Below are 56929 nucleotides of genomic sequence, written 5' to 3' on the forward strand. Positions count from 1 at the left end.
TCGTTGCTTAGGTAGGTGAACTTCCAGGCTTTTATGTTCGCCTGGTTGTAGGTTGTCGATAGACCAGGGGCCAATTGCTGCGCGAATCAGGCGGAGTGTTGGGAAGCCGACTTCAGCAGTCATTCGTCGCACTTGGCGGTTTTTTCCTTCGGTGATCGTTAATGCCAGCCAGGATGTTGGAGCATTTGCGCGCTGCCTTATTGGTGGGGTTCTCGGCCACAAGCAGGGCTCTTTAATTCGTTCGGCAATAGCTGGACGTGTTAGCCCATCTTTAAGTGTTACCCCATTACGCAATTTGTTAAGGGCTTCATCGCTAATCTCCCCTTCTACCTGTGCCCAATAGGTCTTGGGGAACTTGTGTTTCGGGTCGGCAATTCGAGCTTGCATTTGCCCATCGCCAGTTAAGATCAATAGTCCTTCTGAGTCGTAGTCCAGTCTGCCGGCGGGGTATATTTTGGGGGTTTTAATAAAGTTTGAAAGCGTTGAGCGGCCCTCATTATCAGTAAACTGAGATAGTGTGTGATAAGGCTTGTTGAATAGGAAAATAGTAGGCATGGCCACATAATACGCGGACAGGAAAAAGTCTGCCATATAAATGGCAAGTGATTTACCCGGTTTTGTATAAAATCGGGTTAAGAGTAAATGGCTAAAGGCCTGCTATCTCTAGAGGAAGGGCAGGCTCTCAGTTTCAAGCTGAAACTGCTTTGGCTTCTTGCTCTGTTGATGTTTTTGTTTCCGTGTTCAATGGTGCTTGATGGCTAGGCTGAAACTCAGAACCATTTGCTTCTTCAACAGAAATAAACTCGTCATGGTCTACGTCATGTGCAGCGGAGCTTGGTTGAACCGTTTCAACTGCCGTAATATTTACAGCGTGAAAACCTTTGTCGCCTGGCTGCTTTTCAAAGTTGACCGGCTGCCCTGCTTTAAGGGTTTTATAGCCTTCCATTTGAATTGAAGAAAAATGAGCAAAAAGATCTTCATTATCACCGTCTTCGATGATGAACCCATAGCCTTTTGCATTATTGAACCACTTTACTGTACCTTGAGGCATTATCGACTCCCGTGTCTCCTGCGTTCGAACTATGTGTCTTGGCAATCCTGAATAAAGAATTCAAGGATGTCAGACTGCCTTTTTGGGTTCTTGGGCATGTAAAAGTTCAAACACCTGAAGTTTTATTTTTATTTGTATTCCGATGCAAAGCGCATCAAGTCGCTACTGTCAAATATTTTCTTAATGCTGTCAAGCGATTTGGGCGAAAGATATGATGCCTGGCCGTAATTCTTTCGATAGTTTTGCTCATGTTTTTCTTTATGCGATTTCTTTATAAGCTCAGTTGTTGCAAAATACGTATCTACCCCCAAATAAAGAGAAATGTAAAAATTCGTATCAAACTATGAGTAAAACTAAAGATTCTCTACTAGTATTAGCTCAAGGAACGCAAAATGATCCAGGTCATGAAGATGATCTGCTTGTCGCTCCTGCTAAGCCAGCGTTTAAACAGCCTTCGATGTATCAGGTTGTCATGTTAAATGATGACTACACGCCGATGGACTTTGTTGTTGAGGTGCTATTAAAGTTTTTTTCTATGAATGAAGAAAAGGCGACCCAGGTAATGTTAGCTGTTCACACTCAAGGTTATGCCGTGTGTGGCGTGTTCAGTCGGGACATTGCAGAAACAAAGGTGGCGCTGGTGAATCAATATTCGGCTGATTGTGATCACCCATTATTGTGTGAAATCAAAGCAGTCTAGAGCTTTATAGATATAGTTCTGCGTTTTACATGGGTAATCACATTGAGCGAATTAATAATAATTTCTGGGGTGAAAGATGTTAAGTAAGGACCTCGAACTGACCTTGAACGAAGCGTTTCGAAGCGCCCGTGAGAAGCGTCACGAATTTATGACTGTTGAGCACTTGCTATTGGCTTTGCTCGACAATGATGCCGCACTACAAGTGCTGGGTGCGTGTGGTACCGAATTGTCGGAGCTTCGAGAGGAGTTAACCGAGTTTGTAGACTCGACTACACCACTTATTCCAGCGAGTGATGAAGAGCGAGAAACTCAGCCTACTCTGGGCTTTCAGCGAGTTTTGCAGCGTGCAGTATTTCATGTTCAGTCTTCTGGTAAGAAAGAAGTTACTGGCGCGAATGTTTTGGTAGCTATATTCAGTGAACAAGAAAGTCAGGCTGTTTATGTGCTTAAGAAACAAAATATCGCGCGTATTGATGTAGTAAATTATATCTCGCATGGTATTTCCAAAATTTCCGATGACTCCGAGCCAGAGCAAGAGGGTGAGGCGTCTTCTGAAGAAGGTATGGAAGAGTCAGGCCAGAGTAATCCGCTCGAGAGCTATGCATCAAACTTGAATGAACAGGCAAGCTTAGGTCGCATTGACCCACTGATTGGTCGCGAGAAAGAGGTTGATAGAGTTGTACAGATACTGTCGCGTCGCCGTAAAAATAACCCCTTGTTAGTAGGGGAGGCGGGTGTTGGTAAAACGGCGATAGCTGAAGGTTTAGCTAAGCAGATTGTTGATGGAAATGTTCCAGCAATTATATCTGATGCTGAGGTTTATTCTTTAGATCTTGGTGCTTTATTAGCAGGAACCAAATACCGTGGTGATTTTGAAAAACGTTTTAAGGCTCTGCTAGCTGAGCTGAAGAAGCGAGATCATGCTATTTTATTTATTGATGAAATTCATACGATCATTGGTGCGGGTTCTGCTTCAGGTGGCGTTATGGATGCATCTAATTTGCTGAAGCCACTACTTAGTTCTGGTGAGATTCGTTGTATTGGTTCGACTACGTTCACTGAGTTCCGAGGCATCTTCGAAAAAGATAGCGCATTGGCGCGTCGATTCCAGAAGATAGATGTAAATGAGCCGGATGTTGAGGATACGATAAAAATTCTGCGAGGTCTGAAACCTCAGTTTGAAGCACATCATGAACTCAAGTATACGGATGAAGCATTGCGCTCCGCAGCAGAGCTGGCTGAACGTTATATTACTGATCGTCATATGCCTGATAAGGCCATCGATGTGATAGACGAGGCGGGTGCTAGTCAGCGTTTGAAAGAAGCTGATCAGCGCTGTGACTTGATTGATGTCGAGGATATTGAAGATGTGGTGGCTAAAATAGCGCGAATTCCTCCTCGTAGCGTGACAAGTTCTGATAAAGATATGCTTAAGAATATTGAGCGCGATCTTAAAATGCTAGTGTTTGGTCAAGATAAGGCAATCGAGTCTTTATCAACGGCAATCAAGCTTTCTCGCGCCGGTTTGAAGTCGCCTGAGAAGCCTGATGGTGCATTCTTGTTCTCTGGTCCTACCGGTGTTGGTAAGACTGAAGTAACTAAGCAGTTAGCAACTGTATTAGGTATTGAGTTGGTTCGCTTTGATATGTCGGAGTATATGGAGCGACATACCGTCAGTCGTTTGATTGGTGCGCCTCCTGGGTACGTTGGCTATGATCAGGGTGGCTTATTGACCGAAGCGGTCAATAAGAATCCTCACTGCGTTTTATTGCTTGATGAGATTGAAAAGGCGCACCCAGAAGTCTTTAACTTGTTGTTGCAGGTTATGGATCACGGCACCTTAACCGATAACAATGGCCGCAAAGCTGACTTTAGGCATGTCGTGTTGGTGATGACAACCAATGCTGGTGCGGAAGTAATTAGTAGACGCTCAATTGGTTTTAATGAGCAAGACCATTCTTCAGATGGTATGGAAGCTTTGAATAAGGTATTTACGCCAGAGTTTAGAAATCGCTTGGATGGCATTATTCCGTTTGCTTCATTATCGAGAGAAACAGTTTGCTATGTTGTCGACAAGTTCCTTATGGAATTACAAGTACAGCTGGATGCGAAGAACGTTGTGCTGCATGTTGATGATGAAGTGAAGCTCTATCTTGCAGAGAAGGGGTATGATGAAACTATGGGTGCTAGACCAATGGCTCGTCTGATTCAGGAAGACCTCAAGAAACCGTTAGCAGAAGAAATTCTCTTTGGTAGTTTGGCTGAAGGTGGCGATGTCCATATTAATCTTCGAGATAATGAGATTGTCTTTGATTATGAGCAAGAGCCAGCCTAAGGGTTGTTATTGACGAAAAAAAGGGTAAGAACATGGTTCTTACCCTTTTTTTATGACTATAAAGTCTCGCTTAAGCGAATGAGCGCGAGCCCCCAGACGAAATAATTTAGCGAGCTCTGTAGGTGATACGGCCTTTAGTTAGGTCGTAAGGCGTCATTTCAACTTTAACCTTGTCACCAGTCAGTATACGAATATAGTTCTTACGCATCTTGCCAGAAATATGAGCCGTTACAATATGGCCATTTTCTAGTTCAACACGGAACATGGTGTTTGGAAGGGTGTCTATAATCGTCCCTTCCATTTCAATGACATCTTCTTTCGCCATTAAAGCGTAACCTCATAAATAATTGAGCGTTTAGTTACAACAAGCCTGAACTTTAAGAGGCTAATTATCACCTCGAATCAAAGCTCGTTATTAGAAAAGTGCGACATTCTGCCTGAATCCGAAGGATTACGCAAAATGTTTGTTTATTGATCAGTAAAATAATTGCACTTATGGCGGGTTTGAGGGGCTAAAAAGAAGTTGCTGGAGGATTATTCGCTAGAACTCAGTAGCTGGTCTCTGATGTTTATCAGCTGTTCTTCTGTATACCACTGATCACCAATTCTGGCCTCAAAAGGTGAAAACTTTGTTTTGTACGCCATTTTCTTACATTCCTTAATAAAATAGCCTAAATACAGGTAACTTAGCTCTCGATTTTTGGCTTCCTCCACTTGCCAGAGAATGGCGTAGGTTCCTAGGCTTTTAGCCGAAAGCTCAGGGTCAAAGAACGTGTAAATGGCCGAAAGGCCGTCATTAAGTTGGTCGCAAACGGCAATGCCAAGTAAATGGTCGCCTTCAGAGAATTCTATGAACTGTGTTGTGCTGTGACCATTTACCAGGAACGATCTATATTGGTCGCGGCTCGGCGGGTACATATCTCCATCCGCGTGACGGCTGTGGATATATTTCTCATATAGTAAGTAGTGGTCTTCATGGAAATCAGCTGGAAGAATTTTACCTTTCACTTGGCTGTTTTTATTCCACACCCTTTTCTGACTTTTGCTTCTTTGAAAGTTTGGTGCAGACACGCGTATTGGTGTGCAAGCTTGGCAGCTAGTGCAGTGAGGGCGGTAATAATGTTGTCCGCTACGACGGAAACCCTGTGCTGAAAGTTCGCTATAGGTATCCGTGTCGATGATAACTTTTGGGTCGGCAAAGACAGTGCTTGCTTGCATGCCCGGTAGGTAGCTGCAATCGTGCTCCGGGGTCGCGTAAAGTGCCAGCTCTTGTTGTTGTGTCATAGCTTTGGGCTTTATCCGTTGCCTTGATTGGCGAATGCCCACTCGGAATGTAAGGGGCTTCGTTTAATATTTTTATTAAGTATAGATAAAAAATCTGACCTATCGATGCATTTTGCGCCGAGTGTTAGTAAATGGGGGTTTTCAACTTGGCAGTCAATAATAGCGTAGCCCCACTTATGCAGCTGTTGGCTTAGACATGCGAAGGCAACTTTCGATGCATTGGGCTTTAATGAAAACATTGATTCACCGAAAAAACAGCAGCCAATGGCTAGGCCATAGAGCCCACCAACAAGTTCTTCGTTTTCCCATACTTCAACCGAGTGAGCAACGCCTAGTTCATGCAGAGCGTAATATGCCTCTTCCATTTCTTCGGTAATCCAGGTGCCTTCCTCGGAATCGAGTCGAGCGCAATATCTGATGACTTCTGGGAAAGCTTGGTCGAAGCTGAGCCTGGGCTGTTTCTGTCGAATGTGTTTCTTCAGGCTTTTGGAGATATGTACTTCATCAGGAATTACAACGCAGCGAGGGTCGGGGCTCCACCAAAGAATAGGCTGATCATCTGAGAACCAAGGGAATATGCCGCGGGAATAGGCGTGAATGAGTCGTTCAGGGCTAAGGTCACCTCCGGCAGCGAGTAAGCCGTCTGGGTCGCGCAAAGCCTGTTCAATGGGAGGGAAGTCGTCGTTCGCATCCAGCCAGGGGAAGTTGGCCATTTAATATCCTTTGAGGCGAGCAGGGCGGTTAAGCGTCAAGCTTACCCGCCCGGGGGTTATACTTATAATGCGTCGATGTACTTTTCTGCATCCAGTGCAGCCATACAACCAAAGCCAGCTGAAGTAATTGCTTGACGGTATACCTGGTCAGTTACATCACCGGCGGCGAATACGCCAGGGATGCTAGTGCCTGTTACGCCTCCTTCGAGGCCAGACTTTATGGTCAGATAGCCATTATTCATTTCTAGTTGGCCATCAAATAGCTCGGTGTTGGGCTTATGGCCGATAGCAATAAAGACACCCATTGTTGGTATTTCTTTTTCTTCACCTGATTCGGTTGACTTGACGCGCACGCCAGTTACGCCTGCATCGTCACCCAGCACTTCTTCTAGAGTATGGTTCCACTCGATGCGAATATTACCGTTTTCAGCTTTTTCCAAAAGCTTGTCTTGAAGAATTTTTTCCGAGCGAAGTGTGTCTCGACGGTGAATCAATATAACTTCTTTAGCGATATTGGATAGATACAACGCTTCTTCAACGGCAGTGTTTCCGCCGCCAACTACACAAACAGTCTGGTTGCGGTAGAAGAATCCGTCACAAGTTGCACAGGCGCTGACCCCTTTGCCGGCAAACGTTTCTTCGGACTCTAGGCCCAAATACATCGCTGAAGCACCGGTGGCGATAATGAGTGCGTCACAAGTATATTCACCAGAATCGCCCGTTAAGCGAAAAGGTTTTTGGCTTAGTTCTGCTTTATTGATGTGATCATAAATAACCTCTGTTTCGAAGCGCTCGGCATGCTGCTGCATTCTTTGCATTAATTCAGGACCTTGAACGCCCTCAGCATCTCCAGGCCAGTTATCGACGTCGGTTGTTTGCGTCAATTGTCCGCCTGCCTGCATTCCTGTAATCACAACTGGGTTCAGGTTGGCGCGTGCTGCATAGACTGCAGCTGTATAGCCTGCAGGGCCTGAGCCAAGAATAATGACTTTGGAGTGTTTTGCTTCGCTCATGAGAAATGTCCTTCAACGATAAGTGTTTAAACTGGTACTAAATAATGTTGTGCAAAAATGCTGCTCAGCAAGCTCTATAGGTCGTGGCTACAGATATAGGGGCTCGCAGAATAATAAACTGTTAATGGGGATAGTTTAAAAAATATCAACAGATTTTAAAATGTTTTGGCTCAAAGGGTTGCTTTGCTTTGCTTGTCCGTTAGACAGGCGGTGTTCTGCGACGCTTGGAAAGACTGCCTGAATATCATCAGGTAAAACATGGTCCCTGCCTTCAATAAGTGCCCAGGCTTTAGCCGCTTGAATCAGAGATATATTTGCGCGAGGCGATAAACCGTGTGTTTCATTGCTTTTTAAACGACTCAATGTTGCCAGCCGGTAGACGTAGTTGACGATACTGTCTGAGCACTGAACTTTGGATACTAGAGCTTGAATTTTGCTGAGAGTATTCTCGTTCAACACTGCTTGTAATTGATTTGCCAGCGCGCGTCGATCAATACCTTTGAGTAGTTGTTTTTCAGCGTCTTCACTTGGGTAACCTAGTGATATGCGCATCATAAATCGGTCTAATTGTGACTCTGGCAGCGCGTGAGTACCTGACTGGTCGCTAGGGTTCTGAGTGGCGATGACGAAAAAGGGCTCAGGGAGTGCGCGGGTTTCACCTTCTTGTGTGACCTGGCGCTCTTCCATTGCTTCGAGCAGAGCACTTTGGGTTTTAGGGCTGGCACGATTGATCTCGTCAGCGAGTACAAGGTTGGAAAATATCGGGCCGGGGTGAAAATGGAACTTACCGTCTTCTCGGTTAAAAATATTCAGGCCCAGTAAGTCACCAGGTAGTAGGTCGCTGGTAAATTGGATGCGTTGATAGCTTAAGCCCAAAGTTCCTGCTAAAGCGTGTGCTAATGTTGTCTTCCCCATGCCAGGCAAGTCTTCGATGAGCAGGTGGCCTTTAGCAAGCAAGCAGGTCAGGGCTAGCTTAATTTCATTCTCTTTGCCTAGAATAACTTTGTTGAGTTGGCTAAGGCCAAGTTGAATCGCTTTGATATTGCTCATAGTAGAATCTATAGACTTATGAAGTGGGGGTGGATGCTCTGTTTTGGGTTTGGACTCGCATAATATGGCGTGCAATCAACTGCTGGTGAGCTTCCGATATATCGGTAAAAGCAATATGCACCTCATAAGGTGATTGCGATCCTCGACATGAAAGTACATCGCCTTCAAGTATTAAGCCGCTATAGCTGGGTAGTAAAATAAGCTTGATTGCGACGCTTTGCCCTTTGGTATATTCCGACTCACTCTTAAGTGCCAAGCCTCCTTCACTCAAGTTAACAGTTTGAATGTTGTCATTTGAGTTTTGCTGGTTGTTCATTGCCAGCACTCTCGATAAGGCGTCGAGTTTCTTGTTCATTACTTTTAAAAACTGCCCCAGGTTTTTATCTTTATCTGTCAGCGTTCGGAGTAGATGCTTTGATTCAACATCCAATAGCTGAAACTCAGAGATCAGACCAAACTCGGGGCTTAGTTCAAAACATTCCGCTGCAGTTTGATTGTCAGCTCTGGGAGCAATGTCAACGGACGCTTTATTTTCAACGCGAAAATATTGTCGTCGATTGGCGAGTTCGGTAATGGTTTCAATATCGTCATTCATAAGTCGGGACAGCTTGCTTCAACAAATAGAGGTTTAAAAAGATATATAGCTTTAATTAAAGCAAAGAAATGCTCGCTTCGCTGAATTGATTTGCGGCTTTTGTGAATGCCGCGCAAAGGAACTGACAAACAAGGTGTTGTTTGCTTAGGGGGGCTGTGGTTTAATCGCGCCATGTTTAAATTCTATCCTGTCTTAATTGGCCTTCGTTATACATCGGCGAAGCGCAAAAACCACTTCATTTCATTTATCTCGCTAACGTCGATGGTGGGCTTGATAATTGGTGTGGCTCTACTTATTACTGTGCTCTCTGTTATGAACGGTTTTGATCGTGAATTACAGCAAAGAATCTTGGGTATGGTGCCGCATGCAGTGATTAAACCTTATAGTGATATGCGAGACTGGCAAACACTTCAGGATTCTGTACTTGAAAATGAGAAAGTGCTTGCTGCCGCGCCGTTTATAAATGCTCAAGGAATGGTGACGCGTAACGGTGCAGTTCACGGTGTTCAGCTGAATGGCGTTTTACCTGAAGAAGAAACATCGGTCTCGATTATCAGTGAGCATATGATTCGAGGTTCTCTTGAGGATTTGAAATCAGGTGAGTTCGGCATGATTATCGGTGAAATACTATCCCGGCAATTGCGCGTTGATGTCGGGGATAAAGTCACTGTCGTTTTACCCGAAGCTTCCTTAACGCCTGCAGGTGTGTTTCCAAGGTTAAAGCGTTTTGTTGTAAAAGGTATTTTCAGTGTAGGAGCCGACCTGGATGCTTCGCTGACCATGATTCATATGGATGACGCGGCAAAAATGTTACGTATCAAAGGTTCAGTGCACGGCTTGCGCTTAAAAATGCATGACCTGTTTGATGCACCCTATATTGCTCGCCAGATAGCGATGAACCTGGATGAAGGTTTTTATAGCGTAGACTGGACCAGAACCCACGGAAACCTGTTTCAGGCAATTCGCATGGAAAAGACTATGATTGGCCTATTGTTGATGGTTATTGTTGCGGTTGCCGCCTTTAATATTATCTCTACTTTAGTGATGGTTGTGACGGATAAGAAAGCTGACATAGCGATCCTCCGCACCATGGGGGCGAGCCCCAAGGCGATTATGGGGATATTTGTTGTGCAAGGTGCTTATATCGGGATCGTAGGAACCCTGGTCGGCACCGTATTAGGCGTGCTACTCGCTTTGAATGTCAGCGATATTATTCAGGGAATAGAGAGTCTTCTGAAGATGCAGTTTCTCAACCCGGATGTCTATTTTATTAGTGACTTACCTTCTCAACTTTTACTTGATGATGTGCTGGTTATTTCCGGGACAGCATTGATTATGAGTTTGTTAGCAACACTTTACCCGGCTTGGCGGGCTTCCAAAGTTCAACCCGCGGAGGCTTTGCGTTATGAATGATGGCGTAATTATTGAGGCGAAAGGCATCTCAAAAAACTATGATGATGCTGTTGCGCCAATTTCGATTTTTCAGAATTTAGACTTCACCCTTAGCAAGGGGGAGTCGGTCAGCGTATTGGGCGCTTCCGGCTCTGGTAAAACGACTTTGTTGAATATATTGGGTGGTTTGGATAAAGCGAGCGAAGGTCTTGTAAGGCTTTGTGGTAGCGACTTGAGTCAGTGCTCAGAGGCGCGCCTAACAGAGTTGAGAAATCAGAATCTGGGCTTTGTTTATCAGTTTCATCACTTGTTAGCGGAGTTTACGGCGGTAGAGAATATTGCTATGCCTTTATTCATTGCTGGCCAGAAACGGCGTTTGGCAGAAGCGCGAGCGCTTGAATTGCTTGACTTAGTGGGCTTGTCAGCACGCGCTAAACATAAGCCTTCTGAGTTGTCGGGAGGAGAGCGTCAGCGAGTTGCCATTGCTCGTGCGCTGGTCAATCAGCCAAAGTGCGTATTGATGGATGAGCCGACGGGAAATTTGGATGAAACCACAGCACGAAAGATCCAAGATGTGATGCTGACCTTGCAGCGTGAGCTGGATACAGGCTTCGTTGTCGTAACGCATGATACGCAATTAGCGCACAAGATGGACAGAGTATTAATCATGGAAGAAGGTGTGTTGAAGCCCTGGAGTGCTGCAGAGCAGGCTTCAGTTTAAACGGACTTGTTATCTTTTCTCGCTTTTCTGGCAGCGACTCGGTGGTGCCACTTTCTAAGGGTTGCGCGTTTCCAAATGGCGTCTATGCCGAAATAACCTGTGACGCCAAGTACGCAGCCGGCTACGAGAGAGCCAAAATACATAGGAATACCGACTTCATATAGTTTGTCTTTTAACCACTCGAATGAAAGCTCATACTCGAAAGGTGAAGCGGGAATATCAAGAATCCAGGCGCCTAATAAGTATTCTGCATAGAAAATAGGTGGCATAGTAAGTGGGTTGCTAATCCACACTAAGGCCAGGGAAACCGGTAGGTTTGCGTTGAAACGCAACGCACACAGTGCCGCAGCAACCATTTGAAAGGGCATAGGGATACATGCCCAAAATAAGCCAATGGCAAAAGCCTTAGTGACTGAATGGCGGTTTAAATGCCATAAGTTAGGCTGGTGAACTAGAGGTCCCAAGAACTTAAGGGATTTGTTTTCACGAATTGCGTCGGGATCTGGAAGATATTTTTTTATCAGATCTTTTGGCATAAAAAGTTCACTTCGTAGTCAGGCTCAAGGATGAGTTTATGTTCTATTTGATGGCCGCATTTTGTGTGGGCCCTATCATACTCTATTGTTATGGGGAATTGTTACCCGCCTTTATTTATATTTTGTTTTCAATTTGTTGCTTGGGCTTGGTTAAGACACGTCTATTTTTGCCGCTCTTAAGCTGCTTGCTTGGTCTTCTGTTTACTCACATTCTGATTGCTGAATACTTGGAAGCGCGTCTTGATAGATCTCTCGATAGTGGGAGTCAAACTATTGAGGCTTATGTTTGTTCTGTGCCGGTGGATTATCACTTGTATTCAAAGGCTGATTTTTGTGTGCTTGAAGCATCAGACAATAATGGAAAAATATTGGGTAAAAAAGTAAGGCTCTCATTTTCTCATACCCTTAATCTCGATTTAAAGAAGCGCTACTACAAGTTGAGTGTTGTTTTGAAGCCTCCGCGAGCAAGCTTGAATTTTGTCGGCAGCTCTTTCGAACAGTACCTGTTTTATAAAAAAATTTCGGCAATTGGACGAATTGTGGAGGTGCTCGAAAGTGCTGAAGATGAGGCTGGGTTCACATTGGCGGACCGAGTTCGTTCTAGCCTGAATTCATACCGTATGAGTTTAGGTGACTATCTCAATAACTTACTCCTAGATAAAGAACATAAAGGTCTACTTAGGGCCCTGATCCTGGGAGATCGGGGGCAAATTAGTCCTGGAGACTCACGAGTTCTGCAGTACACAGGAACACAGCATTTGCTTGCTATCTCGGGCCTGCATGTGGGGCTGGTGATGTTTTTTCTCTATAAGCTCTTGGTCTGGTCTGCTTTTCGAGTGCCAGTCGTTGCTTTTTTCGGCCTTGCTTACGTCATTATGGTTGGCGGGAGTGAATCTGCCATCAGGGCTTGGGTAATGTCTGTGTTGGCTCTGGTGCTTTTATCAGGGCGGTGGCGCAGAGACTATTTGGCGATTTATTGTGCCGCAATGTTTATGGTACTTTTATTCGACCCCCTATCGCCCATGAATATTGGCTTTTGGTATTCATTTATTTGTGTGGCTTTGCTTATATTGTTGTCACGGTTTGCACTAAATATGGATGCAAGCTGGCGTTCACTGTTGTTGCTGCAGTTGGTTTTGATTGTCGGCCTCGCTCCTATTAATGCCCTGATCGGCAATGTTCAGGGGCTGGCGAGCTTATTAGGAAATATGTTTGCCGTTCCTTGGGTTTCGTTGTTTGTTTTGCCTGTATCTTTAGTTGCTTTAGGTATCTCGTTTTTGAGTCGGCCAGTTGGTGAGATCTTGATGAGCTGTTCTGATGCTGGTTTAGAGTTACTGGTTCAGTATTTGTCAACTTTAATTGGTCTTTTAGCTGAGTTTTCTTTTGGGGCAAGCAATGTCTTATTAATTGCTTATGCGGTTTTATTCTTGAGCTTTGTTTTCTTTATTCGCAATTATCTGCTTCGGGCAGTGTTTCTGGCGGTATTGTTATTGGTGCTCTACACGCCTTCAGTGCTAAAGGAGCCGAAGTCCGAGGTCTTGGTTTTCGATGCGGGGCAGGGTTTGGCTATCGCATTGATCTGGGGCGGTCAGTACTGGCTCTATGATACCGGGTTAGCCTTGGGAAGCTATTCTCTGGTTGAAAGTGCAGTTTTCCCCTATTTCCGTGAACAAGAGTTGTTGCTGAATATTAGTGGGTTGATAGTGAGTCATGGTGACGCGGATCATGCGGGCGGAGCTGCGCGCGTTGAGGAATATTTGCAGCCTACGCACTTGTGGTCTGGCGAGCCGGGTCGTGTATCGGGCTTAATGAACGAAAAACCTTGCGCCGCTGGAATGTCTTGGGAGTATACGGGGGGGCGCCTGGAGGTTCTTTACCCTTTTGCGGCTGGGGCAGAATTTGGGGCGTCTTCAAATAATCGCTCTTGCGTGCTTCGTTTTACCTATCGGGGTCAGAGTTTTCTGCTCATGGGGGACTTGGAAGGAGAGGCTGAAATGCACTTAGTAGAGCGCTATCGAGATTCATTGAAGGCTGACGTTCTCATCGCAGGTCACCATGGTTCTGCAAATGCGACATCCATTGCCTTGTTAAAAAATGTTCAGCCTAAGATTCTGGTAATTTCGGCCGCTTATATGAATCGATTTGGTCATCCCCATGCAGATGTATTGGAAAGATCCAGGTTGATGGGAGTGGAAGTATTATCGACTGCTTCGCATGGCGCTCTAAGGTTTTTGTTAGGTGGAGAGGCTATAAATGTAGCGGTGGCACGCATCGAGCGAGAGACTTTTTGGTCAGTACATGAAGATAGTGTAAATAAAAACTAACGGGCTTTTCTAAATCTCTAAGTATGCTAAAGTATCGGCACTAAAATAAGCGATGATAGAAGCTGCTGTTCGTCAGTATTAGGCTTGGTATTTAGTCGGGTACCTTTGCTGGTCACAGCGGTTCGAAAATTACTTGGGGAGACTTCTGCGTGTTAGATTTATTGAAGCCGGGCGGCATAATCATGTTTCCTTTGCTGCTTTGTTCGGTATTGGCGCTGGCAATCATTATTGAGCGTTTCTGGACTTTGCGGGTCAGCCGATTGGCACCAAAGGTTTTGGTTCAGGACTTGTGGGCTGCTATCAAAAAGAAAGAACTTAACTCGCGTAAGTTGAAAGAGTTAAAAGAAGCTGCACCGCTAGGTCGAGTTCTTGCAGCTGGTTTGGCAAATGCTCGTCATGGTCGAGAGATCATGAAAGAGAGCATTCAGGAAGAAGCCAGTCATGTGGTGCATGAAATGGAACGCTTTTTAACGGCACTTGGAACGATTGCTGTGATTACGCCTTTGTTGGGCTTGTTGGGTACCGTTATTGGTATGATTAAAGTCTTTGCTCAGTTGCAGCTAGAAGGTGCCGGTAATGCCGCTGCTCTAGCGGGTGGTATTTCTGAAGCATTGATAACGACTGCCGCGGGTATGACAGTTGCTATTCCTGCTCTAATTTTCCACCGTTATTTCTTACGCCGTGTAGATGAGATTGTCGTAGATATGGAGCAAGAGTCTTTACGCTTGGTCGAAGTTATCCATGGTGACCGTGAACCTTCACGTGATGGAGAACAGAGCTCTTGAATTTTAAACGTCAGTCCGGTGAAGAGGTATCAGTAGACTTAACGCCACTGATTGATGTGGTGTTCTTGTTATTGATTTTCTTCATGGTGTCTACCACCTTCACCAAAGAGAGTCATTTGGAAATTGATTTACCGCAGTCCAGTGCAGAGCCGGCGAAGCCAGCTGTAAAAGAGATTGAGGTGATTATCAATGCCAAAGGTGAGTATGCGGTAAATGATCGCAGCTTGGTTAATAACTCTGAAGACACGCTTAAAAAAGCCGTTCAGAAACTGTCTGAAGGTAACACTAAAATTCCGTTTATTATTACGGCTGATGCAAAAACTTCTCACGAATATGTAGTTAGAGTGATGGATGTTGCTGGGCAGTTGGGTTTTGTGCAGTTGAGTATCACAACGCAGCGGAATAAATCAAAATAGGCTGCTGTCTGGCAGCCTTTGTTTGTTGGTAGTCTATGAGTAAAGATTCGGAAGCCCTTCCTGAATTAAATGAATCAAATTGGGCGCTCTATCAGCGTCTGCTGGTTTATATAAAGCCACTAAAATTCTTTTTCATTCTTAGTATTATTGGTAACGCTATCTATGCGGGTGCGAGTGCGTTAATGGCTCAAGCTCTGGATACGGTCATTACCACCGTTGAAAATCCCACTGAAGAAAATCGCTTGATGCTGCCTTTGCTGATTTTTTCCTTGTTTGCAATGCGCGGGATAGGGGGGTTCTTGGGTGGATACTACATAGCTTATGTGGGGCAGAATATCGTTCACCGGTTACGCACCCAAGTGTTTGACCGGTATTTGAAACTGCCCAGTTACTACTTTGACTCAAACGCATCGGGACATTTGATTTCTCGAATTACCTTCAACGTTCAACAAGTCTCTTCAGCTGCAACTGATGCAATAACGGTGATTGTACGGGAGGGCTTGACTGTGATCGGCCTTTTTATTGTGATGATCAATGCTAACTGGAAATTGACCTTAATCTTTTTGGCAATTGGTCCAATGATTGGTGCCTTAGTAAGTTATGTGAGTAAGCGCTTTCGTAAGTTAAGTAAACGTATTATGGCATCAGTGGGTGATGTCACGCATGTAACCTCGGAGGTCGTATCGGGATACCGAGTGGTGCGCATATTTGGTGGGGAGAACTATGAGTCAAACCGCTTTAATCAGGCTAGTGAATATAACTTAAAGCAAGCTTTGAAGCTTGAAATGACTAAAGCTATCAGTACACCGGTTATTCAGTCTCTAGTCGCATTAGCGATCGCGGTTTTGGTTTGGTTAGCGCTCGCTCCAGATGTCCGTGGCGATATGACTGCCGGGAGCTTCGTGGTGATCATTGCCGCGGCAGCGACCATGGCAAAACCTATTCGTCAGTTAACTCAGGTAAATGAAAAGATTCAGCGAGGCTTGGCTGCCGCTAAGGACTTGTTTGCAGTGATTGATGCCGAACCTGAGAAAGATCAAGGAAGCTTCGAAAGTGCCAGAGTACAAGGTGCGATTGAGATTAGTGATCTTAACTTCGCTTACGAAGGAAGTAATAAAGCGATCCTGAAGAATATTGATTTATCGATCAAGCCTGGTGAAACCGTTGCTTTGGTCGGCCGCTCCGGTAGTGGTAAGTCGACACTGGCGAACCTGATTCCACGCTTTTACGAAGCCCAATCTGGCAGCATTACCTTAGACGGTGTGCCAGTCGAAGACTATACCTTGCGTTCTCTTAGAGATCAGATTTCATTGGTTACTCAGCAGGTGACCTTGTTCAACGATACCTTTACCAAGAATATTGCCTATGGAGGCTTGGAAGGTGCTTCGATCGAGGATGTACAAGAGGCTGCGAGAAAGTCTAATGCATTAGCGTTTATTGAGGATAAAGACCTGGGCTTTGATACAGAGCTTGGCGATAACGGTGTCTCGTTGTCCGGTGGGCAGCGTCAACGTATCGCTATTGCACGAGCCTTGCTGAAAGATGCGCCAGTGTTGATTCTCGATGAGGCGACCTCAGCCCTGGATACAGAGTCAGAAAAAGCTATTCAAGGTGAGTTGGAGGTATTGATGGAGGGACGTACAACAATTGTGATCGCGCATCGCCTATCGACTGTAGAAAATGCAGATAAAATTGTAGTGATGGACCAAGGTCGTGTAATCGAGCAGGGAACACATCAATCACTTCTGGCTGCAAATGGTGAGTACGCCAAACTTTACAATATGAACCTGGCGGACGATGCCTAGTCAGGATCAGCAACGTGCTGCTTCAACGAGCATAACCGATGCTTGGTACCAAGGTGCTGCTTGGCTATACCTGCTGGCACCACTGTCACTTATCTATATGCTTATTTTGGTCATACGGGCATGGCTATACCGCTTAGGTTTTAAGACCTCATATCGTTCCAGTTTACCCATTATAGTGGTTGGCAATATTACGCTCGGCGGGACTGGAAAGTCACCATTGGTTGCATACTTGGTGCAAGCGCTTCAGGAAAGAGGCTATCAGCCTGGTATCGTCAGCAGAGGGTACGGTGCATCAATTCCATCTACAGAGTGTCGAGAAGTGTTAGCCGATAGCTTGCCTGAAGAGGTGGGTGATGAGCCACTCATGCTAAAGCAAGCGCTTGATTGTCCGGTATTTGTTAGTCCTAATAGAAAGCTCTCAGTTCAGGCACTGGAAGCTCAAGGTTGTAATGTTGTTATAAGTGATGATGGCTTGCAACACAATGCGCTACAGCGTGATGTGGAAGTTTGTGTTTACGATGGTCAAAGAGCCTTGGGTAATGGATATTTACTTCCGATGGGGCCTTTGCGTGAAAGCCAGTCTCGAATGAAGAAGCTGGACTTTCAGGTGATCAACGGTGCTGATGATTTACCTGGCGTGAATTCATCAGAGCCTTACATTCGAATGGATTTACGACCAGGCAACTTACTGCCGTTGAAGGCTGATCCCGGTCAGGATGGTCTCAATCAAGCCTTAGCTTTGGAGAAATTGTCGGGTCAGCCGGTAAATGCTGTTGCTGCCATTGGCAACCCGGAACGCTTCTTTGAGGTGCTTGAGCGCAGTGGTATGATTGTTATGCGTCATGCCTTCGAAGATCATCATGCTTACTCTATCGATGATTTTGGCTTTTCGGAAACGCTTCCGATCATTATGACGGAGAAAGATGCTGTCAAATGTCGTTCTTTAGGTTTGTCAGATGCCTGGTACTTGCCTGTAGAAGCTGAGCTGAGTGCTAACTTGGCCGATTTGATTATTGAAAAAATAGAAGGAAATTCTCGTGGATAAAAAACTACTTTCGGTTTTGGCTTGCCCTTGTTGTAAGGGGGAGTTGCAATATGACCAGGAAAAACAGGAACTGATCTGTCGAGTAGATGCTTTGGCGTTCCCAATACAGGATGACATTCCAGTGATGCTTGAGACTGAAGCGCGGACTCTTACAACTGATGAGAAACTGGGTAAATAAGCACACACACAGAAAAGGAGGGACGTATGTCTTTTAAGGTCATTATACCTGCTCGCTATGCCTCTACCCGTTTGCCGGGTAAACCTCTGTTGGATATTGCCGGAAAGCCGATGATTCAGCGGGTTTATGAGCAAGCTTGCTTATCAGATGCCGAAGAAGTTGTTATTGCGACAGATGATGAGCGTATTGAAAAGGTCGCTTTGGGCTTTGGTTCCAAGGTTGTGATGACTTCTGCTGAGCACCCTTCGGGAACAGACAGGCTGCAGGAAGTAGTTGCCAAACTTGCTTTGGCAGATGATGATATTGTTGTCAATGTTCAAGGTGATGAACCGCTTATTCCGCCAAAGGTGATTAATCAGGTTGCTAAGAACTTGTCATTAGCCCCAGGTGCCGGCATTGCAACTTTGTGTGAGTCGATAGTCAAAGTAGAAGATGTTTTTAATCCGAATGCAGTAAAAGTGGTGTTTGATCTCAATGGTATGGCAAATTATTTTAGTCGTGCCCCGATACCATGGTGTCGTGATCAGTTTTCAGATCCTAAGGCCTTAACGGCGATACCTGATGGCGCTAGCTATTACCGCCATATCGGTATCTATGCCTACCGAGTGGGTTTCTTGAATGCTTATGTGAATTGGCCGCCGAGTATGACTGAAAAGCTTGAAAGTTTAGAGCAATTGAGAGCCTTATCTAACGGTGTTAGCATTCATGTCGAACAAGCTTTGGAGAGCCCTCCTCCAGGGGTCGATACTGAAACAGATCTGCAATATCTTAGAAACCTTTTAGCGGTATGATGTTCTCTTTTTCTTAATTTTTTTAGTCGAGTTGGGAATTATGCATAAGATCCTGTTTGTTTGTTTAGGAAATATCTGTCGCTCACCCACTGCTCAAGGTGTTTTTCAGTCTCGTGTTGATCAGGCTGGTTTAAAGGAGCACTTTTTTGTGGATTCTGCCGGTACAGCGGGTTGGCATGAAGGGAAAGCTCCAGACCCTCGAACACAAAAGCATGCGTTAAGCCGTTCGTATGACTTAAGCCGAATTCAAGGACGTCAGGTGGTTTTCTCTGACTTCGAAGCCTTTGATCATATTATTGCAATGGATAAGGCCAATCTGGAAAACTTGCAAGCCATGTGTCCAGAAGAGTTTCAGCATAAATTAAAGCTGTTTTTAGACTTCAGTGATTGCCCTGAAAGTGAAGTGCCAGATCCTTACTTTGGTGGCACTGCCGGTTTTTCACATGTGCTTGATTTAGCTGAGTCGGCAAGTGAAGGTTTGCTGAATGCTCTGACAGAGGAAGCGCTCGCTTAATGGTTGCATTCCTTGATGAATAAGCGTTTGGGAGCAGATTTAAAGAGCCTGAATACCCTGGCTTTACCTTGTGTTGCTCGCGAAGAACTTTGCTTTGACAATGCTCAAGAGCTTGTGCTCTTTTTGCAGGGTGGAAGCTATGAACTATCAGAGTTGCTTATCCTGGGCGGCGGTTCCAATTTGGTTTTGCCCGAGAGACTAGACAAACTTGTAATACGTTTATTGTTTGACGCAATTCACTATCATGATGACGATACAGATCATGTGATTGTTGTTGTTGAAGCAGGTAGGATCTGGGATGACTTGGTGGCTGATACTGTAAATCAAGGCTTGGTTGGGCTAGAAAACCTTTCCTATATTCCCGGAACCGTTGGTGCAGCACCCGTTCAGAATATCGGTGCGTACGGCGTGGAACTTTCAGACTCTCTTGTCTCGGTGAAAGCTTTCGACACTAAGACGCTTTCGCTTTGTGAGTTGAGCAATGAGCAGTGCCAGTTCTCATACAGAGACAGCATATTTAAACGCGAGCCTAATCGTTATTGCATCATTAGTATTACACTTCGGCTGACACGTAAACCTTGTTTTAAGCTTGACTATGGTGAGCTGAGGGGCTTTCAGGGGCTCGCGGAAAGCTTAATGGTATCTCAGGTGAGAGAGAAAATTATTGCTGTTCGTAAGGCGAAATTACCTGAACCGAGTGAGCTTCCAAATGCCGGTAGCTTTTTCAAAAACCCGATCGTTACGGCGAAACAAGAAGAGAGCATAAGGAAGAAGTTTCCAGGACTTGTGAGTTATCAGCTTGAGACTGGGGAATTTAAATTGGCGGCAGGCTGGTTGATCGACCAGGCCGGTTGGAAAGGGAAGCGGCAAGGGCCTGTAGGCGTACATGCCAAGCAAGCTCTTGTTCTTGTCAATCACGATGGCGGCAATCAGGCAGATATACTTACCTTGGCGCAAGATATTAGAGCTTCAATTGCTTCAATTTTTTCCGTTGCCTTGGAAGTGGAGCCAAAAATAGTCTCATCCTTGAGTTCATAAGGTTGTAGTTCCTATTTCTGTAGTCGCTGGTCAGTTTCTAGTAAGGTTTTAACTAATCCGGTTAAGCGATCGACCGTTTCTTGATTTACTAATTTCCCTTCTTCGTTGAATGCTTCGTAAGCAGCTCCAATAGCTAGTTGTTGAGGAATAACTAAACTCCCCAAATTTGTCATGACTTCTCTTAGTTGTCCTAGTCCTCTTAAGCCACCTAGGCTGCCTGGGCTGGCAGCAGTTAGTGCGACAGTAAATCTGTTAAATGGTGGTTGATAGACATTGGAGTCACTATTGTCAGGGCGTGATAACCAGTCCAGTGTATTCTTCAGTGCGGCGCTAAATGATCCGTTGTACTCTGGGCTCGCGATTAAAATGCTTGTTGGTGATGAAAATATGCGCCTTAAGTCGTTCAGTGAAGCGGGCGTTTCAGTGTTTTCAATATCTTCATTAAACAACGGCAAAGGGTAGTCTGCTAAGTTAATGTTGATAGCATCGTAGCCAAGCTCTAAAGCTATTTGTTGTGCTTGCTTAGCAACTTTTTGGTTGTAGCTGTTGCTGCGTAGACTTCCAGAAAATGTAATAAGAGTTCTGTCTGAGCTCATGGTATCGGCCTTTCAAGTAAGTGCGTATGAATTGAACTGTCTTTATTAAACCTGATGCAAAACTGCATGAAAATAGGTAGAGTGCATAGTTGGTGTGCATATACGCACAGAGTGGCGAATTTTGTGCGGGTGACGTTAAGCGCAGATATAGATTGTTTGGGGATATGTATGAAAAGCTGGAGTGATATTCAGATAGCCTATCAAGTAGCCAAGTTTGGCACGCTTAGCAAGGCCGCTGAGTCTTTAGGTGTTCATCACAGTACAGTTCTTAGGCACATTGACTCGATTGAAGAGCACTTGGCTTGTAAGTTATTTCATAGGCATTCTCGCGGCTATACGCCGACTGAAGCGGGCGAAATTCTGTTTCAAGATGCTGCAAAAGTCGAAGAACGTCTTGATCGAATGGTCAGTAAAATTAATGGGCTAGACCAGCAGCTAACAGGGCCTTTGGTTCTGACGAGCGTTTCGACCTTGAGTCCCTTGATCATGCCTGTTATCGAGGTATTCAGCAAAGCACACCCTGGTGTGGACATTTCGTTTCAGGCGGATTCGAGAATTTTTAAACTTGAATATGGTGAGGCGCATATTAGTATTCGGCCAGGCGCTCAGCCGCAAGACCCAGATTATGTGGTACAGAAGCTATTGTATACTGAATCGGCTCTTTATGCTAGCGAATCCTACTTGCGTAAGTACGGGAAACTCCAGAGCCTTGAGGATATTACGGGACATCGATTTCTTAATTTTTGCCAGAATATGAATAATATTCCGAGTATTAAGTGGTTAAATGAAATGGTCCCGAAGGAACAGATTAGCTTTAGTGCCAGCGACTACCATATATTAATGGATGCTGCGGAAAATGGTTTGGGTATCGTGGCGATGGATTGTCGAATTGCCGAACTTAAAACTGACCTGCAGCTACTTCTGCCAGCACCTAGTGCATGGCGTTCAACTATATGGTTAGTGACGCATCGTGATGTCCACTTTAGCCCGAAAGTTCAAGCCTTTACGGCACTTATCAAGCAGTGTTTAAAGTGAAAATCAAAAGTCGTCATTGACTCTAACGCAGTTTCGCCCGTCATATTTTGCTTTATAGACGGCTTTATCTGCACGGGCTAGTAGTGATTGAAAGTCATTCTCGTCCTGATGTAGTTCAGCTACACCGATACTCGCTGTGACTAAGAGTCCAGCTGGCTTAAGTGCTTCTACATCTTTTCGGATTTGGTCCGAGCGCATCGTTGCTTGATCAAGGCTGCAGTTTTCCAGGAGTACCACAAACTCTTCGCCACCAAAACGCACGGCTACAAGATCTTCCTTTCGGTATTGGGTGCGTAGGAATTCACCAAAGGTACTTAAAACCTGGTCGCCAACCGGGTGGCCGTGCTGATCATTAATTTGTTTAAAGTGGTCAATATCAACCATCATTAAGCTTAATGGATGGCCATGACGTTTGGCGCTAGCGACTTTTTGTTCAGCTACGGCTAATAAATAATGCCGGTTATAAAGGCCTGTTAATTGGTCGGTGAGCGCAAGCTCTTCTAACCTTTGGCGCTGTTGCTTCAATGTGATGTGTGTGTTGATGCGCGAGATTGCAATCGCTTCTCTCACTGGTTTACGAATATAGTCGGCGGCGCCTAGCTTAAGGCCTTTTTCTTCATCGTGCGAGTCTTGAAGGCCTGTAACAAAAATAACGGGGATGCCAGCCGTCTCTTCATCTTCTTTTAAGTGCTTGCTGGTTTCAAAGCCATCCATATCAGGCATCATGATATCAAGTAGAATGAGCTCGGGTTGGGGCTCTGTACGAGCGACTTCCAGACATTTTGCTCCAGAAGTAGCGACTTTGACCTGATAAAGATCGCGGAACATGAGAGCGAGAATTTGGACGTTAGCGGGCGCGTCATCAACAATGAGGACGGTTGGCTTTCCTTGTTTCTCGCTCGATATTTGAGGGGCCATTTATTAGGTGCCAGTCTGGTTATGAGGTCTGAATCAGAGCCAATATCTCTTTAAGTGTCGTTGATGCTGCCGTATTGTCAAATAAATTGATTTCTTCAACGAGTTTTATGACCAAATTTTGGATTTCCTGCCTATCGGGGAAGGCTGTTTTAAGGAGGCTTAAACTGTCTGGGTCGATATAATCTGATTGTTCAAGCTTGTTTTGAAGCGTGTTTAGTTGGTTTATAAACTCGTCATTAGAGAGTGTTTCATCTGATTCGTCGCTGGTCGATGCAGTACTTTGGTCGAGTGCTTCAGTAAATGATTGTTCGAGCAAGCTTAACTCTGTTGTGAACTCTACATGAAGTCCTTCAAGTTCGTGCTTATCTACTTGCTCGATAGGTCTTAGAGAAACCTGTTCAATGGCAGCGCAGAGACTTTGGAGCTTGTCGGCGCAAAGTTGCCCGCAGACACCTTTGAGAAGGTGTGAAATGGCTTTAAGCGCTTTTAGATCTAATTCGTTACAGGCCTTTAGAATATCTTCAGAGTGCTTCGGGCTGTCACTAAGGAAGCTATTCAGCAATGCAGAGAATAAATCATCGTTATTGTAGATTCTCTCTCTTAGACCGTCAGGGTTCCAGTGGGTAGGGGTATCTTGCTCGCTAGTTGAAGCAGTAGCGTTGGGTTTGGTGCTTGTATCATCTTGAGGCATAGGTGCGTCTTCATATTCAGGTTTGTTGTTACACACATAACTAATGAGTGTAGAAATTGGTGCGTCGTTATAAATTGGTTTGCTTAGATAGGCGTTCATACCGGCAGCCAAGCACTTTTCTTTATCTCCTTGCATTGCATTGGCTGTCATCGCAATGATCGGAATGTCGGTGTAGAACTGTCCAGCTTTGCCATCGCGAATAGCTCGAGTGGCTTCATAGCCGTCCATTTCGGGCATTTGACAATCCATAAGGATTAAAGTGTGTGGGGTATTGGCGGTGGTTTGTATCAAACTGCTAATTGCTTCCAGGCCATTGCCAGCGACATCCGCGTGTAGGCCAATGTTTTTTAACGTGCTGAGGGCTACCATTTGGTTAATATAATTATCCTCCAGGATCAATAAACGGGTACCTTCTGGCCATTTTATTTGTCTCGAATCCTTCGTAGAGTAGGTCTTAATGCTTTCAGAGGTGATCAGAGGTTGAGCTTGTTGTAGTGCTTGACCGTCATCCGCCAAAATACTTAACGCATCAAATAGGTCAGAGGTAGTCGCAGGTTTTGGGAAATAAGCATCGAAGCCAATATCGGCCATTTCCTGTGCACCTCCCTGATAGGTCATTGAGGTCATCATAACAAGTTTCATCGACTGAAAACGTTCGTCGTGACTAAGTTTTCGCCCCAGCTCTGCTCCGTCCATTTCTGGCATTTGCATGTCTAACAGGGCGATATCGAAAGGCCTCTTGCTTTCGTCATTATATCGTTGCTGGCATAGTTCTAGTGCTTCGGAGCCAGAGCTCGCTTCAATGGCTTTAGCTCCCCATAGGTCAAGCTGACCTCGGAGTACCTCTAGGTTAGTCGTGTTATCATCAACGATCAGAATCTCTAGTTGGCTTATATCTATTGTCGGTTTGACTAACTCAGCTTGATCGCTAGTCTTCAGCAACATTGAGCTCGAAAAATTGCTGCCTTCTCCTGGAATGCTCTTAACGGAAATGGTGCCGCCCATCAGTAAGCATAGGTTCTTGGCAATGCTCAGTCCTAAACCTGTGCCGCCGAACTGTCTGGTAGTTGATGCGTCAGCCTGATTAAAGGCTTCAAACAGCGAGTCGGCTTTTTCAGGCGGGATTCCTATACCTGTATCAGTCACATCGATGTCTAGTTGAAGCAGATTTGCGTTTAGCTCCGTAAGCCGAGCAGAAATAACGACTTCACCTTGGCTGGTGAATTTGATTGCATTGTTGACAAGATTGGTAACGACTTGGCGGATCCTGCCGGGGTCTCCTACTGCTTTTGACAGGGTTAACCCTCTTAAGTCGACGATCAGTTCTAGCTCTTGTAGTTGAGCTTGCTGGGCAAGAGACTCTGCAAGATCGCCAATTAACTTTCTCGGGTTAAATAGAAGGTGCTCCAAGTCTAGTTTGCCTGCTTCTATTTTAGAAAAGTCTAAAATGTCGTTGATTAGTGTAAGTAGCGACTGTGCGCTATTTTGCGCTATTTCAGCCCGGTGCCTTTGTTGAGTATCAAGCTTGGAGTTAAGCAGAAGTCCCAGCATGCCCAGAACGCCATTCATCGGTGTCCTGATCTCGTGGCTCATGCTTGCGAGGAATTCGCTTTTCGTAATTGCAGCTTGTTCAGCATTTTCTTTTGCAGTAATGAGTTCGCTTTCGGCTGCTTTTTTCCCAGTAATGTTCGAGCTAATGGCAACATAACTTTGTGGTTTGCCGTTCATATCTTTAATGGCAATGACAGTGCTGCTAATCCAGTAATTCTGACCATGTTTATCTTTGTTGTAGACTTCGCCTCGCCATACGCTGCCTTTAGCAGCTGTTTTATAAAGTTGGCCGAAGAAGGCTTTGTCATGATAGCCAGAGTTAAGAATTCGATGATTTTGGCCTAGCAGCTCTTCACGCTCGTATCCGCTTACTTCGACGAATTTGTCATTCACATAAGTGATGTCTCCTCTTATATTTGTGATAGAGACAATGGAAGCCTGGTCCAAGGCATATTTCTGCTCATTTAGTTCATTTATTGAGGCGTCAATATTCTGTAGGGCTTTATGAAAGCTTCTGGCAAAAATACCTACTTCGTTATTCTCGTTCACGGGTAGGTAGTCAATTTCGCCTGTTTGCTCATAGCGTTCGAGTGTTTCAGTCAATCTCGAGAGAGGGCGGGTAATTCTGCGAGAGATTAAAATGGCAGCCGTTAAGGCAACTAAAGCTAGCGATAAACCTATAAGCAGGCTTTTGTTGCGAGTTCCTTCCAGAGCTAATGCAAGCTGTTGATGTGAGGATGATAGTAGAATATGGAGTTGTGGGCTGCCATAAGTCGCACCACCTTTTAATACTTTGTAATACGCAGAGTATTTAGTATTGGTACTGTCTTTTAACTGCGTAAACGTCAGCTTGTTGGTGCCTGACTGAAAGTGCTGAGTGAGCTCGGGGAAATCTCTAAGTAAGTTTTTATCATGTGATGATGAACTATTATCTGAAGAGCTTTCCTGATAAAGATATTCACCTTCAGCGTCACTGATATAGAACTGTCTATTGCTATTGTAGCGAGGCAAACCAGAGATAATAGCCATTGGCTTAAGCGTTGCGATTAATACATAGCTGGCTGTATCGTCCAGAACCTTGAATAACGCGTTTGAAACGCTTGAAAAGACCTTTTCTGTTTCCAGCTCAACTAGATCTGGACTTAGGTAGATATCAGAAAAGTAAATCTCCCCCGATTTTAACTTGCCACTTTGCTTCAGTGTAGCTAGGTCTCTTGTTAGAAAGGTGTCTGAGCTTTCCTCTCCGCTCTTGCTGTCAGCCTTGTGGCTTGTATAAAGAACTTCCCAGCCAATTACACTGTCCGGTCTTTTGGCGACTAGCTTGATATTTACTACGCCTGGATTTAAAAGCAAGTAGTGTTCGAGAGTGCGATTGACTGGCTCAGACTCAGTGATGCCTCCTTGCACATAGGCTTGAATGGCATAGTGCTTGCCCAGGGAAACTAAGTCTTGGGCACTTCTTTGAAATATGGATTGATAGCTCGACTCAAGCATCTCAGCTTCGTGCTCAAGCTCCTGTAGGTTCTTTTTCTTTATTTGGGCGATATGATCCAGATACACAGAAATACTGATGATGGTGCCGACAATGAGTGTTAAAGAGAATGTAACTGAGGGGATTAGTAGACTTATAGGGCGCTTCGCACGTTCAGTTTTTGAAGTTCTGATATGTTGATGTGTAAGAGGGGGTGTTTCGCGGGGGCCGCTATCTGTTGATGAGGTGGCGGTGTTGAAAATTAGGCTGCGAGTTATGCCTGCTAGCATAGAAAGGTAAGCAACAATTTTCAGTATATGAGCGATATTGAAATGGTTATCGAAAAGTTGCGTAGAGCCGAATGCCACATGCAGTTGGGTTAGGCACTCTGGAATGCAGCTTAATAAAAACGCCAGGCTGACGGGGTCGCGTTCTTTCTGAAACCAGGTCCAGAACAATGTGGCGGCTAATAAGTATGTCGCTAGTGGAAGGATGTCATAGGGGCGGCTTATCAATTCGCCAGGGAAAGTGGTTTGCGGTAGGTTTTCGCTCACCGAGGCTAGATAAACACTTACGAAGGCCGAACCAACAAAAAAACTATCGCTAAAGGAAGTAGCTTTAGATGCTTGTACAGGGGGGGTTATTGCTGTGATGCAAAGCCCATAAGCTTAGTGCCGCCCCGACGGTCATGATTGAAGCATTGAAAAGGCGGGAAAGCGCCCAGGTAAAAGGAATAAAATCAGTGTTCTGGGCTTGAGCATCGATCACTCTTGCTGATGCCAAGGTATGAAAAATGTCGATCGATGCTGCCGAGAGCAATGCAAGCCCCATGATAGGGAGTGTAATATTACGATGATAGTAGTAATGAACAAACGCAAAGATAGCGCCGATACAGGCAATAGAAATTGCGCTCCATTCGAGAATGGTATGTAGGATAGCTCCCTGCAGCGCTTCCAGCATCGAGCTTTGTGTTGTCACTATATCGACTTTTGTCGGCGCAGCGCCAAAGTCAATTCCTAGCATATTAGGTAAAAAAGGTAGAGTGCAGAGAAAAAATAGCCCAATAGTCAGTTTTTTGGGAGACGTCATTCAAACTTCCGAAATATGGTGACGTGGTGCGATGGCATTAAAGAAGTATAGTAGAAATGTCTTCAAGTTCACGTCAGTATGCAAATAATAGGAAAGTCGCTATGCTTTGGTTACACTGAACAAATGGATAGTCTTGGTATGCTTTTGTTTTTTGGGTGCAACTAGCCAAATTGGGTTTAGATGAATTATGAGCGAACAAGCAAAAGCGCTGATTACCGAAATATTTGATGCAGCTTGTGTTAAGCAGTTTGAAAGCTTGGGCTGTCAAATAGAAGTAACGGATAGAAGTTCATATTCCCGAGAAGTGATGGCTTCGTATATTACGGCAGGCTCTGAAGACCTGACAATTTCTTTGCTATTAAAAACACCGCGTTTACTATTAGCGTAAACTATGCCGATAGTTGATGTAGATAGAATTGGTGACCCAAGTTTTCAAGAAGATTGGAATTGTGAATTGGCCAACCGTTTTCTAGGTAGAATAAAAAATAGCTTGGTGCAGCATAATTGTCGGTTGGCTATCGGTTTGCCCGAGGTGATGAGTAAGTCAGATATGAAACACTTTCACTGCGATGGTGAAGAGATTGTTCGTCACTTTTCCATTAGCAGTGAAATAACCGATAGCGTGATGGACTGCCACCTATACGTAGACTTCCACAACGATGCTCTTTATTTAACTGAAGGCCGTCGACCAGTTGAGGACCAAGGTAACGAGGGCGACTTGGTAATCCTGTAGCGCCTAGCTATTGGGCCAAAACGAACGTTATAAATCGTCCCACCACTCTTTAAGCTCTGCCTCTAAACGCTTTTTCTCCTGATGATCTTCAATTGCTCTTCTTGCTTGGGAGCGGCGCTTTGCACGATCTTTTTTCTTTGATTCGCTTTGCTTTTGATGAAGTTCGTGAGCGATATCCATAAAGTCTACATGGATGGCTTCCAGAGAATTTTCTTGCTCAAAAGTGCTCGGGTTCTGAGATTCATGTGCTTGCATAGTGTGTCTCCTAACTGGCATCGATAAAGTTTCGAAATGTTTACTGTTTTGCATCTCACCTTATTTGGAGCTCAGGCTAGCTTTTGGGTGTGACAGTTTTGTGAAGCAAAAATGACGATTTAGACAAAAATATGGGCTTGTGAAGTAGGTCGCTTGGATGATAGTTTTGCCCGCATTTGAGCTTCTTTGTCAGTACGCTGATGGCAAGAGCTGCTCGTCAAGATCGATGATTTAGGAGAATATAACGTGCCCGTCGCCAGCCTAGCCGTCCTGTTTGCGCTGTACTTTTCTCAAGGCCTTCCTTCGGGAGTGCTAGCTCATGCTTTTCCGGCCATTATGCGAGACCAGGGCGTGTCGCTGGAATATATCGGACTGATCAAACTCCTTGCCTTGCCATGGGCTTTAAAGTTTATTTGGGCTCCCTATGTTGATCGTATCGGTTGGGCTCGTATAGGCGTGCATCGAACCTGGATAGTAGCGATGCAGTTATTGCTTGTCGGATTGCTCTTATTAGCTTCTATGTCTAACTATGAAAGCTTGTTTGGCCCCTTGATTGTTATTTTTCTCATCGGAATTCTACTGGTGAATACCTCGGCCGCGACTCAGGATATTGCAACCGACGGTTTGGCTGTGAAAGTTCTAGCAGAGCGTTTCAGGGGAATCGGAAACAGTGTCCAGGTAACAGGTTTTAAGTTGGGAATGATTTTAAGTGGTAGCGGCTTGTTACTAGGGATAGACCACTTTGGTTGGAGTCTGAGTATGCAGCTTATGGCCTTGTTGTTAGTTCTACTAATGTTGCCAATCTTCACTGGAGCTATCCCTGTTTACCCAAAGGTGACCAATAACTTTGATGCAGGTGTTGCTGATAAAGGCATGGCTAGGGCATTGCCTCTAACTGTCTATAAGGGCTTTTTTAAGCGTTCAAATATGCTTGCTTGGGTATTGGTGTTAATCACCTATAAACTGGCAGACTCCTTAGGCTCGGTAATGATCAAGCCCTTGCTGATCGATAGTGGCTTCTCGCTAGGGGACTTGGCAACGATCACTTTATGGTCTTCTATTGCGGGTTTGCTGGGGGCTGCTTTAGGCGGGTATTTATACCTTCGTCTGGGGGCAAAGAATATGATGCTTATTGCTGGCTTGGCCCAGGCTGTGGGAATTGCTCTCTATACGCTAGTGGACCTGCACTGGGTTGGGATTCTTGGGGTCTATGGTCTAAGTATATTCGAGCAAGCAGTCGACGGCATGTCTACAGTAGCCCTTTTCTCGCTGATGATGGCGCAATGTCGTTCCGGACATGAAGGTGCAGACTTTACCGTTCAGGCCAGTATTCAAGTCTTGGTCTCTGGTTTGGCGGCGGCTCTGGGAGGTCTCTTGGCTGGCATGTTGGGGTATTTTTCTACCTTTGTTGTTGCGGGCGCTGTTGGCTTAGTCAGCTTAGTGTTTGTGTTACATTATTTTCGACAAAAATGATTGATGAAGTTCACACAATAATCGTATAAAATGGCGCTTTTTTGAACGATCAAATTCTGTTCACTCTATATGGCTCATTACAAGAGTTGAAGAATGACTAGGGAATGACCGTTTTGAGGCTTATTTTTTCCTGAATGATAGAGGCGATGAATGTTTACTCGTGATATGACTATAGCTGGCTTTGATGATGAAATAGCAAATGCAATTACTGCTGAAGCAACGCGTCAAGAAGAACACATTGAACTGATTGCATCAGAAAACTACACCAGCCCTCGAGTGATGGAGGCTCAAGGTTCTGCATTAACGAATAAGTATGCTGAAGGCTATCCGGGTAAGCGTTACTACGGTGGTTGTGAGCATGTTGACGTGGTTGAGCAGCTAGCGATTGATCGTGCTAAAGAGTTGTTTGGTGCTGACTACGCAAACGTTCAACCTCATTCAGGTTCGCAAGCCAATGCTGCTGTTTATATGGCGCTTTGCTCTCCCGGCGATACGGTATTGGGAATGAGCTTGGCTCACGGCGGTCACTTGACGCATGGTGCGTCAGTAAGCTTTTCCGGTCGTATCTATAACGCCGTGCAGTACGGTTTGAATGAGCAAACGGGTGAAATCGACTACGATCAGGTTGAAGCGCTTGCTCGTGAACATAAGCCAAAGATGATTGTTGCAGGTTTTTCTGCCTACTCTCGTATTGTTGATTGGCAGCGTTTTCGTGATATTGCTGATGAAGTCGGTGCATTCTTATTCGTAGACATGGCGCATATTGCCGGTTTGGTTGCGGCGGGTGTTTATCCTAGCCCAGTTGGCATCGCTGATGTAGTAACGTCTACTACTCACAAAACCTTGGGTGGTCCCCGTGGCGGTATCATTCTGGCGAAGGCAAATGAAGCGCTAGAGAAGAAATTAAACTTTGCTGTATTCCCTGAAAGCCAGGGCGGCCCTTTGATGCATGTAATAGCTGCTAAAGCGGTGTGCTTTAAAGAAGCTATGTCAGATGAGTACAAGTCTTACCAGTCTCAAGTTGTTGAGAATGCCAAGGCGATGGTTGCAGTTTTCCAGGAGCGTGGCTTTGATGTGGTATCAAATGGCACTGACGATCACTTGTTCCTGCTAGATTTGATCAGCAAAGATATCACGGGTAAAGATGCTGACGCTGCACTAGGCAAAGCGAATATTACAGTGAATAAAAATGCAGTACCTAACGACCCACGCTCACCTTTTGTGACCAGTGGCTTGCGTATCGGTACGCCAGCGGTAACCCGTCGTGGCTTTAAGGCTGCCGAGTGTCAGCAACTAGCGGGCTGGATGTGTGACGTAATTGACGCTTTGGTTAAAGATGCTGAAGATACGACTGCTATTGAAAGTGTTAAGAAGGACGTTATCGACCTTTGTGCTCGCTTCCCAGTATACGCATAAATAGTTAACCCGGTGCGGTGATGAGGCGTTTCCTCATTTCTGCACCTTTGGCCTGCCAGCTGTTAGTGGTTTAGTTGGCTTGCTGCTCTGAATTGGCCTTTCTTCTGAATCAAAAGGTTTTTTGATGCATTGTCCTTTCTGTAGTGCGACGGATACAAAAGTTATCGACTCTCGACTGGTTGCCGATGGCGGCCAGGTTCGCCGTCGCCGTGAATGCCTGTCTTGTAAAGAACGCTTTACTACCTTTGAAACTGCTGAGCTGGTGATGCCGAGAGTGGTTAAGCAGGATGGCACTCGTCAACCTTTTGATGAGGACAAGCTCAACAGAGGCTTCACCAAGGCTTTGGAAAAGCGCCCCGTCAGTATTGAGGCGATTGAAAGCGCGATCAATAACATTAAGGCCCGATTGAGAGCAACAGGCGAGAGAGAGCTAAAAGCGATTGCTATTGGTGAAGAAGTGATGAAAGAGCTGCGTCGCCTGGATGAGGTGGCTTATGTTCGTTTTGCCTCTGTCTATCGTAGTTTCCAGGATATCAATGAATTTAAGGAAGAAGTTGATCGGCTAGCTCGTTCTGAGAATACCAAAAATGACGCTTAGTGCTTTCTCAATAGATGACGCTCACTATATGGCTGAAGCTTTGCGCTTGGCCAATAAAGGGGTGTATACAACCCAGCCAAACCCACGGGTAGGTTGTGTCTTGGTGAGGGGCGGTCAAATTGTGGGGCGTGGTTGGCATAAGAAGGCCGGAACAGGGCATGCAGAGGTAAACGCCCTCGCTGAAGCGGGAGGACTCGCGCAAGGTTCGACAGCTTACGTTACTTTGGAACCCTGCAGCCACTTTGGTCGAACACCTCCCTGTGCTAAAGCCTTAATTGATGCTCAAGTATCTGAGGTGGTTGCTGCGATGCTGGATCCGAATCCTGAGGTGTCAGGTCGAGGCTTTAAACTTCTGGAGGATGCGGGAATAAAAGTACGCTATGGCTTGATGGAAGCTGAGGCGCGGGCACTTAATCAAGGCTTTATTAAGCGAATGGAAACTGGTTTGCCTTATCTTCGGATTAAAATGGCGACCAGTGTTGATGGTCGTACCGCCATGGAGTCCGGGGAAAGTCAGTGGATAACTGGCCCGGCTGCACGTTCTGACGTACAGCGTTTGCGTGCCCGAAGCTCTGCTATTATTAGTGGCATTGGTACCATTCTTCATGATGATGCAGCCCTAACGGTTAGAGCTAGTGAACTGGGTCTTGATCCTGAATGGTCCCGAGAAATTGAAAAAATTCAGCCTTTGCGTGTCATTCTTGATCGTCAGGCTCGCTTGCCTAAGACTGCTCGACTATTAGAACAGGAAACGCCTATATTGTGGTGTGTTTCAGAGGCCAGTGAGCTAAGCCAGGAAGCGCAGGAGGTGTCTCAGCTTGGTTTTGTTGATGTGCTTCGCTTGTCTTCTGCATCAAGTTCAAATGATGCGCATAGTGAGCTGCAAGAAGTGATGTCCAAATTAGCTGAGCTTCAGTGCAATGAGGTGTTACTAGAGGCTGGAGCCTTGTTAGCGGGAAGCATTATTGAACAGGGTTTGTGGGACGAACTCTTGGTTTACATGGCGCCAAAATTATTAGGAAGTAAAGCTCGACCGCTTGCTGAACTTGGTTTAGATAAAATGTCTGAGAGTATTGATCTGGACTTAAAAGACTTGAGGCTGGTTGGTCAGGACATTCGAATGATTTATATGCCGGCTGAAGTGTCAGGCTCTCGCTAGCGTAAAGGATTGGATAAGCGATGTTTACAGGAATTATTGAAGCGCTTGGTGTGATCGAGCGATCAGAATCAAAAGGGCGAGACCTTGTTTTAACTATTTCGACAGGCAATTTGGATCTGTCGGACGTAAAGCTAGGCGATAGTATTGCGGTAAATGGCGTATGCTTAACGGTAGTAACTTTGAACTCAAAAGGGTTTACTGCAGACGTATCGGCAGAGTCCTTGGTGCATACTAATCTCAAAGAGTTTCAAGCGGGTACGAAGGTTAATTTAGAGAAAGCGCTGACTTTATCGACACGTTTAGGTGGCCATTTGGTAAGTGGTCATGTTGATGGTGTGGGTCAAGTGCTTGCCAGAAAGCAGGATGGACGCTCGATTCGTTTTGATATTCGTAGTCCAGAAGAAATTCGCCGCTATATTGCAAACAAAGGCTCGGTAACGGTTGATGGGGTTAGCCTCACGGTAACCGGGCTGTTAGCAGAAGGCTTTTCGCTGAATATTGTGCCACACACGGCAGGCGAAACGACTATCGACGCTTATCAGGTTGGCCAATCAGTTCATATAGAGGTTGATTTGATGGCTCGTTATGCTGAGCGCCTATTACAGGTAGGCTCTTCTGATGTCACTGAACAGAAAACGGAAGGCAACTTGGATAAGGCCTTTCTGGCACAAAATGGTTTTTTAAGATAAACCTTTTACACTGTATTAAATAATAGGCAGCGTTTCACCTTCGATATCGCTGCCTTTTAAGATGAATAACACTGGGGAGGCTCAATGGAGCTCAACACCGTAGAAGAATTAGTTGAAGATATCCGTCAAGGCAAAATGGTTATATTGATGGATGATGAAGATCGTGAGAACGAGGGCGATCTAGTGATTGCGGCTGAACAGGTTCGTCCGGAAGATATTAACTTTATGGCGACACATGCGAGAGGCTTGATCTGTATGACGATGTCGGCAGAGCGGGCAGACTTCTTCGGCTTACCGCCGATGGCTCACGCAAACAATGCTCAGTTTTCAACTAACTTTACTGTGTCTATTGAAGCGGCTTCGGGTGTGACAACAGGTATTTCAGCGGCTGATCGTGCGCACACTATTCGTACAGCTGTAGGACGTAACACTAAGCCAAGTGAAATTGTTCAGCCTGGCCATGTGTTTCCAATTGTGGCGCAGCCTGGTGGTGTATTAAGCCGAGCAGGGCATACTGAAGCAGGTTGCGATCTGGCTCGTATGGCAGGTTTTGAGGCGGCTTCAGTTATAGTCGAAATTATGAATGAAGACGGTACTATGGCTCGTCGTCCTGATCTTGAAGTCTTCGCAAAAGAGCATGATTTGAAGATTGGCACAATCGCCGACATGATTCACTATCGGGCGTTGAATGAGCAGACCGTTGTTAAGCAAGAAGAGAATCAGGTTGAGACCGAGCATGGCACATTTGATCTGATTACTTATAAAGATACCTTGCAAGGTCATGTTCACATGGCGTTTGTAAGAGGTGATTTATCAAAGGTGGATGCGCCGGTTATTCGGGTTCAGTCTCCTGATATCCTGCGTGATAGTTTAGGTGTTAAAGTGCCAGGATCGCAGAGTTGGTCTATGCAGCATTCGTTAGAGCGAATCAATGAAGAAGGCGCTGGCGCCTTAGTAGTTTTAGGTGGCCCGGCTGTTGACTTGGAAGAACGCTTGGCAGGATTTTTTGTGAACAAGCCAGCACCTTCGCAGACAGGAACGGGGGCGTATTTGACAGTGGGCACAGGCTCTCAGATCTTGCGTGATTTAGGCGTGACAAAAATGCGCCTATTGAATCCACCTGTTAAGTTTTCAGCTATTTCAGGTTTCGATTTGGAAGTGGTTGAATTTATTCCATATACAGCTTCTTGATGAAGTGGCTATTGAAATAAAACGAAACGAATTTTAAGAACGGTAACATACTAAAGAGAAAGGTCTTATGCGAAATATTAAAACCTATGAAGGTGATTTTAGAGATACGACGGGTGCAAAGTTTGCGATTATCGTGACACGATGGAACTCCTTTGTGGTAGAAAGCTTGCTAGAAGGTGCGGTGGATTCTTTGGTACGTCACGGTATTGATGAGAGTGATATCGAGATATTCCGCATTCCTGGCGCATTTGAAATGCCTTTAGCCGTGAAACGTGTTGCTGAAACTAAAAAGTATGACGCAGTGGTTGCTTTAGGAGCGGTGATCAGAGGCGGTACGCCTCACTTCGAGTATGTTGCTGGAGAGTGTGTGAAAGGTTTGGGTGCCGTATCATTGGATACAGGTATTCCTGTTGCCTTTGGCGTTCTGACGGTGGACACCATTGAGCAGGCGATTGAACGTGCCGGCACCAAAGCGGGTAACAAAGGTGAAGAAGCTGCGATGTCAGTTCTAGAGATGGTTCAACTATTTAAACAGTCAGGTATTTAAGTGAGCGAATCTAACCCTGCCGCAGGCGGTCAGCCTGTAAAGAAAACTGGAACGGCACAGCGTAAGAAGGCTCGAAAGTTGGTTCTTCAGGCGCTATATCAGTGGCAAATTTCCGGCTCCAGTATTGCTCAGGTAGAAGCAGAGTTTCGTACCGATCATGACTTTGATCGTATCGACTCGGCTTACTTTCGTGAAGTCTTTAGCGGTATACCTAAAGAAGTGACAGAATTGGATCAGGCAATTGAGCCTTTTCTGGATCGCGCAATTGTGGATGTTGACCCGGTAGAGATGAATGTTCTGCGTATGGGTGTCTTTGAATTTAAGCACCGCATTGATGTGCCTTACCGTGTGGTTATTAATGAGGCTGTTGAACTGGCTAAGTCATTCGGTGGTACTGATGGCCACAAGTATGTGAATAGTATTCTTGATAAGCTCGCCTTGCGTTTGCGCGCGGCTGAAACACGTCATAAACCCTCTTAGTGTTATAGCAACTTAGTTGATCCGATGCCATCTGCTCCTTCTGAATTCCAAATAATTAAACGGTATTTTGAAGGAGTGGGGCCTATCGATAAGCAGCTCGTTAACCAGGGTATAGGTGACGATTGTGCTGTCATTAACCCTCCTGCGAATAAGTCTCTGTGCTTCTCACTTGATACTATGGTTGAGGGGCGGCACTTTCCCAAGTCGGCACCGCCGCAACAATTGGCTATCCGAGCAATGTCTGCGTCATTGAGTGATTTGGCTGCAATGGGGGCGTCACCAGCATTCTTTACCTTGTCTTTGACGCTTCCTGATTCTGACCCGGATTGGCTTGAAGGCTTTTCAAGGGGGCTCAAGTATATGGCGGAGCGTTATCAATTGAGCCTCTTGGGCGGAGATACAACGCGAGGGCCATTAACTATTGGTATTCAGGTGCATGGTTTTACAGCTCAAGACAAAGCGCTACGTCGTAGTGGTGCTACAGAAGGCGAGGTGTTGGTTGTGACAGGGTGCTTGGGTGATGCGGGTGCTGCGCTAGACCTGCTGGATAAGAGTGCGCTTAGTGGCGTTGAGGAATACCTCCTGGGTCGATACTATGCTCCCACGCCAAGATTTGCAGAGGGCTTATTGATCACCCCCTACGCGAGTGCTTGTATTGATATCTCGGATGGTTTGCTAGCTGATGCAGGGCATATTGCTGAGTCTTCTTCATGTGGCCTAAGGATTGACCTGGACGCCTTGCCCTTGTCGAAAGAATTGCGTGAATTTTCTAAAGATAGAGCTGCGCTACTGGCACTGACTGCAGGAGATGACTACGAGTTACTTTTTACGATCCCTGAGGAAGGTTGGCAGGTATTGGAGTCGAAGGCTGAGGCGAGTGCTTTCACTAGAATAGGGCGGGTTGAGCCCAAGAGTTTTGGTGTTAAGGTCTTTTCTGGTGAGCAGGAAGTCGAAATAGAGAGAAAGGGGTTTCAGCATTTTGAGTAAGTTACCGCAAGGTTTTTTAAAGAATCCGGCACACTTTGCTGCTTTTGGTTTTGGTAGTGGTTGTGCACCGAAGGCACCCGGGACAGCAGGAACATTAATGGCGATTGTTCCTTATTTATGGCTGCAGCATTTAGCCTTAGAGTGGTACTTGGTGGTTATTGTGCTGAGCTTTGTTGTTGGCTGTTGGCTGTGTGCTAAAGCTTCCAAAGCCTTGGGTGTTCATGATCATGGCGGAATTGTTTGGGACGAGTTTGTTGGCTATTGGATAGCAATGATAGGCGCGCCGAAAGGCTGGTTGCCTATTGTACTAGGCTTCATTCTGTTTCGGGTTTTTGACATTTGGAAACCGCAGCCGATTAAATATCTGGATCAGCATATCCATGGTGGTAGCGGTATCATGATTGATGATGTGATTGCTGGCCTTTTTGCTCTAGTGATTCTGCAAGTTCTCTATTTTAGCTTACCGGGCTTGTTCTGAACTTCGATTTCTAGCGCATTATTTCTTAATGCGCTAGTTCACTTTGCAGAATGCTTTAATGGGCTGTTTCTTTGGTATAGGGAGTTGGCAGTTTGTTGATGATTTTTAAAAAGCTTTGCAGGCTATCCCGGGCTCTTTCTTTATTTGCATAAGGCCCGCTATCGAAGCCTTCACGAGTAGAAAAGTACCACTTATTACCAACACTGAAAAAGCGACTGCTGCGAAAAGGTATTTCCCCTTGTTCGCCTGTGCGGTGTGAAAGATCGGCTTGTTCATTCATTGGTGTATCCTCCAATTAATACTTGTCGTTGTTGTTATTTTACTTAACTGTATAACAAATTCCCGAAAAATCAATTTGTTGCCAAGAGGTGTGCTTGGAGGCACAATGCTGTCAGTTATTCTTCCACTTAGAGGCGTTTATGTATCGATTTTTTCAAGGCTTAAGAAGGCCAAAGTTTTTAGGTTTAGTGTTAAGTTTAGTTTTATTGAGTGCTTGTTCTGCTTCAAATAAGGTGGTGCAAACCTACGAAGGAAATATATTGCCTCAGGATCAGTTAGCGGTAGTGCTTGCTCCAGAAAATATAAGTCTGATTTCTGTTAATGGGCGAGAGGTTCCTACTTATCTGTTAAGTAATATTGAAACAAAATATGGCCTGAGAGCCGGTCTTAACCAGCTTGTATTCAAGTACGAAAGTATCTGGGCGAAGCCTGGTCCTCAGACAAATGGAAATAGTAGGTCAGAGAAAACCGAGTCACAGTTAGTGATGCTCGAGTTTAATGCTCTGGCAGGGGAGTCATATAACTTTGTATATGCCGAAGCGGATAATATCAGAGAGGCTCGTAGCTTGGCTTCAAACTTCTCTGCATCGCTTGTTGATAAGGTGGGGCAGGAGCTTGCTGTTTCAGTCCCCTATACCGAGAAGAGCTCGGCTAATCAGAAGGTTTTCGTATCCGGGAAGGTGACTGGCGCCGACTCAGGCTTGAGTGAGTCAAAAAGTGAAGCTGCTTCCAGTCTGGTCTCGCTGAAAGAGCTTTGGGGGAAGACTAGCACTGAAGATAGAAAAGCCTTTTTGGTTTGGGCGTTTCAGGAGTAAAAAAGCGCTAAGTCGGCTTAGGTCGAAGAGCTGGCTCTACAGCTTGCCGCTATTTTCCTACGCAAAAGATGTTGCTGACTAAGCCGGCAACATCTTCGATAAAACCAGTCTTGTTTGTATTTGGCTCACTCAGATCAATATCGGTGCAATCTGGTATTTCTGTTTCGCTACTTAGAATCGTTTCTATCGCTGTCTGAAAGTATTTTTCAAAGGGTTGCTTAAGGGACAGTGCTTCAGGGTTGTAGGTGCAGGTGACACTGTAATTGCCGTTATAACTCACAATCATCAGTGCTAAACCAATACCGTCAAATAAAGGCGCAGTGCTAATAAATTGTGTTAATTCTGCATTTTCAAAGTAGAGCGGGAATTGAGGGCCAGGAATGTTAATGATCGGTAAATTGAACATCGGCTTATGTTTCTGTGCCAGTAGAAACTCAGAATAAACTCGTGCAGACAGTCCCGCAATGCAAGAGGGAACGAGTTCGGTCAAGTGGCTGGCTGATATTGCTGAGTCGTAGTGATTTTCCAAGGTTGCTGCCTTGTGAATCATGCAAATTCGCTTTATCGGGTCCTGCTCTGTGCTAGCAAGTGAGAATAATGTGGCGGCTAGCTGGTTTCCGGACTTAACGTCGAGGCTTGTTGAGCGAACAGATATCGGTGCTAGCGCAATAAGGTCTGATTCGGACTCGGCTTCCATATCTCTAAGATAGCTGGCAATGGCTTCGGCGCAGATCCCCATGACAACGTCATTTGTTGTGACTGAGCCAAGGCCTTTCTTAATCGACCTTACTTGATTGAGAGGAATCTCTATATTCTCGATCGCACGAGACTTGCTGATCTTTTGATTCATTGGTGTGTCGGCAACCTTCATCAGACTAGATGGAAGGTTGAGAGAGGAAAGGCGCTCGGTGATAACGGAGTAAAATGCCGAGGCAGCCGTGTCTTTTGCCAGTAAAGTGAGTTTTGCCGGAATATTAAATACGTTGTTATAGGCTGCTCCTAGCCAGGAACCTGTGTCGGGTAGAGGGGTTGGTGTCCAGTCTTGATCTGATTCAGGTTTTGTCACTTCAGGGCTGACATGAACTAACTGGCTTAGAATATCTTCACCACTTACTCCGTCAATAGCTGCGATGTGAACCTTCAGCAGAAGAGCGAAGTGTTCTTGCTCGTAGCTTTTGCTTGGGTCAACTTGCAAATCCTCAATATATCTAGCTTCCCAAAGAGGGCGAGTCCGGTCGAGCGGCGCACTAAAAAAGTCGGCTGCGCTATTGAGTAGCGTTTCTTTCTGGCTTAATTTGTCGTGGCTGATATGTCGGGCGGCGTCAAAGTCCGGGTCGTCAGTCCAGACGGGTAGGTCTAGATTGAGAGGGTATTCGACTAAGCGCTCACGAAAGAATGGTTCATTCCCGAGTTTTGACTGGAGTACACGTTGAAAGTGCTCAAAATCAAGTGTGTTGTCGCCTTTAGGGCGCTGGAATACGAAAACACCACCTACGTGGAGAGGGGTGTGTTCGGTTTCCAGATATAAAAACGAAGAATCAAGTTCGGACAGCTGCTGCATTCATCAGGCTCATGTTTATACTTTTAATGTTTATAGTATATCGAAGCTTTGTGCGATGGAATAACTTATTTGTCTCTCTGGACTGCAAGCTTTGCCAGCCCAGCAAGTGCTTCTTTATAAACGCTGCCTGGAAGAATACCTAGGCAGTCGCATGCTTTTTGACAAGCTAGATCAGCCTGCTTTTTAGTGTAATCTAGCGCGCCACTATTTTGTACAGCGATACAGATTGCATCGAGCTGGCTTGCGTCACCATTACGGATGGCTTTACGAATTAGAACTCGCTCTTCTTCACTGCCGTTTTTCATAGTGTAGATCAGCGGCAAGGTTGGTTTGCCCTCGGCCAGGTCATCGCCGACATTCTTGCCCATTGTCTCGGCGTCGCCAATGTAATCCAGCATGTCGTCAACCAGCTGGAATGCTAAGCCTAGCTGCAGGCCGTATTCCTTTAAGGCTTCTTGTTGCTCAGTACTTGCGTTTGCAAGCAGAGCTGAAGAGTGAGACGCTGCCTCAAATAGCATTGCTGTTTTATTTTTTATGACTTCAAAATAGGCTTCTTCTGATACGTCAGGGTTTTTGCAGTTCATTAACTGGAAAACTTCCCCTTCGGCAATGACATTGGTTGCATTCGATAGCACTTCCATAACCGGAACGCTGCCGATATCGACCATCATTTGAAAAGCTCTCGAGTACAAAAAGTCGCCGACTAGTACGCTGGGAGCATTGCCCCACTTGGCATTGGCAGTAGAGCGCCCGCGGCGCATGTTTGATGTGTCGACAACGTCGTCATGTAATAATGTGGCTGTATGCAAAAACTCGATAATAGTGGCTAGTTTGCATTGATCCTGACTAGCTTCCCCTAAGGCTCTGCTGGTAAGAAGGACTAGTAAGGGGCGCATACGCTTACCACCGCTTTCGACGATATATTGCGCAATTTTTTCTACTAAGGGGACATCTGAAGATAACTGGGAAGTGATAAACTGGTTTACTTCACTGAAGTCTTTTTCAACGCTGTCGTAGATTGCCTGAATTTGCATATTGAATATCTTAAAATAGAGCCGACTAAAATTGGCTGACATGCTAGGGGGGCTGTGCTTGTCTGTCAAGAATTACTATCCGCCATACAATAATTAAAGTCTTGTTTTGGCTAGAATGTGCTTGCAACACTTGGTTGAATAAAATACAATTGCGCGCCCTAAAAGTCATGGGTGTTCTCAGTGATAGGGTTGCCAAAGAGCTTCCTTTAGAAACTGGAGATCAGATTTTTCAAAAAACTGTAAATATCAGTTTGGGGAAAATTGGTCGTAAGTAACACATGCGGGTAGAAAGTGAGGCCGGAGATTTAGTTCTCAATATATAGGTCTTGGTAAGTTTGATTCATCTGGGTAATGCTTATTATTAGCGGAAGTTCAGGTGTGTTAGGCGATATGAAAAATTTGGAGAAAACCAAATGTACGCAGTTATTGTAAGCGGTGGTAAGCAGCACCGTGTCACCGAAGGTGAAGTGTTAAAGCTGGAAAAAATTGAAGTTGAAACAGGTGGGACGGTTGAATTTGACCGTGTATTACTTGTTGCAAATGGCGACGATGTTAAAGTTGGCGCGCCAAATGTTGAGGGTGCAAAAGTAACGGCTGAGGTTGTTGATCATGGTCGTCACGAGAAGGTACGTATCTTGAAGTTCAAGCGTCGTAAGCACCACATGAAGAGAATGGGTCACCGTCAGTGGTATACTGAGGTGAAAATTACTGGAATTAAAGGCTAACACTGAGTTTATGGTCGCTCTCAGGAGCAATTAAACCGGTTTAGATACGAACAGACAATAGGAGTAGGATAATGGCTCATAAGAAGGCGGGTGGTAGTACCCGCAACGGTCGCGATTCGGAGTCGAAACGTTTAGGTGTTAAGCGATTCGGTGGTGAAGTAGTTAAAGCAGGCAACATTATTGTGCGTCAACGTGGTACACGTTTCCACGCAGGCGATAATGTTGGTTGTGGTAAGGATCATACATTGTTTGCAACATCTGGTGGTGTTGTGAAGTTTGTAACAAAAGGTCCTTTGAACCGCAAATATGTGACGGTTGAAGCTGCGGAGTAAGCAGTCGTTACGGATTTGGAAAAGGCTCCGCTGTGCGGAGCTTTTTTTTTGCAATTTATTTGCTGATCGACTTTATTTTCCTTATAGGGTCAAATGTTGGTCGTTGGGTACTAATCTAAGGGGTGTGCAATGAAGTTTGTTGATGAAGCGACAATTGGAGTAGAGGCTGGTAAAGGTGGTAACGGTTGCTTGAGCTTTCGTCGAGAGAAGTACATTCCGAAGGGTGGGCCTGATGGTGGAGATGGCGGAGACGGCGGTTCAGTTATTCTGGTGGCAAGTGAGTCGCTGAATACTTTGGTCGATTATCGTTATGTCAGGCATTATCGCGCTCAATCTGGTGAGCAGGGTGCCGGGCGTAATTGTACTGGAGCAAAGGGTGAGAGTTTGTTTCTTCAGGTTCCGGTAGGGACTTCAGTTATCGACACGGACACTGAAGAAGTGCTAGGGGATTTGACTGAGATCGGGCAAGAGCTCATCGTGGCGCAAGGTGGCTTTCATGGTTTGGGTAACACTCGTTTCAAATCCAGTGTGAATAGAGCGCCCCGTCAGACAACTAAAGGGAGTGAAGGTGAGTCACGTAGCCTGCGTTTGGAGTTGAAGGTGTTGGCGGATGTAGGTTTGCTTGGTATGCCTAATGCAGGTAAGTCTACGCTGATTCGTTCAATTTCTGCAGCTAAGCCTAAAGTGGCTAATTACCCCTTCACAACGTTAGTACCTAATTTGGGTGTAGTGCGTGTTGAAGAGCATAAGAGTTTTGTGGTTGCTGATATTCCAGGCTTGATTGAGGGTGCTGCAGAAGGAGCGGGCCTTGGTGTTCGTTTTCTGAAGCATTTGGTAAGAACTCGTCTGTTGCTTCATGTTGTTGATATGGCGCCTTACGATGGCTCAGATCCGGCTCAGGTGGTGCAGGCGATAGCGGCTGAGTTGGAAAAGTTTAGCCCTACCTTGGCTTCCCGGGATCGCTGGCTGGTTCTGAATAAGCTTGATTTATTGCCAGAAGAAGATCGTAAGGCTATATGCGAGAAATTAGTAGAAGCGTTAAATTGGACGGGGCCCGTTTATCAGGTGTCGGCAATTAAGTCTGCTGGTCTAGCGAACTTGTGTCGGGATATCATGACATGGATTGATGAGAAGAATGCGGCTGAGGCAGCTGATGAAGCCTTAGCTGAGCAGGAGCAATTGATTAAGGATAAGATGCATCAGGAAGCTAGAGATAATCTAGAGGCTCTGAAGGCGGCTCGCAAGGCTAAGCGCCTGGCAGGTGAGGAGCTGGATGACGATTTTGATGACGGCGATGACGATGATGGTGTTGAAGTGGTATATGCTCAGTAGTGTGGTGAGTGGTTTTGTGGTGGGCGATAGGGTTGTATCAATATGACTGAGTGTACTGGGCGCGCTGAGCTAAGTCGTGCAAACCGTTGGGTTGTGAAAATCGGCAGTGCATTGCTGACTGATGATGGTAAGGGCTTGGCTCGAGAGTCTATCGGTGACTGGGTGGCGCAGTTGTCTAAGTTGCATCGTCAGGGGCTTGAAATTATTTTAGTGTCTTCCGGATCTGTGGCGGAAGGTATGGCGCGCTTGGGGATGAGCGAGCGTCCTCAGGAGTTACACTTGCTGCAAGCTGCGGCTGCGGTCGGGCAAATGGGTTTGGTTCAGGCCTATGAAGAAGAGTTCCAAAAGCATGGCTTGCATACAGCTCAAGTCTTGTTGACGCACGATGATCTGTCTAACCGCAAGCGCTACTTGAATGCTAGAAGTACCGTTCGTTCAATTGTTGAGTTGGGTGCCATTCCAATTATCAACGAAAATGATACGGTTGTGACGGATGAGATTCGTTTTGGTGATAATGATACCTTGGGGGCTTTGGTTGCCAACTTGGTTGAGGCTGATGGCCTGATAATTTTAACGGATCAGGCGGGGATGTTTGATAAGGATCCGCGTCGAAATGCTGATGCGCAAATGTTGACTCAGGTATTGGCCTCAGATGAGCGGCTAGAGGAGATGGCTTCCGGTGGTGCAGGTGCGCTAGGGCGTGGTGGAATGGCGACCAAGGTGCGAGCAGCCCGTTTGGCGGCGCGTTCCGGTGCTTATAGTGTGATTGTTGGTGGCAAGATAGAAAGTGTTTTGTTGCGCTTAAGAGCGGCAGAGGATTTGGGTACTATGATGCTGCCTTCAACCTCAAGACAAGTTGCGCGTAAGCAATGGTTGGCAGGGCATCTCCAGACAGCAGGTAATTTGGTGCTTGATGATGGGGCTGTGGCAGTGCTAGAGCGTGGTGGTAAAAGTTTACTGTCTGTCGGGGTTGTTTCGGCAAGTGGTCGTTTCAAGCGTGGTGATATGGTCTCGTGCAAAGATAGTTCTGGCAGGGAATTTGCGCGAGGCTTAGTAAATTATGATGCGCCAGATGCGAAGAGGATTCTAGGTAAGTCGAGTGACGAAATCTTATCGATTCTAGGCTTTTGCCATGAAGCTGAGCTTATTCATCGTGATAATCTTGTGTTGCTTTGAGATGCTAAACTTCAGGCATAAAAAAACCGGCGTTTGCCGGTTTTTTTATGCCTGAGAGCGAAGCTTAAGCTTTAAGGGCTTTAACTTGTGCGTTCAGGTTGCTCTTGATGCGAGCGGCGCGGTTTTTAGGGAAGATGCCCTTGTTTACCATGCCGTCGATAATTGGCTGAGCAGTTAGGAAAGCTGCTTGTGCGTTATCGTAGTTTCCGCCAGCAATTTCAGCGTCTACTTTTTTGATGTAAGTTCTAACCATTGAACGTTGGCTAGCATTGTGTTGGCGGCGTTTCTCTTGCTGACGCGCGCGCTTTTTTGAAGATGGGGAGTTGGCCACCGTGTTGCTCCTAAATTTCGCGGATTACTAAAAAATTAACTGGGAGCGCTTACACTTGATGTTGCTGAAAAGTGCTCGATCCCAGTTCATATAAAAATGACGCGAGACTATGCCGTTTTATTAGTCCTTTGTCAATAGTCTATGCTTAGACTTACTTGCTTTACTTAAGCGACCATTTTATTCAGCAGGTTTTCACATACCTTCTGGTTCATATACTTGGGCACTGGGTAGTTAAGATGTGCTTCTTCAAGAGCTGATTTGGCAATCTTTGGGATGTCCTCGGTCTTAAGGTCGCCAAGTTGCTCAGGGATGTCAAAGCTTTTGAGCATTTCACGAATTCGCTGAATAAACTTATCGGCAAGTTCCCTGTTGCTTTCTTTACCTTCTTTTAGCCCGCTTACTTCCGCGAGCTTGGCAAGACGTTCTGTAATTTCATCTTTTGAATAATCCAGAACATGCGGTAGGACAATCGAGTTGGCCAAACCGTGTGGTGTAGAGTAATACGCACCAAAGTTGTGGGCGATGGCGTGAACATAGCCTACGCTCGCTTTGGTGAAAGCCAGGCCGGCATAGTAAGACGCCATAGCCATATTTTGTCGAGCTTCCAGGTTGCTGCCATCTTTCACTGCTGTTTCAAGATTTTCCATGATTAGACGTGTAGCAGCTGTTCCGTAAGCGTCGGTCTCATCGGTAGCATTAACTGAAATGTAAGACTCAATCGCATGAGTCAGTGCGTCCATTCCGGTTGCAGCCGTCACTGCAGCAGGTAGGCCTAGCATCATTGCGCCGTCTAAAGCGGCCATCATGGGTACCAGTTTAGGGTCAATGATAGGTGTCTTTTGATGGGTTTCAGGGTCTGATACGACAGACACGATGGTTACTTCTGAGCCAGTGCCTGCAGTTGTCGGGATGGCGAATAGTGGCAAAGGTGCTTTACGTAACTTGAATAAGCCGGCCATCTTCTCTAATGGCTTGTCATTTGTTGCGCGTGCTGCGATAGCCTTGCTTGCATCAATCGGTGAGCCACCGCCTACGGCAAGAATTGCTTCGCAGTTGTTGTTTCTTAATAAGTCTAGACCTGCTTGTACCTGATCATAGGTTGGGTCAGGAAGAATGCCGTCGTAGATTACGTATTTGATGTCAAGTTCTTCCAAGCGAGCTTTGATTTTGTCGATTAGTCCGATGCTGACGAGTACTTCATCGGTCGCAATCATTAGCTTTTTAATGCCTAGTTGGCCAATAGCATCGCATAATTCCAGTGAGGAGTCTGCACCAGTGAAAAGCGTTGGCTTTGGCATCGGAACGACTGCTGCAGCGACCTTTAGTGCTTTTGCTAGACCTTTGTAATATTGAACTTTTAAAGAAAATAACATGACAATACCTAATCGTAATTCGCAAAGTTGTAGAGTGGATGTTTAGAGTAACTGCTCTAAAAAAATAGAGTATAAGCTCTAATTATTGAAAAGTAAAATGACTTGGAGTCATGCTATACGAATTCGTACTACTTTCATCAGCTCAAAATCCATTCCAGCGAGCTTTTGTGTGTCTGAATAGTAGGTTAGGTTGACTCGAGCGCCTTTTAGGTTTTTGTAGGTTTTTTGTCGCTTAAACTGAAATGGCGTATCGCAATCTTCAAGCATTAGCGTATTAACTAGCCAGCCATCATCTTGCTCACGTTGTACATGAGAGATAACTTTCTTGTCTTGGGAGTGGATAAGATTGCGATGCTTTTTGATGAGGCTATCAGCATCAGATTTTATTTTGGACATGGGGTTGTGGGTCTACTTAAGGAGGACTTTGTTTTAGTTTGGTGAGTAATGCCTGGGTGGCCATATGTTTAATAAGGTTCTTCCATCATTTTTAGGATATCGTTCAAAAAGGGCTTGATCGCTTCTTTGTCCGCAGTGCTTGCGCTCGACAGTATCTGTTTCACCATGGCTTGGTTTTTCTCAATAGCATTGCTTAACACTTGTTTGTGCTCCGGGCTGATGTCACTCGAATTCCTTAAGGCTTCAAGTCGGCTGGTGTCCATCATTTCCGGGTTCGCCTCAAATTCAATAGCGGCAGCCGCTTTGGTAATTCTTAAGGTGATCGCGGCCCACTCATCGATACTAGAGAAACCTTGAGACTGAACAAGCTGATTGGCGCTTGAATATAAGCCCGCTGCTTTCAGGGGGGATATCATGCTTTCAGGTGTCATCTTACTTGGATCTTCGACTTCGGTTTCATCCTTAGTCTTTGCTTCCAGTTGGGCTTGGTGCTTCTTACCCCAGTCTTCCAGGGCGTCTTGAGACTTCATCCAAGATGAAATTAGTTGTTCTGATAGCTTCGTATCGGTCGCAATGGCGTCTTTTGCATGGGCTGTCGCCAGCAATAATAAGCAGAAGGCGCTGACTAATTTTAGAAAATTCATATAAAAGATCGCTTAATTAATGGCTCTGTGAGTATTTTAATCGTGAAAACAATACGAACTCTACTATATTAAATAGCTATGTGCTTAATAATTACCTGGAGGTAATTAAGGGGTCTTGTTCTTGATCTCTTTTTTTAATTTAGGGTGAATAGAATAGAACTAAGATTCACTTGTTGGGTTGTTTGATGAAAAATACTGTTTTGATTGTTGAGGATAGCAAAGCGTTTGCATTGAGTGTAGAGGCGGCGCTGAGACAAGAAGGTAGTTATCAAGTGCTGGTCGCGCTTAATTATTCTGAAGCGGTTCAGTTAGTGGAGCTGCATCAAGAAGAAATATTTGTTGCGATCACAGACTTGAACCTGCCCGATGAAAGTGATGGCGCTGCTGCAAAGCTAATGGCAGAAAAGAGTATTCCATGTATCGCTTTTACCGGCAACTTTAGTCCAAATCTACGTGAGATGGTTTTATCCTTGGGCGTATCCGATTATGTGTTGAAGAACGGGCAGCAGGATATCAGTTACGTTGTGCAGGTGATTAATCGAATGTCTGCCAATCGGAGTATGGAGGTTTTGGTCGTTGATGATGCACCGTCATCCAGAGATTTTATGAGTGCATTGCTCGAGAAGCAGTGTTTTAGTGTTACCTCTGTGGGGTCGGCTGAAAAGGCGCTGGATTTGCTCGACCAGGGTTATCAATACAAAATTATTCTTGTCGACTTGATTATGAATGGCATGGATGGATTTGAGTTGCTGGGTGCTTTGCGTTCACGCTTTGATATGAGTCAGATGGCTATTATTGGTGTGTCAGGAAAGGCATCATCAGACCAAATAGCGCAATTTATGAAGCATGGTGGGAATGACTTTCTATTAAAACCTTTCCAGCAAGAGCAAGTATGCAGTCGAGTCAACGCCAATGCCCAGCTTCTGGATCAGTTCTCTGAGTTGAGTAGTTTGAACCAGCAGAAGAATGAGTTGCTTGGTATGGCGGCTCACGATATTCGTGGCCCTTTGGGTGTTGTATCTTCAGCTGCGAGTATGTTGAAAAGGGAAATATCCGGAGAGCACCCGGAAATGTTGCTGGGTTTAGTTATCGAAGCTGCAGAGAGTATGGAGGAGTTGCTGGATAGATTGCTTGATGTGAGTTCGATTGAGGATGCTAATATCTCAATCGATATAGATCGGGAAAACCTTTGTTCCCTATTGGATAAAGCTGTTGCTGATGCCCAGCTCCTGGCGAATGATAAGCAGCAAAAACTTAACTTGGAATTGCCAGTCGAAGCCGTATGGGTTGAAGCAGATAGCATGCGAATTAAAGAAGTTGCCTATAACCTGATTTCCAATGCAATTAAATACTCGCCAGTTGGTGGGAAAATTGATGTTCGTTTATCGAGTAATCATAAAAAGGTGCGTATCGAAGTGATTGATGAGGCTGGTGGAATACCAAAGGCCGAGCAGCACTTATTGTTCAAGCCATTCTGCAATATATCAACCAAGCCAACAGCTGGAGAGCGAAGTGCAGGCTTGGGCTTGTCAATCTGTCAGCGAATCATGAAACTCCATAAGGGTGAAATCAAATACCGTTCGAATGCTCAGGTGGGGAGCATCTTTGAGGCGGTCTTGCCTTGCGCGAATGACTGAGAGCTTGAAAACAATTGTTACATAATGAAAGAAAAGTGATACATACATCACGTTTTTAATGTCGTATTCTACAAACATTGAAGTACGGGGAAGTGATTCAGGCCCTCTGACCCGGAATAGGTTTCATTATTTTTCTTTGAAGTATTTGTTGTGATTTTGACCCGACTTTTTAGTCGGGTTTTTTATTGCCTAAGAAAAACTCTCTATGAGGCTGGGATTATATGATGATCTATCTCTGTTAGTAGGTTATTGACGACTTGCGCAAATTCGGCTCCTGAATCTTCTTGAAGAAAGTGGCCGCCTTTAAGTTTTACGTGTTTCATTCCCTTTGCACCAGGAATCTTCTTACGCATATACTTATCACCGCCTCGTGTTATAGGGTCTCCATTGCTGAATGCGGTAACGAAAGGCTTTTGCCATTTTTCTAATACCGCCCACGCTGCCTTGTTCGCTTTGCTTGCCGGGTTGTCCGGGCTTGTTGGTACTAAAGCCGGAAAAGCCCGAGTGCCTGCTTTGAACTGCTTGGATGGAAAGGGTGCATCGTAAGCGCGCTGCTCGTCTTTGCTAAAAGATTTAAAACTCCCCATCTCTACGATTTTTGCAATAGGGAACCAGGGGCTATTAAGCGCAAAAGCTTTCCATATCTTAAAAGCGGAAGGTACGTCTTCTTCACCTGTTGGTAGCATGCCATTACCGACTACAATTGCTTTGAAGCGCTCTTCATTTTCTGCCGCGAGTCGAAGGCCGAGCAATGAACCCCAGTCTTGGCAGACCAGTGTAATATTGTTTAAATCAAGCGCGTTGATTAAGGATAGGAGCCAGTCCATATGGCTTTGATAGGAGTAGTCTTCAATATTGACAGGCTTATCTGACTTGCCAAAGCCAATTAAGTCGGGAGCGATGACTCGATGCCCCGCAGCAGTGCAAATAGGGATCATGTGGCGGTAAAGGTATGACCAGCTGGGTTCACCATGTAACATGAGTATTGGGTCGGCACTTCCCGGGCCTTCGTCTATATAATGCATTCTCAAACCACCGACGTCGGTATAGTGAGCAGAAAAGCTATAGTTCGGCAGGTTTTTAAAGCGTTCATCAGGCGTACGGACAAATTTGACCATGAAAGAATTCCTTTATTGATAGGTCGATCTTTTTATTCAGAATTTAACTATAGCAGCTAGATTAAAAGGGTGAGGTAATTGCGATATGCAAATAGATAGAGAGAGATCTGTTTCGCTAGTTCGGCGCTTTATGATACTGAGTATGATGCTGGCGTTTGGTATCTTGAGTGCATGCGGTCAATCAGAGGATTCGTCTAGTACTGAATCGAGCGCAGCAGATAGAACTTTGACTGTTTATAAAACAAAGAGTTGCTCTTGTTGTTCTGAGTGGGTGGATCATATTCAACAGGGCGGTTTGTGGGCCATAGTTGTGAACCAGGATTCGGTGGCGCATATAAAAGATTTCTATCAGCTGCCTGCTAATGCTCGCTCCTGTCATACTGCTGTGTCGTCAGAGGGTTTCGTGTTCGAAGGACATGTTCCAGCGAAGTTTATTAAACAATTTTTATCAAACCCACCTGCTGGCTCAGTTGGTTTGATTGTTCCTGCAATGCCCTTGGGTAGTCCGGGTATGGAATACCAAGACAAGTTTAACCCTTATCAAATATTATCTATGAATCAAAAAGGTGTGCTTGAACCTTACGCTTCGATTGACTCATATGCTCAGCAGTTTGATTAGATTTGATCTGGCTTGATCTATAGAGCTTGTGTAAATGTTTTTGGAAAAAGGTAAATTTCGTAGAAACTTCCCATAAGAAAGGTTTATAGCGTCACAAAATTTAAATGCAGTTGTACAGTGTTTTTATAATCAATAGGGCTGGCTATAAAAGACTGATAAAATTCGAGGAGTTTTTTGCTGTGTTCCTGATGCATGATTTTAGTTGTTTTATATCTCTCAGCGTTTTACTTGTGCAGTACAGGTCCAGTTCAATATATAAAGATTATGAGTTCCATAGAGGTCAGGATGGCTAAGGGTATGTTTCTTTCAATGTGTGGTCAGGCTTTAGTTGCTAGGCGCAATGTCGGTATTGTTCGGGTGATGTTATTTGCCATGCTTGCTTGTGTTGCGAGTAGCTCTGCTCTCTCAGCTAATCGTATAGTCGGTGGCGACGAAGTTGAGGTAGAGAGTGATTACCCTTGGATGGTATCGCTCCGAAATTCGGCAACTGGCGAGCATGAATGTGGCGGTACCTTGATTCATGAACGTTGGGTGATGTCTGCTTCGCGTTGTTTCTATGAAGAGCCTGCTGAAGCAATTTCCGTCTATGTTGGAGATTATGATATCTCACGAATTGAAGAAACTGAGCGGCGTATTGGGGTGATTAGTCGCGTGGAGTCAGGTCGAGATTTGATGTTGCTTGAGTTGGCCGATGCGGTTGATGTGAGTGTTTATCCACCTCTTGAATTAGTTAGCTCAGCCATGTTTAAAGGTGTCGAAGCAGGTCATTTGCTAACAATTGTTGGATGGGGGGATCGTGATGGCAACCCCAATCTTATTTCTAGTGGGGGCGGTGAAGACACAATAAACGAAGACTTTCCAAGCGTATTGCATGAAGTGAATGTACCGTTGTTCAACCAGACCGAATGCAATAAAGCCTTCCTGAATGGCGATTTAGAAACGTCGTTGGGAGCTGACTTTTTACCAATATATGGTAATGCTATTGACGGTAAACATATTTGTGCAGGTTATATCGAAGAGACAGGTGATGGGCTTCAAGGTCTATGCGAAAAAGATAGTGGCGGCCCTTTATTATTTCAAACAGGTGGTGAATGGTTTCAAGCCGGCGTGGCAAGCATAGCTCCTTCTGTTTGTGGAAGTCTGGATTATCCAGATGTTTTTACCCGGGTTTCAGCGTTTAAAGAGTGGGTGGACAATATTATAAACCCTGTTGATTTGACCCCAGACAAGCTTTCTCTGCCTGAAAATGTTACTTCAAGTATATTGGAGGATGGTGAGAACCCTGTATGTAGTGGTGGCTCGGATGAGTCTTTAAAATACAGAATAAAAGAGGTTAATGGGTTTTCTTTAAGCTTTACAAATAGTGCTGCTGATAGCTTTGTAATTGATAGTGTTGAGCTTCAAGTTGATGAGATTGAAACCAATGAATGTGGTGTAGGAACGGTAAAATATACACCTTCCGAGCTATCGATTACCAGCATGGAAGATAGTGCTTTGCCTGATTGCCAGGGCTCTGAGTTAGCTCCGGGGGAGAGTTGCGAGGTCCATATTCGGATGAACTTCCTTTCGCCTGGTATCAAGTTTGCTACCTTGATGATAGGGGTTGAGGGTAAAGAGGAAAGCTACTCGTTTGAGTTGAGTGGTAATGTGATAGGGGAAGCTGATTTTAGCTCAAGTGTGGGTGAGGGAGTGTTTTTCTTTATAGAGAAGCAGAATGAGTGGGATTTACAGGGAGATATTGTTTCCGAATTAGTGTCAGACTACACCCTATATGAGCAAACGATGTTGATTGGTAAGGTTGATGGTAGCGGCCAATTGAGCTTTGACTGGAAAGTAGATGATACGAGTGTAATGGATGTCTCATTGTGGATAAATGGTGAAGAGCTTAGTGAATATAAGCCGGCTGAGGCTTATGGTCGTGAGACTATCGTGTTACCTGAAGATCAGGTCAATACTGTTGAGTGGCGCATGGCTAGGGGAGAACTTTGGCGTTCTACGAGTGAAAGTTCATTAGGGGATGAAGGCAAGACCTTGTATTTGAAGTCGGTTAATTTTACAGCAGATAACCCAGATGTAGCTGAGGATACAAGTCCTAGCAATTCAAAGTCTAGTGGTGGAGCATTCCACCCACTAGCGCTAGTGTTTTTGGCAGTGCTATTTTTCTTTCGTCGAAACGCTGCAGGTATATCGAAAACCTATCGTGCCATGAGTGTGGTGATTGTAATGCTCGTTGTTTCTTCAGGTTGGGCTCGCGCGGAAAATAGGATTATTGGTGGTGTTGACGCTGAGTTTAGGGATTACCCTTGGATGGTGTCATTACAAAATAAATATACTGGTGAGCACTTTTGTGGTGCAACCTTGGTGGATGAATACTATGTATTAACGGCATCTCACTGCTACGCCGGGGAGGCTTTGGATAGCATTGTTGCGGTTATTGGTGCGTATGATTTGAGTAACTCGTCTGGATATGATTTGCCAGAGCAGAGTAATGCTCGAGCCGTTAATCTCATAGAATATAATGAGGCTGAGAATGGCGATTATTTATTGTTTCAGCTTGCTGAGGCTGTGAGTGATGTGCCGACGCTTCCGTTGGCGACAGAGGCAGATATGCGCAAAATTGCTGAAGGTGATTCCTTGCGCGTTATCGGTTGGGGGGATATAGACCCAGACGATAGTGTCGCGACTTACCCGGATGTTCTTCAAGAAGCAGATGTAACGCTAATGAATCATGAGACTTGCCAGGATAATTATGCCGAGATTGGTGATGAGGTGACTGACGACATGATATGTGCGGGTGTTCTAGCTGGTGGTTTAGACTCTTGCCAAGGAGATAGTGGTGGCCCTTTGCTTTGGCAGAATGAGGATCGTGACTGGGTTCAGGTTGGTGTTACGAGCTTTGGTGAAGGGTGCGGGCAGGCACAGTACCCGGGAGTTTATACTCGTGTAGCTTCTTATTTGGATGATTTTGAGGGAGTTAAAGAGTGGTCTGATGTTGTGTTGAATGCTCAATATCTGGGGGAAATGACTGTAGGGTATCCATATGAATATACCTTGAATTTAACTAGTAATCTGGTTCAGCCTTTTGAGATCAGCTGGATGCAATTTGGGTCTGGTGATGTGAGCGGGTTTCAGGTTGTCGGTGATCGTTGTTCAAATGACGTGCTGTATTTGGGTGATAACTGCGAGTTGGATTTGAAGCTGGACTTTGATCAGGATGGTGAAAAAACGGCTGTAATGACGGCAATATATACAAATGAAGGATTTAATTGGTATCGCTTATCTACCAGAGTATATCCGGAAAACGATATGGAAATAGCTGGAAGTGGTATTGATTTTATCCTTGAGTCAGCGAGTACATGGCGAAATGTGGGGGATAGTGAGTTAGCGGTGGAAATGCCAGACACGCAAGATATATCACGTTTCTCTTCACGCTTTTCCCGGGCGGGAACGCTTGCTTTTGACTGGCTACTATCAAGCTCTGATGTGATGAATCTGGATGTTTATATTGATGGTGTTCGTCAAACGACTGAAGTGGTTGACGGTGTTGAGCAAGATTTAGTCGTAGGAAGTAGCTATTCGAACGTCGTTATAGAGCTGCCTGAGGGTGGCGCTTATGTTGAGTGGGTGTTGGCGAGAAAGCGAGGCGCTAGCCTTGGTTTGGGTGAGGGGGACGATGCGCGAATTGCATCAATTAGTTTTACCGCAATTGAAGCAGAGCAAGAGGAAAGTGACAGCAATAAAAAGTCTGATTCAAGTGGTGGCGCCATTGCTTGGCAACTGATATGTCTATGTTTGCTATTGCTGACTTATCGTCGTAGGTTCTTAAAACTTGCGCCTTAGTCTTTATTTGAGTGTTAGATTGATGTTACGTATGGTTTTAGTTCGGTTTGTTGGTGTGCTCATGCTTTCAGGGGGTGTGTTAGCGGGTGGCCCTGAAAATCAAGTTCCGGAGCCGATAGTGCTGCAGTCTCTTGATAACGAGGCGATCACCTTCCAGGCAAAAAGCAATGGCTGCACCAAGCCTGAAGACTTTCGGATGAGAGTGCAAGGGCGCGACGTGTCTGTGCTTAGGGTGAAGAAAGACTCTTGTCGACGAATGCCTTTTTGGAAAACATTTTCACTTCCCATTTCTCTGGATTCCAGAGAAGTTCAGGTTTATTTATTAAACCCTCTTGTCCTTAGACCTCTTTAGGTCTGCTTCTAGGTATGGAAAATACTGATTCTAGAAAGCACTTATTGCAGCTTTCTATTACTTTTCTCATATTTGTTATTCCTTCGTTTGCTATAGAGCTTAGTGACACCTTTTTATTTGAAAATAGCCAGTTTGATTTTAGCTTTGATCGGCAGCGTATTGCTGAAGGGCAATGGTGGCGCTTGCTGGTGGGGCATTTTGATCACCTGAGTTGGTTTCATCTCGGTTTGAATGCTCTATTCCTTGGGGTTTTGTTGTTTACCTTTTCAGGCTTGGGGCGAGCGGTGCGTATTGTTTCTTTGCTCTGCGCTTTCTTTCTTATTATTAGCGTCATGATATGGTTCTGTAGTCCGGGTCTAAGTGTCTATGTGGGCTTGTCGGGAGGCTTATACGGTCTATTGGTTTATGCTTTGTATCAAGATCACTTGTACCCACTGTGGTTGCGTGTGCTAGTGTTTTTGGGTTTATTGGTTAAGGTTGTCTACGAATACTTTGCTGATGCTAGCGAGCAGGTAGCAGAGCTAATTGGTGGTTCAGTTGCGACAGATGTTCATGTTTATGGTGTGTTTGCTGGTGTGCTGAGTGTTATTTTCTTAAGAATTTTTCGTATTTGATTGATAGCTGTGTCGCAACTTAGACACTGAGATTGTTATCGATTGTTAAATCACTTTATTTTTTGTGTTCGATATCATTTAATAGTCTGACTGAAATTTGCTCAATAAATGGACAAACGTAAATGAAGGATATCTGCGTTGAATTTGTTTAGGTGTAGGGAGTGAAAGTGAAGGAGAGTCTTATGAAAAGTTTAAAACAGTCAGTTGTCGTAAAGTTGATGTCAGCTTTTTTGTTTTCGGTGATATTTGCCAGTGCGTCGGCTTATGCAGAAGATGACGAGTTTGTTCCTGCTTACCAAAATGAAGGGAACTATCAGATGGAAGATCCTGATAAATATTTTACCTACCGTGAGGGGCGTAAGTATTACACTTCTGGTAAGGAAAACGGTATTCGCGTGAATGAGAATAACGAAGAGTCAACCGATGAGACCGTTGGTATTCTGACCTTTATTCTTGCACCAGCGACAATAATTTATATGAACCTAGTAGGTTGGTGGGAATAAGTCTTACTTTTCATTCTGCAAATAGAAAGCTGCATTTCTTAAATATTCGGGCGGTAAATTGCCTAGATTGCAAAGAAATGTGGCTTTTTTCATTTCTATTAGCTAGCTGTGGTCTGAGTTGATTGAATCTTCCCCTCCTGAGCAAGTATAATCGGCGACTATTTTGTGGCATGTTTTTACTAGGAACTTATACAAGCTGTGGCGATGCGATTATTAAGAGGGATGCATAACCCCGGGCTGATAGCAGCTTGTCAGCACTTAAGCACAAATAAAAGTTCGCCTAATACGGCATGTGTTGCAACGATTGGCAACTTTGATGGTGTGCACCTTGGGCATCAAGCGATTCTAGAGCAAGTAGTTACCGAGGCAAAAACACAAGACTTACGGTCCGTTGTTATTATTTTCGAGCCTCAACCTCTTGAGTATTTTAAAGCCGATGAAGCGCCTGTTCGTTTAATGCGCTTTCGAGAGAAGTATCAGGCGATATCCGAGTACGGTATCGACTTTGTATTTTGCTTAAAATTTGATGCGCATTTGAGTCAGCTTAGTGCAGAAGAGTTTATTCAGCAGGTTTTGGTGGATCACCTGAGTATTAAGCACCTGGT

At 45.1% G+C, this 56929-nt stretch carries 60 protein-coding genes (1 of these 60 cut by a window edge); 38 read left to right on the forward strand and 22 right to left on the reverse strand.

Translation table 11 applies throughout. From position 1 onward, the window contains the following. The coding region (locus A3729_RS00085) for a pseudouridine synthase (protein WP_068632917.1) at window positions 1-555 on the reverse strand (555 nt) is incomplete at its 3' end. A gap of 133 nt (window positions 556-688) precedes the next feature. Beyond that, window positions 689-1051 carry a cold shock domain-containing protein gene (locus tag A3729_RS34310; RefSeq protein ID WP_082865482.1) on the reverse strand — a complete coding sequence of 121 codons (363 nt, stop codon included), beginning with the start codon at window positions 1049-1051 and terminating at the stop codon, window positions 689-691. Between the two features lie 343 nt (window positions 1052-1394). Here A3729_RS34310 and clpS point away from each other — a divergent pair, with 343 nt between their 5' ends. Both clpS and clpA read left to right on the forward strand, forming a co-directional pair. Then, window positions 1395-1751: an ATP-dependent Clp protease adapter ClpS gene (gene clpS / locus A3729_RS00095; RefSeq protein ID WP_068516258.1), complete on the forward strand. Its 357-nt coding sequence runs from the start codon at window positions 1395-1397 to the stop codon at window positions 1749-1751. 76 nt (window positions 1752-1827) lie between these two features. Then, window positions 1828-4086 carry an ATP-dependent Clp protease ATP-binding subunit ClpA gene (gene clpA / locus A3729_RS00100; protein WP_068554912.1) on the forward strand — a complete coding sequence of 753 codons (2259 nt, stop codon included), beginning with the start codon at window positions 1828-1830 and terminating at the stop codon, window positions 4084-4086. 106 nt (window positions 4087-4192) lie between these two features. Here the strand turns inward: clpA and infA are convergent, their stop codons facing one another. The 6 genes from infA to A3729_RS00130 all read right to left on the reverse strand — a co-directional run bounded on the left by infA (window position 4193) and on the right by A3729_RS00130 (window position 8741). Continuing rightward, window positions 4193-4411: a translation initiation factor IF-1 gene (gene infA, locus A3729_RS00105; protein ID WP_068516263.1), complete on the reverse strand. Its 219-nt coding sequence runs from the start codon at window positions 4409-4411 to the stop codon at window positions 4193-4195. A gap of 209 nt (window positions 4412-4620) precedes the next feature. Next, window positions 4621-5370 (reverse strand): arginyltransferase, encoded by a 750-nt coding sequence (locus A3729_RS00110; protein ID WP_068516266.1) that lies wholly within the window; start codon window positions 5368-5370, stop codon window positions 4621-4623. Between the two features lie 11 nt (window positions 5371-5381). Beyond that, window positions 5382-6083, reverse strand: coding sequence for a leucyl/phenylalanyl-tRNA--protein transferase (gene aat / locus A3729_RS00115; RefSeq protein WP_068632920.1), 702 nt, complete (start codon window positions 6081-6083; stop codon window positions 5382-5384). Between the two features lie 62 nt (window positions 6084-6145). Next, the gene (gene trxB / locus A3729_RS00120) at window positions 6146-7096 is read right to left on the reverse strand and encodes a thioredoxin-disulfide reductase (protein ID WP_068516272.1); all 951 of its coding nucleotides are present in this window, start codon (window positions 7094-7096) and stop codon (window positions 6146-6148) included. A 135-nt stretch (window positions 7097-7231) separates the two neighbouring features. Continuing rightward, a complete protein-coding gene (locus A3729_RS00125) occupies window positions 7232-8146 on the reverse strand; it encodes a MoxR family ATPase (protein WP_068516275.1) in 915 nt (304 codons plus the stop codon). A gap of 16 nt (window positions 8147-8162) precedes the next feature. After that, window positions 8163-8741 carry a PilZ domain-containing protein gene (locus tag A3729_RS00130; protein ID WP_082880409.1) on the reverse strand — a complete coding sequence of 193 codons (579 nt, stop codon included), beginning with the start codon at window positions 8739-8741 and terminating at the stop codon, window positions 8163-8165. Window positions 8742-8912: 171 nt separating this feature from the next. Between A3729_RS00130 and A3729_RS00135 the strand changes: the two genes are divergently transcribed. Both A3729_RS00135 and A3729_RS00140 read left to right on the forward strand, forming a co-directional pair. Beyond that, a complete protein-coding gene (locus A3729_RS00135) occupies window positions 8913-10154 on the forward strand; it encodes a lipoprotein-releasing ABC transporter permease subunit (protein ID WP_068516277.1) in 1242 nt (413 codons plus the stop codon). Next, window positions 10147-10854, forward strand: a complete 708-nt coding sequence (locus A3729_RS00140; RefSeq protein ID WP_068516280.1) for an ABC transporter ATP-binding protein — start codon at window positions 10147-10149, stop codon at window positions 10852-10854. Before A3729_RS00135 ends, A3729_RS00140 begins: the two co-directional genes overlap by 8 nt. On the opposite strand, the gene A3729_RS00145 is transcribed toward A3729_RS00140, so the two are convergent. Continuing rightward, window positions 10851-11390, reverse strand: a complete 540-nt coding sequence (locus A3729_RS00145; protein ID WP_068509714.1) for a DUF2062 domain-containing protein — start codon at window positions 11388-11390, stop codon at window positions 10851-10853. The genes A3729_RS00140 and A3729_RS00145 overlap by 4 nt on opposite strands. Window positions 11391-11440: 50 nt before the next feature. Here A3729_RS00145 and A3729_RS00150 point away from each other — a divergent pair, with 50 nt between their 5' ends. From A3729_RS00150 to murB, 9 genes are all read left to right on the forward strand, one after another. Then, a complete protein-coding gene (locus A3729_RS00150; protein ID WP_369820054.1) occupies window positions 11441-13714 on the forward strand; it encodes a DNA internalization-related competence protein ComEC/Rec2 in 2274 nt (757 codons plus the stop codon). A 149-nt stretch (window positions 13715-13863) separates the two neighbouring features. Continuing rightward, window positions 13864-14499: a MotA/TolQ/ExbB proton channel family protein gene (locus tag A3729_RS00155; protein ID WP_068508177.1), complete on the forward strand. Its 636-nt coding sequence runs from the start codon at window positions 13864-13866 to the stop codon at window positions 14497-14499. Beyond that, window positions 14496-14915: a biopolymer transporter ExbD gene (locus A3729_RS00160; RefSeq protein ID WP_068508176.1), complete on the forward strand. Its 420-nt coding sequence runs from the start codon at window positions 14496-14498 to the stop codon at window positions 14913-14915. Before A3729_RS00155 ends, A3729_RS00160 begins: the two co-directional genes overlap by 4 nt. A gap of 35 nt (window positions 14916-14950) precedes the next feature. Next, the gene (gene msbA, locus A3729_RS00165) at window positions 14951-16720 is read left to right on the forward strand and encodes a lipid A export permease/ATP-binding protein MsbA (protein WP_068516286.1); all 1770 of its coding nucleotides are present in this window, start codon (window positions 14951-14953) and stop codon (window positions 16718-16720) included. Further along, a complete protein-coding gene (gene lpxK / locus A3729_RS00170; RefSeq protein ID WP_068632923.1) occupies window positions 16713-17765 on the forward strand; it encodes a tetraacyldisaccharide 4'-kinase in 1053 nt (350 codons plus the stop codon). The genes msbA and lpxK overlap by 8 nt, the downstream gene beginning before the upstream one ends. Next, window positions 17758-17943: a Trm112 family protein gene (locus A3729_RS00175; protein ID WP_068516292.1), complete on the forward strand. Its 186-nt coding sequence runs from the start codon at window positions 17758-17760 to the stop codon at window positions 17941-17943. Before lpxK ends, A3729_RS00175 begins: the two co-directional genes overlap by 8 nt. A gap of 26 nt (window positions 17944-17969) precedes the next feature. After that, window positions 17970-18734: a 3-deoxy-manno-octulosonate cytidylyltransferase gene (kdsB, locus tag A3729_RS00180; RefSeq protein WP_068516295.1), complete on the forward strand. Its 765-nt coding sequence runs from the start codon at window positions 17970-17972 to the stop codon at window positions 18732-18734. 40 nt (window positions 18735-18774) lie between these two features. Further along, on the forward strand, window positions 18775-19248 hold the full coding sequence (locus tag A3729_RS00185) for a low molecular weight protein-tyrosine-phosphatase (protein ID WP_068632925.1): 474 nt from the start codon (window positions 18775-18777) through the stop codon (window positions 19246-19248). 15 nt (window positions 19249-19263) lie between these two features. After that, complete coding sequence (gene murB / locus A3729_RS00190) at window positions 19264-20286, forward strand: UDP-N-acetylmuramate dehydrogenase (RefSeq protein WP_068632927.1); 1023 nt, start codon at window positions 19264-19266, stop codon at window positions 20284-20286. Between the two features lie 11 nt (window positions 20287-20297). Here the strand turns inward: murB and A3729_RS00195 are convergent, their stop codons facing one another. Further along, window positions 20298-20882: an NADPH-dependent FMN reductase gene (locus tag A3729_RS00195; protein ID WP_068508909.1), complete on the reverse strand. Its 585-nt coding sequence runs from the start codon at window positions 20880-20882 to the stop codon at window positions 20298-20300. A 168-nt stretch (window positions 20883-21050) separates the two neighbouring features. Between A3729_RS00195 and A3729_RS00200 the strand changes: the two genes are divergently transcribed. Continuing rightward, window positions 21051-21917 carry a LysR family transcriptional regulator gene (locus tag A3729_RS00200; RefSeq protein WP_068516301.1) on the forward strand — a complete coding sequence of 289 codons (867 nt, stop codon included), beginning with the start codon at window positions 21051-21053 and terminating at the stop codon, window positions 21915-21917. A 3-nt stretch (window positions 21918-21920) separates the two neighbouring features. On the opposite strand, the gene A3729_RS00205 is transcribed toward A3729_RS00200, so the two are convergent. The 3 genes from A3729_RS00205 to A3729_RS00215 all read right to left on the reverse strand — a co-directional run bounded on the left by A3729_RS00205 (window position 21921) and on the right by A3729_RS00215 (window position 27637). After that, complete coding sequence (locus A3729_RS00205) at window positions 21921-22835, reverse strand: diguanylate cyclase (protein ID WP_068632930.1); 915 nt, start codon at window positions 22833-22835, stop codon at window positions 21921-21923. A 19-nt stretch (window positions 22836-22854) separates the two neighbouring features. Next, entirely contained in the window at window positions 22855-27102 is a 4248-nt protein-coding gene (locus A3729_RS00210) for a response regulator (protein ID WP_068632932.1), read from the reverse strand. Window positions 27103-27166: 64 nt separating this feature from the next. After that, complete coding sequence (locus A3729_RS00215) at window positions 27167-27637, reverse strand: MASE3 domain-containing protein (protein ID WP_068632935.1); 471 nt, start codon at window positions 27635-27637, stop codon at window positions 27167-27169. A 187-nt stretch (window positions 27638-27824) separates the two neighbouring features. Here A3729_RS00215 and A3729_RS00220 point away from each other — a divergent pair, with 187 nt between their 5' ends. Continuing rightward, entirely contained in the window at window positions 27825-28025 is a 201-nt protein-coding gene (locus tag A3729_RS00220) for a hypothetical protein (protein WP_068511361.1), read from the forward strand. A 3-nt stretch (window positions 28026-28028) separates the two neighbouring features. Continuing rightward, window positions 28029-28370 (forward strand): hypothetical protein, encoded by a 342-nt coding sequence (locus A3729_RS00225; RefSeq protein WP_068511364.1) that lies wholly within the window; start codon window positions 28029-28031, stop codon window positions 28368-28370. 27 nt (window positions 28371-28397) lie between these two features. Here the strand turns inward: A3729_RS00225 and A3729_RS00230 are convergent, their stop codons facing one another. Continuing rightward, entirely contained in the window at window positions 28398-28625 is a 228-nt protein-coding gene (locus A3729_RS00230) for a PA3496 family putative envelope integrity protein (protein WP_068511365.1), read from the reverse strand. A gap of 246 nt (window positions 28626-28871) precedes the next feature. Between A3729_RS00230 and A3729_RS00235 the strand changes: the two genes are divergently transcribed. The 10 genes from A3729_RS00235 (at window position 28872) to A3729_RS00280 (ending at window position 37643) form a co-directional block, all read left to right on the forward strand. Next, window positions 28872-30098 (forward strand): MFS transporter, encoded by a 1227-nt coding sequence (locus A3729_RS00235; RefSeq protein ID WP_068511367.1) that lies wholly within the window; start codon window positions 28872-28874, stop codon window positions 30096-30098. 150 nt (window positions 30099-30248) lie between these two features. After that, window positions 30249-31514, forward strand: a complete 1266-nt coding sequence (glyA, locus tag A3729_RS00240; protein ID WP_068511369.1) for a serine hydroxymethyltransferase — start codon at window positions 30249-30251, stop codon at window positions 31512-31514. Between the two features lie 124 nt (window positions 31515-31638). Then, window positions 31639-32112: a transcriptional regulator NrdR gene (gene nrdR, locus A3729_RS00245; RefSeq protein WP_068509328.1), complete on the forward strand. Its 474-nt coding sequence runs from the start codon at window positions 31639-31641 to the stop codon at window positions 32110-32112. Further along, entirely contained in the window at window positions 32102-33271 is a 1170-nt protein-coding gene (gene ribD / locus A3729_RS00250; protein WP_068511370.1) for a bifunctional diaminohydroxyphosphoribosylaminopyrimidine deaminase/5-amino-6-(5-phosphoribosylamino)uracil reductase RibD, read from the forward strand. Before nrdR ends, ribD begins: the two co-directional genes overlap by 11 nt. A gap of 20 nt (window positions 33272-33291) precedes the next feature. Continuing rightward, a complete protein-coding gene (locus tag A3729_RS00255) occupies window positions 33292-33960 on the forward strand; it encodes a riboflavin synthase (RefSeq protein WP_068511372.1) in 669 nt (222 codons plus the stop codon). An 84-nt stretch (window positions 33961-34044) separates the two neighbouring features. After that, window positions 34045-35151 (forward strand): bifunctional 3,4-dihydroxy-2-butanone-4-phosphate synthase/GTP cyclohydrolase II, encoded by a 1107-nt coding sequence (ribBA, locus tag A3729_RS00260; RefSeq protein WP_068511373.1) that lies wholly within the window; start codon window positions 34045-34047, stop codon window positions 35149-35151. Window positions 35152-35218: 67 nt separating this feature from the next. Continuing rightward, the gene (gene ribE, locus A3729_RS00265; protein WP_068511375.1) at window positions 35219-35698 is read left to right on the forward strand and encodes a 6,7-dimethyl-8-ribityllumazine synthase; all 480 of its coding nucleotides are present in this window, start codon (window positions 35219-35221) and stop codon (window positions 35696-35698) included. Beyond that, a complete protein-coding gene (nusB, locus tag A3729_RS00270; protein ID WP_068511377.1) occupies window positions 35699-36178 on the forward strand; it encodes a transcription antitermination factor NusB in 480 nt (159 codons plus the stop codon). Between the two features lie 24 nt (window positions 36179-36202). Next, entirely contained in the window at window positions 36203-37165 is a 963-nt protein-coding gene (gene thiL / locus A3729_RS00275) for a thiamine-phosphate kinase (protein WP_068511379.1), read from the forward strand. Next, window positions 37158-37643: a phosphatidylglycerophosphatase A gene (locus A3729_RS00280; RefSeq protein ID WP_068511380.1), complete on the forward strand. Its 486-nt coding sequence runs from the start codon at window positions 37158-37160 to the stop codon at window positions 37641-37643. Before thiL ends, A3729_RS00280 begins: the two co-directional genes overlap by 8 nt. A gap of 55 nt (window positions 37644-37698) precedes the next feature. Here the strand turns inward: A3729_RS00280 and A3729_RS00285 are convergent, their stop codons facing one another. Beyond that, window positions 37699-37923 (reverse strand): DUF6316 family protein, encoded by a 225-nt coding sequence (locus tag A3729_RS00285; RefSeq protein WP_068632937.1) that lies wholly within the window; start codon window positions 37921-37923, stop codon window positions 37699-37701. A gap of 139 nt (window positions 37924-38062) precedes the next feature. Here A3729_RS00285 and A3729_RS00290 point away from each other — a divergent pair, with 139 nt between their 5' ends. Further along, a complete protein-coding gene (locus A3729_RS00290) occupies window positions 38063-38737 on the forward strand; it encodes a DUF2057 family protein (RefSeq protein WP_068511384.1) in 675 nt (224 codons plus the stop codon). Window positions 38738-38786: 49 nt separating this feature from the next. On the opposite strand, the gene A3729_RS00295 is transcribed toward A3729_RS00290, so the two are convergent. Continuing rightward, window positions 38787-40298, reverse strand: a complete 1512-nt coding sequence (locus A3729_RS00295) for a wax ester/triacylglycerol synthase family O-acyltransferase (protein ID WP_068567565.1) — start codon at window positions 40296-40298, stop codon at window positions 38787-38789. A 65-nt stretch (window positions 40299-40363) separates the two neighbouring features. After that, window positions 40364-41332 (reverse strand): octaprenyl diphosphate synthase, encoded by a 969-nt coding sequence (ispB, locus tag A3729_RS00300; protein ID WP_068632939.1) that lies wholly within the window; start codon window positions 41330-41332, stop codon window positions 40364-40366. 413 nt (window positions 41333-41745) lie between these two features. Here ispB and rplU point away from each other — a divergent pair, with 413 nt between their 5' ends. From rplU to proB, 4 genes are all read left to right on the forward strand, one after another. Next, window positions 41746-42057, forward strand: a complete 312-nt coding sequence (gene rplU, locus A3729_RS00305) for a 50S ribosomal protein L21 (protein WP_068509871.1) — start codon at window positions 41746-41748, stop codon at window positions 42055-42057. 71 nt (window positions 42058-42128) lie between these two features. After that, window positions 42129-42389, forward strand: coding sequence for a 50S ribosomal protein L27 (rpmA, locus tag A3729_RS00310; protein ID WP_068509869.1), 261 nt, complete (start codon window positions 42129-42131; stop codon window positions 42387-42389). Window positions 42390-42518: 129 nt separating this feature from the next. Beyond that, window positions 42519-43721, forward strand: coding sequence for an Obg family GTPase CgtA (gene cgtA / locus A3729_RS00315; protein WP_068511679.1), 1203 nt, complete (start codon window positions 42519-42521; stop codon window positions 43719-43721). Window positions 43722-43763: 42 nt separating this feature from the next. Next, window positions 43764-44897: a glutamate 5-kinase gene (proB, locus tag A3729_RS00320; protein ID WP_068554938.1), complete on the forward strand. Its 1134-nt coding sequence runs from the start codon at window positions 43764-43766 to the stop codon at window positions 44895-44897. Between the two features lie 64 nt (window positions 44898-44961). Here the strand turns inward: proB and rpsT are convergent, their stop codons facing one another. The 4 genes from rpsT to A3729_RS00340 all read right to left on the reverse strand — a co-directional run bounded on the left by rpsT (window position 44962) and on the right by A3729_RS00340 (window position 47641). Beyond that, entirely contained in the window at window positions 44962-45228 is a 267-nt protein-coding gene (rpsT, locus tag A3729_RS00325; RefSeq protein ID WP_068511686.1) for a 30S ribosomal protein S20, read from the reverse strand. A 164-nt stretch (window positions 45229-45392) separates the two neighbouring features. Continuing rightward, complete coding sequence (locus tag A3729_RS00330; RefSeq protein WP_068512303.1) at window positions 45393-46601, reverse strand: iron-containing alcohol dehydrogenase; 1209 nt, start codon at window positions 46599-46601, stop codon at window positions 45393-45395. Between the two features lie 108 nt (window positions 46602-46709). Continuing rightward, window positions 46710-46997, reverse strand: a complete 288-nt coding sequence (locus A3729_RS00335) for a hypothetical protein (RefSeq protein ID WP_068512300.1) — start codon at window positions 46995-46997, stop codon at window positions 46710-46712. Between the two features lie 68 nt (window positions 46998-47065). Further along, window positions 47066-47641, reverse strand: coding sequence for a hypothetical protein (locus tag A3729_RS00340; protein WP_068512296.1), 576 nt, complete (start codon window positions 47639-47641; stop codon window positions 47066-47068). Window positions 47642-47826: 185 nt separating this feature from the next. Between A3729_RS00340 and A3729_RS00345 the strand changes: the two genes are divergently transcribed. Beyond that, window positions 47827-49278, forward strand: a complete 1452-nt coding sequence (locus tag A3729_RS00345; protein WP_068632941.1) for a hybrid sensor histidine kinase/response regulator — start codon at window positions 47827-47829, stop codon at window positions 49276-49278. A 203-nt stretch (window positions 49279-49481) separates the two neighbouring features. Here the strand turns inward: A3729_RS00345 and A3729_RS00350 are convergent, their stop codons facing one another. After that, the gene (locus A3729_RS00350; RefSeq protein WP_068512287.1) at window positions 49482-50396 is read right to left on the reverse strand and encodes a haloalkane dehalogenase; all 915 of its coding nucleotides are present in this window, start codon (window positions 50394-50396) and stop codon (window positions 49482-49484) included. Window positions 50397-50481: 85 nt separating this feature from the next. Here A3729_RS00350 and A3729_RS00355 point away from each other — a divergent pair, with 85 nt between their 5' ends. The 6 genes from A3729_RS00355 to ribF form a co-directional block, all read left to right on the forward strand. Continuing rightward, window positions 50482-51015, forward strand: a complete 534-nt coding sequence (locus tag A3729_RS00355; RefSeq protein WP_068553661.1) for a DUF411 domain-containing protein — start codon at window positions 50482-50484, stop codon at window positions 51013-51015. 285 nt (window positions 51016-51300) lie between these two features. Beyond that, window positions 51301-54855: a trypsin-like serine protease gene (locus A3729_RS00365; RefSeq protein WP_068512283.1), complete on the forward strand. Its 3555-nt coding sequence runs from the start codon at window positions 51301-51303 to the stop codon at window positions 54853-54855. A gap of 61 nt (window positions 54856-54916) precedes the next feature. Further along, the gene (locus A3729_RS00370) at window positions 54917-55207 is read left to right on the forward strand and encodes a hypothetical protein (protein WP_156491851.1); all 291 of its coding nucleotides are present in this window, start codon (window positions 54917-54919) and stop codon (window positions 55205-55207) included. A gap of 14 nt (window positions 55208-55221) precedes the next feature. After that, on the forward strand, window positions 55222-55821 hold the full coding sequence (rrtA, locus tag A3729_RS00375) for a rhombosortase (RefSeq protein WP_068509929.1): 600 nt from the start codon (window positions 55222-55224) through the stop codon (window positions 55819-55821). 182 nt (window positions 55822-56003) lie between these two features. After that, window positions 56004-56324, forward strand: coding sequence for a hypothetical protein (locus A3729_RS00380; RefSeq protein ID WP_068512276.1), 321 nt, complete (start codon window positions 56004-56006; stop codon window positions 56322-56324). Window positions 56325-56528: 204 nt separating this feature from the next. Continuing rightward, window positions 56529-56929: the 5' end (the start) of a bifunctional riboflavin kinase/FAD synthetase gene (ribF, locus tag A3729_RS00385; RefSeq protein WP_068512273.1), read on the forward strand. The gene runs 586 nt beyond the window's last position; the window shows 401 of its 987 coding nt (coding positions 1-401); the start codon lies at window positions 56529-56531; its stop codon lies off the right edge, out of view.

It is taken from the genome of Oleiphilus sp. HI0043 (assembly GCF_001634935.1).

Coding starts and splice junctions, on each gene's coding strand:
- A3729_RS00185 (WP_068632925.1), top strand. CDS start 18,775: ATGCATAAGATCCTGTTTGTTTGTTTAGGAAATATCTGTCGCTCACCC.
- A3729_RS00130 (WP_082880409.1), bottom strand. CDS start 8,741: ATGAATGACGATATTGAAACCATTACCGAACTCGCCAATCGACGACAA.
- A3729_RS00255 (WP_068511372.1), top strand. CDS start 33,292: ATGTTTACAGGAATTATTGAAGCGCTTGGTGTGATCGAGCGATCAGAA.
- A3729_RS00195 (WP_068508909.1), bottom strand. CDS start 20,882: ATGAGCTCAGACAGAACTCTTATTACATTTTCTGGAAGTCTACGCAGC.
- nrdR (WP_068509328.1), top strand. CDS start 31,639: ATGCATTGTCCTTTCTGTAGTGCGACGGATACAAAAGTTATCGACTCT.
- kdsB (WP_068516295.1), top strand. CDS start 17,970: ATGTCTTTTAAGGTCATTATACCTGCTCGCTATGCCTCTACCCGTTTG.
- A3729_RS00330 (WP_068512303.1), bottom strand. CDS start 46,601: ATGTTATTTTCTTTAAAAGTTCAATATTACAAAGGTCTAGCAAAAGCA.
- clpA (WP_068554912.1), top strand. CDS start 1,828: ATGTTAAGTAAGGACCTCGAACTGACCTTGAACGAAGCGTTTCGAAGC.
- infA (WP_068516263.1), bottom strand. CDS start 4,411: ATGGCGAAAGAAGATGTCATTGAAATGGAAGGGACGATTATAGACACC.
- proB (WP_068554938.1), top strand. CDS start 43,764: ATGACTGAGTGTACTGGGCGCGCTGAGCTAAGTCGTGCAAACCGTTGG.
- A3729_RS00200 (WP_068516301.1), top strand. CDS start 21,051: ATGAAAAGCTGGAGTGATATTCAGATAGCCTATCAAGTAGCCAAGTTT.
- aat (WP_068632920.1), bottom strand. CDS start 6,083: ATGGCCAACTTCCCCTGGCTGGATGCGAACGACGACTTCCCTCCCATT.
- cgtA (WP_068511679.1), top strand. CDS start 42,519: ATGAAGTTTGTTGATGAAGCGACAATTGGAGTAGAGGCTGGTAAAGGT.
- A3729_RS00295 (WP_068567565.1), bottom strand. CDS start 40,298: ATGCAGCAGCTGTCCGAACTTGATTCTTCGTTTTTATATCTGGAAACC.
- rplU (WP_068509871.1), top strand. CDS start 41,746: ATGTACGCAGTTATTGTAAGCGGTGGTAAGCAGCACCGTGTCACCGAA.
- ispB (WP_068632939.1), bottom strand. CDS start 41,332: ATGCAAATTCAGGCAATCTACGACAGCGTTGAAAAAGACTTCAGTGAA.
- A3729_RS00140 (WP_068516280.1), top strand. CDS start 10,147: ATGAATGATGGCGTAATTATTGAGGCGAAAGGCATCTCAAAAAACTAT.
- A3729_RS00365 (WP_068512283.1), top strand. CDS start 51,301: ATGGCTAAGGGTATGTTTCTTTCAATGTGTGGTCAGGCTTTAGTTGCT.
- murB (WP_068632927.1), top strand. CDS start 19,264: ATGAATAAGCGTTTGGGAGCAGATTTAAAGAGCCTGAATACCCTGGCT.
- A3729_RS00110 (WP_068516266.1), bottom strand. CDS start 5,370: ATGACACAACAACAAGAGCTGGCACTTTACGCGACCCCGGAGCACGAT.
- A3729_RS00345 (WP_068632941.1), top strand. CDS start 47,827: ATGAAAAATACTGTTTTGATTGTTGAGGATAGCAAAGCGTTTGCATTG.
- A3729_RS00205 (WP_068632930.1), bottom strand. CDS start 22,835: ATGGCCCCTCAAATATCGAGCGAGAAACAAGGAAAGCCAACCGTCCTC.
- A3729_RS00230 (WP_068511365.1), bottom strand. CDS start 28,625: ATGCAAGCACATGAATCTCAGAACCCGAGCACTTTTGAGCAAGAAAAT.
- clpS (WP_068516258.1), top strand. CDS start 1,395: ATGAGTAAAACTAAAGATTCTCTACTAGTATTAGCTCAAGGAACGCAA.
- glyA (WP_068511369.1), top strand. CDS start 30,249: ATGTTTACTCGTGATATGACTATAGCTGGCTTTGATGATGAAATAGCA.
- A3729_RS00220 (WP_068511361.1), top strand. CDS start 27,825: ATGAGCGAACAAGCAAAAGCGCTGATTACCGAAATATTTGATGCAGCT.
- ribBA (WP_068511373.1), top strand. CDS start 34,045: ATGGAGCTCAACACCGTAGAAGAATTAGTTGAAGATATCCGTCAAGGC.
- A3729_RS00290 (WP_068511384.1), top strand. CDS start 38,063: ATGTATCGATTTTTTCAAGGCTTAAGAAGGCCAAAGTTTTTAGGTTTA.
- A3729_RS34310 (WP_082865482.1), bottom strand. CDS start 1,051: ATGCCTCAAGGTACAGTAAAGTGGTTCAATAATGCAAAAGGCTATGGG.
- A3729_RS00285 (WP_068632937.1), bottom strand. CDS start 37,923: ATGAATGAACAAGCCGATCTTTCACACCGCACAGGCGAACAAGGGGAA.
- A3729_RS00215 (WP_068632935.1), bottom strand. CDS start 27,637: ATGACGTCTCCCAAAAAACTGACTATTGGGCTATTTTTTCTCTGCACT.
- A3729_RS00150 (WP_369820054.1), top strand. CDS start 11,441: ATGGCCGCATTTTGTGTGGGCCCTATCATACTCTATTGTTATGGGGAA.
- A3729_RS00340 (WP_068512296.1), bottom strand. CDS start 47,641: ATGAATTTTCTAAAATTAGTCAGCGCCTTCTGCTTATTATTGCTGGCG.
- A3729_RS00125 (WP_068516275.1), bottom strand. CDS start 8,146: ATGAGCAATATCAAAGCGATTCAACTTGGCCTTAGCCAACTCAACAAA.
- ribD (WP_068511370.1), top strand. CDS start 32,102: ATGACGCTTAGTGCTTTCTCAATAGATGACGCTCACTATATGGCTGAA.
- thiL (WP_068511379.1), top strand. CDS start 36,203: ATGCCATCTGCTCCTTCTGAATTCCAAATAATTAAACGGTATTTTGAA.
- A3729_RS00145 (WP_068509714.1), bottom strand. CDS start 11,390: ATGCCAAAAGATCTGATAAAAAAATATCTTCCAGATCCCGACGCAATT.
- msbA (WP_068516286.1), top strand. CDS start 14,951: ATGAGTAAAGATTCGGAAGCCCTTCCTGAATTAAATGAATCAAATTGG.
- trxB (WP_068516272.1), bottom strand. CDS start 7,096: ATGAGCGAAGCAAAACACTCCAAAGTCATTATTCTTGGCTCAGGCCCT.
- ribE (WP_068511375.1), top strand. CDS start 35,219: ATGCGAAATATTAAAACCTATGAAGGTGATTTTAGAGATACGACGGGT.
- rrtA (WP_068509929.1), top strand. CDS start 55,222: ATGGAAAATACTGATTCTAGAAAGCACTTATTGCAGCTTTCTATTACT.
- A3729_RS00135 (WP_068516277.1), top strand. CDS start 8,913: ATGTTTAAATTCTATCCTGTCTTAATTGGCCTTCGTTATACATCGGCG.
- A3729_RS00370 (WP_156491851.1), top strand. CDS start 54,917: ATGCTTTCAGGGGGTGTGTTAGCGGGTGGCCCTGAAAATCAAGTTCCG.
- rpmA (WP_068509869.1), top strand. CDS start 42,129: ATGGCTCATAAGAAGGCGGGTGGTAGTACCCGCAACGGTCGCGATTCG.
- A3729_RS00350 (WP_068512287.1), bottom strand. CDS start 50,396: ATGGTCAAATTTGTCCGTACGCCTGATGAACGCTTTAAAAACCTGCCG.
- A3729_RS00335 (WP_068512300.1), bottom strand. CDS start 46,997: ATGTCCAAAATAAAATCTGATGCTGATAGCCTCATCAAAAAGCATCGC.
- lpxK (WP_068632923.1), top strand. CDS start 16,713: ATGCCTAGTCAGGATCAGCAACGTGCTGCTTCAACGAGCATAACCGAT.
- A3729_RS00380 (WP_068512276.1), top strand. CDS start 56,004: ATGAAAAGTTTAAAACAGTCAGTTGTCGTAAAGTTGATGTCAGCTTTT.
- A3729_RS00225 (WP_068511364.1), top strand. CDS start 28,029: ATGCCGATAGTTGATGTAGATAGAATTGGTGACCCAAGTTTTCAAGAA.
- A3729_RS00355 (WP_068553661.1), top strand. CDS start 50,482: ATGCAAATAGATAGAGAGAGATCTGTTTCGCTAGTTCGGCGCTTTATG.